This is a genomic window from Streptomyces sp. NPDC030995 (genome assembly GCF_055571215.1).
This window is the reverse complement of sequence record NZ_JBVIFS010000003.1, coordinates 204,113-259,224: the sequence shown is the minus strand read 5'-3', so window position 1 is coordinate 259,224 and position 55,112 is coordinate 204,113. Positions and strand designations below refer to the sequence as shown.

The 55,112-nt window shown below is 72.7% G+C and carries 55 protein-coding genes (1 of these 55 cut by a window edge); 17 read left to right on the top strand and 38 right to left on the bottom strand.

Annotated elements, in window-relative coordinates; all coding sequences use genetic code 11:
* Positions 1-103, bottom strand: the 5' portion of a protein-coding gene (locus ACZ45T_RS07420; RefSeq protein WP_468438393.1) for a methionine ABC transporter permease. Its footprint begins 584 nt before the window's first position; 103 of the gene's 687 nt are visible here — the first part of the coding sequence; it begins with the start codon at positions 101-103; its stop codon lies off the left edge, out of view.
* Complete coding sequence (locus ACZ45T_RS07415; protein WP_468438736.1) at positions 100-1,158, bottom strand: methionine ABC transporter ATP-binding protein; 1,059 nt, start codon at positions 1,156-1,158, stop codon at positions 100-102. Before ACZ45T_RS07415 ends, ACZ45T_RS07420 begins: the two co-directional genes overlap by 4 nt.
* 579 nt (positions 1,159-1,737) lie before the next feature.
* Here ACZ45T_RS07415 and ACZ45T_RS07410 point away from each other — a divergent pair.
* Together ACZ45T_RS07410 and ACZ45T_RS07405 are read left to right on the top strand one after the other, a co-directional pair.
* Positions 1,738-2,106 carry a hypothetical protein gene (locus ACZ45T_RS07410; RefSeq protein WP_468438391.1) on the top strand — a complete coding sequence of 123 codons (369 nt, stop codon included), beginning with the start codon at positions 1,738-1,740 and terminating at the stop codon, positions 2,104-2,106.
* Positions 2,099-2,521 carry a hypothetical protein gene (locus ACZ45T_RS07405; RefSeq protein WP_468438389.1) on the top strand — a complete coding sequence of 141 codons (423 nt, stop codon included), beginning with the start codon at positions 2,099-2,101 and terminating at the stop codon, positions 2,519-2,521. The genes ACZ45T_RS07410 and ACZ45T_RS07405 overlap by 8 nt, the downstream gene beginning before the upstream one ends.
* Before the next feature lie 30 nt (positions 2,522-2,551).
* Here ACZ45T_RS07405 and ACZ45T_RS07400 read toward each other — a convergent pair whose 3' ends face one another.
* The 3 genes from ACZ45T_RS07400 to ACZ45T_RS07390 form a co-directional block, all read right to left on the bottom strand.
* Entirely contained in the window at positions 2,552-3,058 is a 507-nt protein-coding gene (locus ACZ45T_RS07400) for a GNAT family N-acetyltransferase (protein ID WP_468438388.1), read from the bottom strand.
* Positions 3,059-3,095: 37 nt separating this feature from the next.
* Positions 3,096-3,659 (bottom strand): sigma-70 family RNA polymerase sigma factor, encoded by a 564-nt coding sequence (locus ACZ45T_RS07395; protein WP_468438734.1) that lies wholly within the window; start codon positions 3,657-3,659, stop codon positions 3,096-3,098.
* Positions 3,660-3,732: 73 nt separating this feature from the next.
* On the bottom strand, positions 3,733-4,920 hold the full coding sequence (locus ACZ45T_RS07390) for a glycerophosphodiester phosphodiesterase (protein ID WP_468438386.1): 1,188 nt from the start codon (positions 4,918-4,920) through the stop codon (positions 3,733-3,735).
* Between the two features lie 325 nt (positions 4,921-5,245).
* Between ACZ45T_RS07390 and ACZ45T_RS07385 the strand changes: the two genes are divergently transcribed.
* Positions 5,246-5,875, top strand: coding sequence for a lysophospholipid acyltransferase family protein (locus ACZ45T_RS07385; RefSeq protein WP_327285580.1), 630 nt, complete (start codon positions 5,246-5,248; stop codon positions 5,873-5,875).
* Positions 5,876-5,882: 7 nt separating this feature from the next.
* Here the strand turns inward: ACZ45T_RS07385 and ACZ45T_RS07380 are convergent, their stop codons facing one another.
* The 3 genes from ACZ45T_RS07380 to ACZ45T_RS07370 all read right to left on the bottom strand — a co-directional run bounded on the left by ACZ45T_RS07380 (position 5,883) and on the right by ACZ45T_RS07370 (position 9,532).
* Positions 5,883-7,370 carry a membrane-associated oxidoreductase gene (locus ACZ45T_RS07380; RefSeq protein ID WP_468438384.1) on the bottom strand — a complete coding sequence of 496 codons (1,488 nt, stop codon included), beginning with the start codon at positions 7,368-7,370 and terminating at the stop codon, positions 5,883-5,885.
* Between the two features lie 69 nt (positions 7,371-7,439).
* Positions 7,440-8,984, bottom strand: coding sequence for an MFS transporter (locus ACZ45T_RS07375; RefSeq protein ID WP_468438383.1), 1,545 nt, complete (start codon positions 8,982-8,984; stop codon positions 7,440-7,442).
* The gene (locus ACZ45T_RS07370) at positions 8,981-9,532 is read right to left on the bottom strand and encodes a TetR/AcrR family transcriptional regulator (RefSeq protein ID WP_468438381.1); all 552 of its coding nucleotides are present in this window, start codon (positions 9,530-9,532) and stop codon (positions 8,981-8,983) included. Before ACZ45T_RS07370 ends, ACZ45T_RS07375 begins: the two co-directional genes overlap by 4 nt.
* 90 nt (positions 9,533-9,622) lie before the next feature.
* On the opposite strand from ACZ45T_RS07370, the gene ACZ45T_RS07365 reads away from it, so the two are divergent.
* Complete coding sequence (locus ACZ45T_RS07365) at positions 9,623-10,132, top strand: HAD domain-containing protein (RefSeq protein WP_468438380.1); 510 nt, start codon at positions 9,623-9,625, stop codon at positions 10,130-10,132.
* A gap of 66 nt (positions 10,133-10,198) precedes the next feature.
* Here the strand turns inward: ACZ45T_RS07365 and argH are convergent, their stop codons facing one another.
* The gene (gene argH / locus ACZ45T_RS07360; RefSeq protein WP_468438379.1) at positions 10,199-11,626 is read right to left on the bottom strand and encodes an argininosuccinate lyase; all 1,428 of its coding nucleotides are present in this window, start codon (positions 11,624-11,626) and stop codon (positions 10,199-10,201) included.
* Between the two features lie 203 nt (positions 11,627-11,829).
* Between argH and ACZ45T_RS07355 the strand changes: the two genes are divergently transcribed.
* Positions 11,830-13,218, top strand: coding sequence for a hypothetical protein (locus ACZ45T_RS07355; protein WP_468438377.1), 1,389 nt, complete (start codon positions 11,830-11,832; stop codon positions 13,216-13,218).
* 85 nt (positions 13,219-13,303) lie between these two features.
* Complete coding sequence (locus tag ACZ45T_RS07350; RefSeq protein WP_468438732.1) at positions 13,304-13,990, top strand: L,D-transpeptidase family protein; 687 nt, start codon at positions 13,304-13,306, stop codon at positions 13,988-13,990.
* 198 nt (positions 13,991-14,188) lie between these two features.
* Here ACZ45T_RS07350 and ACZ45T_RS07345 read toward each other — a convergent pair whose 3' ends face one another.
* From ACZ45T_RS07345 to ACZ45T_RS07310, 8 genes are all read right to left on the bottom strand, one after another.
* Positions 14,189-15,103, bottom strand: coding sequence for a hypothetical protein (locus tag ACZ45T_RS07345; protein ID WP_468438376.1), 915 nt, complete (start codon positions 15,101-15,103; stop codon positions 14,189-14,191).
* Positions 15,104-15,202: 99 nt separating this feature from the next.
* Positions 15,203-15,739, bottom strand: coding sequence for an arginine repressor (locus ACZ45T_RS07340; protein ID WP_468438374.1), 537 nt, complete (start codon positions 15,737-15,739; stop codon positions 15,203-15,205).
* A 7-nt stretch (positions 15,740-15,746) separates the two neighbouring features.
* A complete protein-coding gene (locus ACZ45T_RS07335; RefSeq protein WP_468438372.1) occupies positions 15,747-16,952 on the bottom strand; it encodes an acetylornithine transaminase in 1,206 nt (401 codons plus the stop codon).
* Positions 16,949-17,902 (bottom strand): acetylglutamate kinase, encoded by a 954-nt coding sequence (gene argB / locus ACZ45T_RS07330; RefSeq protein ID WP_468438370.1) that lies wholly within the window; start codon positions 17,900-17,902, stop codon positions 16,949-16,951. The genes ACZ45T_RS07335 and argB overlap by 4 nt, the downstream gene beginning before the upstream one ends.
* Positions 17,899-19,071, bottom strand: coding sequence for a bifunctional glutamate N-acetyltransferase/amino-acid acetyltransferase ArgJ (argJ, locus tag ACZ45T_RS07325; protein ID WP_468438369.1), 1,173 nt, complete (start codon positions 19,069-19,071; stop codon positions 17,899-17,901). Before argJ ends, argB begins: the two co-directional genes overlap by 4 nt.
* Complete coding sequence (gene argC / locus ACZ45T_RS07320; RefSeq protein WP_468438367.1) at positions 19,068-20,096, bottom strand: N-acetyl-gamma-glutamyl-phosphate reductase; 1,029 nt, start codon at positions 20,094-20,096, stop codon at positions 19,068-19,070. Before argC ends, argJ begins: the two co-directional genes overlap by 4 nt.
* 133 nt (positions 20,097-20,229) lie before the next feature.
* Positions 20,230-20,805, bottom strand: coding sequence for a histidine phosphatase family protein (locus ACZ45T_RS07315; RefSeq protein ID WP_468438365.1), 576 nt, complete (start codon positions 20,803-20,805; stop codon positions 20,230-20,232).
* Positions 20,806-20,836: 31 nt separating this feature from the next.
* The gene (locus ACZ45T_RS07310; RefSeq protein ID WP_468438364.1) at positions 20,837-22,282 is read right to left on the bottom strand and encodes an aminotransferase-like domain-containing protein; all 1,446 of its coding nucleotides are present in this window, start codon (positions 22,280-22,282) and stop codon (positions 20,837-20,839) included.
* Between ACZ45T_RS07310 and ACZ45T_RS07305 the strand changes: the two genes are divergently transcribed.
* The gene (locus ACZ45T_RS07305; RefSeq protein ID WP_468438362.1) at positions 22,281-23,201 is read left to right on the top strand and encodes a DMT family transporter; all 921 of its coding nucleotides are present in this window, start codon (positions 22,281-22,283) and stop codon (positions 23,199-23,201) included. The genes ACZ45T_RS07310 and ACZ45T_RS07305 overlap by 2 nt on opposite strands.
* A 57-nt stretch (positions 23,202-23,258) precedes the next feature.
* Entirely contained in the window at positions 23,259-23,456 is a 198-nt protein-coding gene (locus ACZ45T_RS07300) for a DUF1918 domain-containing protein (protein WP_468438361.1), read from the top strand.
* Between the two features lie 10 nt (positions 23,457-23,466).
* Here ACZ45T_RS07300 and ACZ45T_RS07295 read toward each other — a convergent pair whose 3' ends face one another.
* Positions 23,467-24,711, bottom strand: coding sequence for a glycoside hydrolase family 10-like protein (locus ACZ45T_RS07295; protein ID WP_468438359.1), 1,245 nt, complete (start codon positions 24,709-24,711; stop codon positions 23,467-23,469).
* A 139-nt stretch (positions 24,712-24,850) separates the two neighbouring features.
* Between ACZ45T_RS07295 and ACZ45T_RS07290 the strand changes: the two genes are divergently transcribed.
* Positions 24,851-25,744 (top strand): 3-hydroxybutyryl-CoA dehydrogenase, encoded by an 894-nt coding sequence (locus ACZ45T_RS07290; protein ID WP_468438358.1) that lies wholly within the window; start codon positions 24,851-24,853, stop codon positions 25,742-25,744.
* Between the two features lie 6 nt (positions 25,745-25,750).
* Here ACZ45T_RS07290 and ACZ45T_RS07285 read toward each other — a convergent pair whose 3' ends face one another.
* The 10 genes from ACZ45T_RS07285 to infC all read right to left on the bottom strand — a co-directional run bounded on the left by ACZ45T_RS07285 (position 25,751) and on the right by infC (position 36,114).
* The gene (locus tag ACZ45T_RS07285) at positions 25,751-26,281 is read right to left on the bottom strand and encodes an NUDIX hydrolase (RefSeq protein WP_468438730.1); all 531 of its coding nucleotides are present in this window, start codon (positions 26,279-26,281) and stop codon (positions 25,751-25,753) included.
* Between the two features lie 62 nt (positions 26,282-26,343).
* Positions 26,344-27,684 (bottom strand): transcriptional regulator, encoded by a 1,341-nt coding sequence (locus tag ACZ45T_RS07280; protein WP_468438356.1) that lies wholly within the window; start codon positions 27,682-27,684, stop codon positions 26,344-26,346.
* 337 nt (positions 27,685-28,021) lie between these two features.
* Positions 28,022-28,330, bottom strand: a complete 309-nt coding sequence (locus ACZ45T_RS07275) for a SpoIIE family protein phosphatase (RefSeq protein WP_468438355.1) — start codon at positions 28,328-28,330, stop codon at positions 28,022-28,024.
* A 176-nt stretch (positions 28,331-28,506) separates the two neighbouring features.
* Complete coding sequence (pheT, locus tag ACZ45T_RS07270; RefSeq protein ID WP_468438353.1) at positions 28,507-31,035, bottom strand: phenylalanine--tRNA ligase subunit beta; 2,529 nt, start codon at positions 31,033-31,035, stop codon at positions 28,507-28,509.
* Positions 31,035-32,162 (bottom strand): phenylalanine--tRNA ligase subunit alpha, encoded by a 1,128-nt coding sequence (gene pheS / locus ACZ45T_RS07265; protein ID WP_468438351.1) that lies wholly within the window; start codon positions 32,160-32,162, stop codon positions 31,035-31,037. Before pheS ends, pheT begins: the two co-directional genes overlap by 1 nt.
* A 141-nt stretch (positions 32,163-32,303) precedes the next feature.
* Complete coding sequence (locus ACZ45T_RS07260; RefSeq protein ID WP_468438350.1) at positions 32,304-33,509, bottom strand: sensor histidine kinase; 1,206 nt, start codon at positions 33,507-33,509, stop codon at positions 32,304-32,306.
* A gap of 55 nt (positions 33,510-33,564) precedes the next feature.
* A complete protein-coding gene (locus ACZ45T_RS07255; protein WP_468438728.1) occupies positions 33,565-34,425 on the bottom strand; it encodes a TrmH family RNA methyltransferase in 861 nt (286 codons plus the stop codon).
* Between the two features lie 164 nt (positions 34,426-34,589).
* The gene (gene rplT, locus ACZ45T_RS07250; protein ID WP_007263143.1) at positions 34,590-34,976 is read right to left on the bottom strand and encodes a 50S ribosomal protein L20; all 387 of its coding nucleotides are present in this window, start codon (positions 34,974-34,976) and stop codon (positions 34,590-34,592) included.
* Between the two features lie 103 nt (positions 34,977-35,079).
* A complete protein-coding gene (gene rpmI / locus ACZ45T_RS07245; RefSeq protein WP_030387121.1) occupies positions 35,080-35,274 on the bottom strand; it encodes a 50S ribosomal protein L35 in 195 nt (64 codons plus the stop codon).
* Between the two features lie 105 nt (positions 35,275-35,379).
* A complete protein-coding gene (gene infC, locus ACZ45T_RS07240; RefSeq protein WP_468438348.1) occupies positions 35,380-36,114 on the bottom strand; it encodes a translation initiation factor IF-3 in 735 nt (244 codons plus the stop codon).
* Positions 36,115-36,439: 325 nt separating this feature from the next.
* Between infC and ACZ45T_RS07235 the strand changes: the two genes are divergently transcribed.
* A complete protein-coding gene (locus tag ACZ45T_RS07235) occupies positions 36,440-36,817 on the top strand; it encodes a DUF1844 domain-containing protein (RefSeq protein ID WP_360887497.1) in 378 nt (125 codons plus the stop codon).
* Positions 36,818-36,905: 88 nt separating this feature from the next.
* On the opposite strand, the gene ACZ45T_RS07230 is transcribed toward ACZ45T_RS07235, so the two are convergent.
* The 3 genes from ACZ45T_RS07230 to ACZ45T_RS07220 are packed head-to-tail and all read right to left on the bottom strand — an operon-like array spanning position 36,906 to position 39,721.
* Positions 36,906-37,649 (bottom strand): SseB family protein, encoded by a 744-nt coding sequence (locus tag ACZ45T_RS07230; protein WP_468438347.1) that lies wholly within the window; start codon positions 37,647-37,649, stop codon positions 36,906-36,908.
* Between the two features lie 30 nt (positions 37,650-37,679).
* Complete coding sequence (gene mycP, locus ACZ45T_RS07225; protein WP_468438345.1) at positions 37,680-38,882, bottom strand: type VII secretion-associated serine protease mycosin; 1,203 nt, start codon at positions 38,880-38,882, stop codon at positions 37,680-37,682.
* Positions 38,879-39,721 carry a hypothetical protein gene (locus tag ACZ45T_RS07220; protein WP_468438343.1) on the bottom strand — a complete coding sequence of 281 codons (843 nt, stop codon included), beginning with the start codon at positions 39,719-39,721 and terminating at the stop codon, positions 38,879-38,881. The genes mycP and ACZ45T_RS07220 overlap by 4 nt, the downstream gene beginning before the upstream one ends.
* Before the next feature lie 234 nt (positions 39,722-39,955).
* On the opposite strand from ACZ45T_RS07220, the gene ACZ45T_RS07215 reads away from it, so the two are divergent.
* Positions 39,956-41,158 carry an amino acid deaminase/aldolase gene (locus ACZ45T_RS07215; protein WP_468438341.1) on the top strand — a complete coding sequence of 401 codons (1,203 nt, stop codon included), beginning with the start codon at positions 39,956-39,958 and terminating at the stop codon, positions 41,156-41,158.
* Between the two features lie 5 nt (positions 41,159-41,163).
* On the opposite strand, the gene ACZ45T_RS07210 is transcribed toward ACZ45T_RS07215, so the two are convergent.
* The 4 genes from ACZ45T_RS07210 to ACZ45T_RS07195 all read right to left on the bottom strand — a co-directional run bounded on the left by ACZ45T_RS07210 (position 41,164) and on the right by ACZ45T_RS07195 (position 46,100).
* Positions 41,164-42,426, bottom strand: coding sequence for a haloacid dehalogenase-like hydrolase (locus ACZ45T_RS07210; protein ID WP_468438339.1), 1,263 nt, complete (start codon positions 42,424-42,426; stop codon positions 41,164-41,166).
* A gap of 101 nt (positions 42,427-42,527) precedes the next feature.
* Positions 42,528-43,313: a 3-oxoacyl-ACP reductase gene (locus tag ACZ45T_RS07205; protein WP_329387616.1), complete on the bottom strand. Its 786-nt coding sequence runs from the start codon at positions 43,311-43,313 to the stop codon at positions 42,528-42,530.
* Between the two features lie 5 nt (positions 43,314-43,318).
* Entirely contained in the window at positions 43,319-44,698 is a 1,380-nt protein-coding gene (locus ACZ45T_RS07200) for an aldehyde dehydrogenase family protein (protein WP_468438338.1), read from the bottom strand.
* A gap of 37 nt (positions 44,699-44,735) precedes the next feature.
* Positions 44,736-46,100 (bottom strand): glutamine synthetase family protein, encoded by a 1,365-nt coding sequence (locus ACZ45T_RS07195; RefSeq protein ID WP_468438336.1) that lies wholly within the window; start codon positions 46,098-46,100, stop codon positions 44,736-44,738.
* Between the two features lie 77 nt (positions 46,101-46,177).
* On the opposite strand from ACZ45T_RS07195, the gene ACZ45T_RS07190 reads away from it, so the two are divergent.
* The 3 genes from ACZ45T_RS07190 (at position 46,178) to ACZ45T_RS07180 (ending at position 49,289) form a co-directional block, all read left to right on the top strand.
* Positions 46,178-46,924 carry a FadR/GntR family transcriptional regulator gene (locus ACZ45T_RS07190; protein WP_468438334.1) on the top strand — a complete coding sequence of 249 codons (747 nt, stop codon included), beginning with the start codon at positions 46,178-46,180 and terminating at the stop codon, positions 46,922-46,924.
* 121 nt (positions 46,925-47,045) lie between these two features.
* Complete coding sequence (gene eat, locus ACZ45T_RS07185; RefSeq protein WP_468438332.1) at positions 47,046-48,515, top strand: ethanolamine permease; 1,470 nt, start codon at positions 47,046-47,048, stop codon at positions 48,513-48,515.
* A 66-nt stretch (positions 48,516-48,581) separates the two neighbouring features.
* A complete protein-coding gene (locus tag ACZ45T_RS07180) occupies positions 48,582-49,289 on the top strand; it encodes a gamma-glutamyl-gamma-aminobutyrate hydrolase family protein (protein WP_468438331.1) in 708 nt (235 codons plus the stop codon).
* Between the two features lie 202 nt (positions 49,290-49,491).
* Here the strand turns inward: ACZ45T_RS07180 and ACZ45T_RS07175 are convergent, their stop codons facing one another.
* Positions 49,492-50,415 carry a LysR family transcriptional regulator gene (locus tag ACZ45T_RS07175; RefSeq protein ID WP_468438329.1) on the bottom strand — a complete coding sequence of 308 codons (924 nt, stop codon included), beginning with the start codon at positions 50,413-50,415 and terminating at the stop codon, positions 49,492-49,494.
* A gap of 70 nt (positions 50,416-50,485) precedes the next feature.
* Between ACZ45T_RS07175 and ACZ45T_RS07170 the strand changes: the two genes are divergently transcribed.
* Positions 50,486-51,604: a TDT family transporter gene (locus ACZ45T_RS07170; RefSeq protein ID WP_468438327.1), complete on the top strand. Its 1,119-nt coding sequence runs from the start codon at positions 50,486-50,488 to the stop codon at positions 51,602-51,604.
* Between the two features lie 22 nt (positions 51,605-51,626).
* Here ACZ45T_RS07170 and ACZ45T_RS07165 read toward each other — a convergent pair whose 3' ends face one another.
* The gene (locus ACZ45T_RS07165) at positions 51,627-52,346 is read right to left on the bottom strand and encodes a helical backbone metal receptor (protein ID WP_468438325.1); all 720 of its coding nucleotides are present in this window, start codon (positions 52,344-52,346) and stop codon (positions 51,627-51,629) included.
* Positions 52,347-52,351: 5 nt separating this feature from the next.
* Positions 52,352-52,900, bottom strand: a complete 549-nt coding sequence (locus ACZ45T_RS07160) for a helix-turn-helix domain-containing protein (protein WP_468438726.1) — start codon at positions 52,898-52,900, stop codon at positions 52,352-52,354.
* Positions 52,901-53,174: 274 nt separating this feature from the next.
* Between ACZ45T_RS07160 and ACZ45T_RS07155 the strand changes: the two genes are divergently transcribed.
* Positions 53,175-54,080 carry a 5'-3' exonuclease gene (locus tag ACZ45T_RS07155; RefSeq protein ID WP_468438724.1) on the top strand — a complete coding sequence of 302 codons (906 nt, stop codon included), beginning with the start codon at positions 53,175-53,177 and terminating at the stop codon, positions 54,078-54,080.
* 49 nt (positions 54,081-54,129) lie between these two features.
* Positions 54,130-54,969: a siderophore-interacting protein gene (locus ACZ45T_RS07150; RefSeq protein ID WP_468438324.1), complete on the top strand. Its 840-nt coding sequence runs from the start codon at positions 54,130-54,132 to the stop codon at positions 54,967-54,969.
* The last annotated feature ends 143 nt before the right edge of the window (positions 54,970-55,112 follow it).

The window sequence follows — 55,112 nt, the reverse complement described above, 5'->3', positions numbered from 1 at the left end:
GCGGCAGTCCGCCGATGAGGGTGACCACGGTGGCCCACAGGACCATGTAGAAGGTGTCGTACGTGCCCTGGGTGAGCAGGGGCTGCATCTCGGACCAGGTCACTTGGCACCATCCTTGACCAGTGCGGCCAGTTCGTCGTCGATCGCGTCGATCTCGTCGTCGACGACGTCGACCTGGAGGCCCTGCTCGCGCAGGAAGCCGACCGGCACGACGTTGTCCTCGTAGCGGCCGGGCAGCTCGATGCGCATCCGGCCGATCTGCCGGCCGGCGACGGTGTCCATCGCGGCGCCGAGGATCGAGATGTCGATGTTGTACGTGCGCGCGAGCTGCGAGATGACCGGCCGGACGGCGGCTTCTCCGTGGAAGGTGACGTCGACGACCGTGCGGTCGGGGCCGGTGGCGGCGCCGGTGACCGGGAAGAGTTCACCGGCGAGCTCGGAGCCCGGGGTGGCGAGCAGCTCGGCGACGGTGCCGGACTCGATGATCCGCCCGTTCTTCATCAGCGCGGCCGAGTCGCAGACGGTCTTGACCACGTCCATCTCGTGCGTGATGAGCAGCACGGTGAGGCCGAGCTGCCGGTTCAGGTCGCGCAGCAGCGTGAGGATGGAGCGGGTGGTTTCGGGGTCCAGCGCGCTGGTGGCCTCGTCGGAGAGCAGCACCTTGGGGTCGCCGGCCAGGGCGCGGGCGATGCCGACTCGCTGCTTCTGGCCGCCGGAGAGCTGGGTGGGGTAGGCCTTGGCCTTGTCGGCGAGGCCGACGAGGTCGAGGAGTTCGAGCGCCTTGCGGGAGCGCTCGCGGCCGGAGACCCCGAGGATCTCCAGGGGCAGCTCGACGTTGCCCTGCACGGTGCGCGAGGACAGCAGGTTGAAGTGCTGGAAGACCATGCCGATGCGGCTGCGGGCCTCGCGGAGCTCCTTGCCGGCGCGGCGGCCGCGGCCGGCGAGCGCGGTGAGGTCGACTCCGTCGACGCTCACGGTGCCGGTGGTGGGGCGCTCCAGCAGGTTCACGCAGCGGATCAGGGAGGATTTGCCTGCGCCGCTCTGGCCGATGACTCCGTAGACCTCGCCCTCGCGGACGTGGAGATCGACTCCGTCCAGGGCGGTGACCTCGCGGCCACGGGACTGGTAGACCTTCGTGAGGCCCGATGTGGTGATCACAGGAATTCCGTCGCTGTCGAGTGCACGGCGCAGCGGGGTGCCGGGCACGGGGCAAACATCTGGGGACGCGATACGGGACGAACCGTCAGAAAACGATGGCGTCGACGCGTGCGCGGGGCAGGAACGAGCCGTGCTGTTCATCAGCGGGTGACGCGCCGGCGCGGCTGGTCTCGCTTCGGGGCGCGAGGCTCAGGAAGGGGCCCTCAGAAGGCGCACATTCGACACATACAACGAGCACCGGGCGTCATCGTCGCCTCGGTCGCAAGGGTGCGGCTGCTCGTCGTGGTCATGGGCCCCAGTAAACCAGACGCATCCCGTCACCGATCCACGATGTCCGGATAGCGGACACATTCCGGCCACATACCGGACCGGGCCGTTCCGCACGGGCCGTCCGGCCCGCCCGCCGCTCCCCCGGCACTGACCTGCGCCGACACGGCCCGCAGGGCCCGCACCGGGCCCCTGCGACGGTGTCCGCCGACGGGGTCCGCTGTGGTCAAGACCACTGTCCGCCGACGGGCCGCGCGACCCGTGGAGCGGGGCGCCCGCATCGGGTCTTTCGGCCCGTAATACCCTCGCTGCATGCTCGACGCCCTGACGGTGGCCATCGGTGTGGCCGCACTCGCCCTCGCCGCCTGGTGCGGCCACGCCGCGTGGCGGGACCAGCCGACCAAGGACTGGCACTTCATCGGCATGGCCGTCGTGACCGTGCTGGTCCTGGCCCAGCTGGCGACCGGCCTGGTCCAGCTGGCCCGGGGCGAGAAGGCCGACGAGGGCACGGTGATCTTCGTGGCCTATCTGGTGGGCGCCTTCGCCGCGGTACCGGCCGCCGGGATGCTCTCGCTGACCGAGCGGACCAAGTGGGGTTCGGTGACGGTGGCCGCGGGCGCGGTCGTCCTCGCCGTCCTCGAAGTACGGCTCTACGACATCTGGGGAACCACCGGTGCCTGACGCGCAGACGACGACCGCCACCCCCGCCGGGCGCACGAGGCTGGTCTCCGGGCCGGGGCTGCTGCTGGTGTGGCTGTACGGGGTAATGGTGGTGGGCGCGGTCTCCCGCTCGGCCTACCAGATCTCCACCGAGTTCGACCGGGCGCCGCTGGCGTACTCGCTGTCGGCCGCGGCGGCGCTCGCCTACGCCTTCATCACGTACTCGCTGGTGCGCGGCGGGGAGCGGGCCCGCAAGGCGGCGCTGATCTGCTGCGCCGCCGAGCTGACCGGCGTACTGGTCGTGGGCGCCTGGACCCTGGTGCGGCCCGAGGCCTTCCCCGACGCGACCGTGTGGTCGCAATTCGGGATGGGCTACCTGTTCATCCCGGTGATCCTGCCGATCACCGGGATGCTCTGGCTGCGCGCCAAGCGCTAGGCGCCAGGCGCCGCAGGCTGGTTCCGAACGCTAGGCGCTGACGGCGAATTCCGTCGGGTCGCCGGCTTCCTTCTCCAGGATCACCAGCTGCATGCCGTCGGAGGCCGTGCGGCCGCCGACCTTGACGTAGCCGCACTTGCGGTAGAGGCGCAGGTTCGACTCGCTCTTGTGCCCGGTGTGCAGGCGGAAGCGGGTGGTGGTGCCGGGGCTCGCGAGGGCCTCCTCGACCGCGCGCAGCAGGCGCGCGCCCAGCCCGTGACCCTGCAGGCGCGGGTGGACGCAGAGCTTGGCGATCTTGCCGGTGCCGTCCTCGTCGACGCTGCCGCGCACGGCGCCGACGACCTCGTCGCCGAGCCGGGCCACGAGGACGGTGTCCTTCGCCAGCTCCGCCTTCAGGGAGTCCAGGGACTGGGTGAGCGGCTGGATGAGGTAGTTGCCGTACAGCTCGGCCTCACGCTGGAAGGCCAGGTACTGCAGTTTGAAGATCTGCTCCGCGTCCTCGGCAGCCGCCGCCGTAATGGTCACGCTCATGCCCATGTGCGCATGCCTCCAGCTCACCTGGTAGCCCGATGGTCTACCGCTCCTTTCCCCGCAGGCCAGGAGCCGCAACCTCTGCAGCCAGCATTCTGCGCAGACATCCCAGGCAGCGGGAACGCACGGGCCCCAAACTTCCTTGTGAGATACCCAACTCTCCTGCGATTTCACGGTAAGTGAGGTCTCTGGGCGAAAGAAGTGCCTTCATGAGCTCGGGGCAGCGGCCGGGCAACCGGGCGACCGCCGATCGGAGTGCGCGGTTCTCCTCACCGTGCATGAGGGCGTCTTCCGGTTCGGCTCCCCCGGCCGCGCCGGCCGGCGGACCGCCGTCCGCATGGTGGTGGCGGTTGCCGTACGGGATCTCCCGGCGGGCGCGGCGCCGCGCGAGGCGGGCCTCCGCCCGTACCGCCCGGCGCAGCCAGCGCGCCGGCTCCGCCGGGTCCGCGGGGTCGGGGGCGCGCCGGCCGCTCTCCAGCAGCCTGATCCAGACGGCCTGTTCCAGGTCGGCCGGGTCCACTCCGGTGCCCGGGGCCTCCGCGGCGGCCTCGGCGGAGAGCAGCGGTGCCAGTTCGTTCACGAGCTCGGGGTCCTTCAACAGGTCCATGCCGGGCGGGACGTGTGGGCCGTGCCGCGCGGTTTCCGCGCCGGGCACGGCCCACTCGTACGGGAAGGCGCGCTCAGCGGTTGACGGGGCGGCGGCCCGGGCGGAAGGCCTCCGCCGCGAGCAGTCCGGTGTCCGGGTTGTCGGTGAAGATCCCGTCGATGCCCTGTTCGAAGTAGGTCTTGAAGGCGGCGAAGGCGTCCCCGTACGCGGCCGGGTCCGTGCCCTTGCGGAAATCGGCCGGCAGGAAGCTGTTCTCGTTGCGCGCGGTGTAGGGGTGCAGCAGCAGCCCCTGGGCGTGGGCGTCGCGCACCAGGGTGGTCGGGGCGCCGAGCTTGCCGGCCGCGTCGCGCGGGAGGATCAGGTCCATGGTCGGGCCGATGCCCTGGGCGAAGCCGGCGATCCACTTCAGGCCCTCGGGCTTGACCAGGTCCGCGACGGTACGCGGGTCCTTGGCCTGTTCGAAGTCCCAGGGGCGGGTGCCCGCCGCGGAGAGCAGTACCACGCGGGGCGCGGAGACCAGCCGGGAGAGCCGCTGGATGCTGGAGGGCTCGAAGGACTGGAGGAAGACGGCCGCGTCGCGGTGGTCGCGTCCGTAGCGGCGCAGCAGCTTGGCGAGGGGCTCCTCCAGGCCGAGGCCGAGGCCGCGGAAGTAGCTGGGGTGCTTGGTCTCCACGTGCAGCCAGACCTGCTTGTCGCGCCGGCGGCTCTCCCGGTTGGCCCAGCGCAGGACCTCCTCGAAGGTGGGCACCGCCCACTGGCCGTCGTAGAGGGTGTTCCGCTGACGGACGGCGGGGATACGTTCCTTCGCGCGCAGGGTCTTCAGCTCGGCGAGGGTGAAGTCCTCGGTGAACCACCCCGTCACGGAGACCCCGTCGACGGACTTGGTGGTGCGCCGGGAGGCGAACTCGGGGTGGTCGGCGACATCGGTGGTGCCGCCGATCTCGTTCTCGTGGCGGCACACCAGGTGGCCGTCCCGGGTCGGGACGAGGTCCTGCTCGATGACGTCGGCGCCCAGGTCGAGGGCGAGCTGGTAGGAACCGAGGGTGTGCTCCGGCCGGTAGCCGCTCGCCCCGCGGTGGCCGATGACCGTCGGGTAGGGGAGGTCCCGGAAGCCCCCGTCGTGACCCCCGTCGCCGTGCCCGCCGCCGCTCGCGGCGGGTGCGGCGGATGCGGATCCCGCCGCGAGTCCGGTGATTCCGGTCCCCGCCGCCAGGACGGCCGCCCCCAGGACCGTGCGCCGCGCTGCCCCACCCTGCGTCATGAGTGCCACTCCTCGTTCGATATGGGGCCTGCGGCTCCGGGAACTCTGATGTCCCGGGGTCTCACGGCCCGCGATCGGCGTGCCGATGGTAGGCAAGCGGCGGTGGCCGAGGGGCGTGCGGCGACGGCACATCCGGGGAACTTGGCGGAAACGTGCGTCAACACTGCGTATCCGACACGTGAACCCGATGTGCGCTCGGACCTGACCCGCGAGTATCGTCCTCACCTGCACTACCGCCGTGTGGTGGTCGCGCGAACCGCTTTTCGATGCCGGAGGGCCCACGTTGTTCCGTACGAAGCTCATCAAAGCCACTGTCGGACCGGTCATGCGCATGATGTTCCGCACCCGTGTGGAGGGCATCGAGAACATCCCCGGCACCGGACCGGTGATTCTGGCGGGCAACCACCTCACCTTCATCGACTCCATGATCCTTCCGCTGGTGTGCGACCGGACGGTCCACTTCATCGGCAAGGACGAGTACGTGACGGGCAAGGGCATCAAGGGCCGCGCGATGGCCTGGTTCTTCACCGGCTCCGGCATGATCCCCGTCGACCGTGACGGCGCCAACGGCGGGGTCGCTGCCCTGATGACCGGTCGCCGGATCCTCGAAGAGGGGAAGATCTTCGGCATCTACCCCGAGGGCACCCGCTCCCCCGACGGCCGGCTCTACCGCGGCCGCACCGGCATCGCCCGCCTGACCCTGATGACCGGCGCCCCCGTGGTCCCGTTCGCGATGATCGGCACCGACAAGCTCCAGCCCGGCGGCGCCGGCATGCCGCGCCCGGGCCGGGTCACCGTCCGCTTCGGCGAGCCGATGGAGTTCTCCCGCTACGAGGGCATGGACCGCGACCGGTACGTGCTGCGCGCCGTCACCGACTCGGTGATGGCCGAGGTCATGCGGCTCTCGGGCCAGGAGTACGTGGACATGTACGCCACCAAGGCCAAGGCGGCCTGAGCCCGCTTCACTGCCGCTGGAGTGACCGGCTGACGCCCGCCAGCGTGGTCGTGGCGAGGATCCAGCCGGTCACGATCAGCAGGTACGACAGCCACTGGTGCCAGCCGCTGGGCGCGAAGGCCTGCTCCTGGCCGAATCCGATGATCGGCAGCATCAGGTCGAGCGTGTAGAAGACCGGGTTGAAGTCCGGCGCCTCCCCCACCTTGATCGGGCGGGGCGGCCGCATGCCGTACGCGATCCACCCCGTCAGCAGGAGCGCGAGCAGCCAGCCCGCCGCGCGCAGCGGCCGGAAGCCGTACCCGACGGTGACGTCCTGGAGCAGCCCCCAGACACGGGCGTGCCGGGGCTGGGTGCGGCGGTGTCGGCGCAGTTTGGCGAGCTGGACGGTGCGGGCGGCGGCCTCGTCGCCCGCCGTCCGGTAGGCCGCGGCGAGCTGTTCGTAGGCGTACGGGAGGTAGCCCGACTCCTCGCGCTCCAGGGCGGGCAGCCGCTCCTCGGCGGACAGGTGCGGGACGAGGCTGCGGTAGGTGAGCCCGTCGATGCGTATCTGCTCCGGCCAGGTCTCGGGCGGCATGTGCAGCATGTCGAACTGGGAGCGCCGCAGGTTCACCCCGCCCTGGATCGTCTCGCAGGACCTCAGCCACACCTCGCCGATGACGCAGCTGGAGGCGCGCAGGGCGACCCCGCCGGGGTTCACGAAGCGTGCGTAGGCGAGGTTGAGCTGGCCCGGAATGCGGGAGCCCGTGAGGTTGACCCGGCCGTGCAGCTGCGCGTGCATGGCCCGTACGTCGGTGCCGACGGTGAGGGTCTCGGCGTGCAGGGCGGTGCCGCCGGGGGCGAGCAGCCTGGCGCCGTCCAGGTTGAGCTGGCCGGCGACGGTGGTGCCGTTGATCCGGGTCTGACCGTGGACGGTCAGTTCCATGGCGATGACGTCGGTGCCGATGTCGGCGTGGCTGACCTGGAGCGGGGGCTCCGGGGTCTCTGCCGGGGGCTCGTCGCCGGTGGGAGGCGTGCCGATGACCGCACGGCGCAGGAAGAGGCCGCCGGCGATCCGGGCCCCGGCGAGCCGGACCGGCCCGGTGATGCGGCAGCAGGACAGCTTGAGCGCGACGTCGACGCTGACGGAGTTGGCGGTCAGCCCGGGAAGCGTCGAGTCGTTGACCACGAAGTACCGCAACTGGGCCCCGTAGAGCAGGGGTTTGCGCTCGAACCAGCAGGCGCGCAGCCGGATCGGGTGCTCGACGACGGCGTACCTGAGGTTCAGCTTGCCGGTGATCCGGGCGCCCCGGATGTTGAGCCCGGCGACCTGCCCCCCGACATTGGGCCCGTTCAGCAGCAGGGCGGTGAGCACATCGGCGCGCACGGTCCGCTCGGGGCCCCAGGTCTCGCCCGTGTCTCCGGTCTCGTCGGCGTGTTCGCGAAAGTCGACGCCCTCACCGCGCGGGAAGGCCTCCCATACGCGGAGCTCCGCCGGGGTCAGGTCGTTGATCTCCATCGCCGGGATGGTGTCCCGCGGTTCGACGAACTGTCAACTCCGCCCGGGACACCCTCCCCTGTCGGGACGTCAGTGCTCGACGCCGCCTTGGAGCTCCTGGCCCTTCAGCAGGAACCAGGCGGCCGCGGCGGTGGCCAGGAGCACGGCCGCGCCGACGCCGGAGGCGAGCCGCAGGCCGTCCACGAAGGCCTCCTGGGCGGCCCCCACCATCACCTGGGCGGTATGCGGGTCCAGCGCCTTGGCGGCCTCCACGGCTCCGCCGAGGGATTCGTGCGCGGCGTCGGCCACCGGCCCGGCCACCGAGGCCGGGGCGGTGAAGCCCTGGTAGACGCCGGTGACGACGGAACCGAGCAGGGCGATGCCGAGGGCCGCGCCCAGTTCGTACGCCGTCTCGGAGACGGCCGAGGCCGAACCGGCCTGCTCCTTGGGCACGCTGGAGAGGATCACGTCGGCGGTGACGGTGAAGGAGAAGCCCGCGCCGAGGCCGACGACGAGCAGGGCGGCGCCGAGCAGCGGGTAGCCGCTCTCCTGGCGGAGCACGGTCAGGGCGGCGAGCGCCAGGCCGATGGCGGCGAGGCCGCCCGCCACGATCACGCGTACCGAGTACCTGCGGGCGTAGCGTCCCGCGACGAGGCCGGTGGCCACCGCACCGATGGCGGCGGGCAGTTCGGCCAGACCGGCCTCCAGGGGGTCGCGGCCCTGCACGAGCTGGAGGAACTGCGAGAGGAAGAAGACCAGCCCGGAGAGGCCGAAGACGGTGAGCAGGTCGGCGAGGACCGCGCCGGAGAAGCCGCGGTGCTTGAAGAGCCGCATGTCGAGCAGGGGCGATTCCAGGGTGAACTGGCGGCGCACGAAGGCGTACAGGGCGCTCGCGCCGAGGCCCGCGGTGACCCAGACCTCCCAGGTCGGTCCGTGGGTGGCGACTTCCTTGACGGCGTAGACGACCGCGATGACGCCGACGAGGGAGAGGCCGACGCTGACCAGGTCCCAGGGGCCGGTGACCGGGTTCTTGGACTCGGGCAGCAGTTTGATGCCGACGATCACCAGGACGATCATCACGGGGAGGTTGATGAGGAAGACCGAGCCCCAGTAGAAGTGCTGGAGCAGGGCTCCGCCGACGACCGGGCCGACGGCCGCGCCGGCGGAGGCGGTGGCGCCCCAGATGCCGATGGCGAGGCTGCGCTCCTTGGGGTCGTGGAAGATGTTGCGGATCAGCGCGAGGGTGGACGGCATCAGGGTCGCGCCGGCCACGCCGAGCAGGGCCCGGGCGACGATCATCATCTCGGGGCTGGTCGCGTAGGCGTTGAGGACCGAGACGGCGCCGAAGGCGGTGGCGCCGACGAGGAGCAGCTTCTTGCGGCCGATGCGGTCACCGAGGGAGCCCATGGAGACGAGCAGGCCGGCGATGACGAAGGAGTAGATGTCGCCGATCCACAGCAGCTGGGTGCCGGTCGGCTTGAGGTCCTCGCTGAGGGACGGGGTGGCGAGACCGAGTACGGTGGCGTCGACCGCGACCAGCAGCACGGCCAGGACGAGCACGGAGAGCGCGAGCCAGCGCCCGGGGCTCTTGACCTCCGCCCCCTTCTGCCTGCTCAGCTGTTCGGTACGGCTCATTTCTCCACGCTCCGTCGTGCGCCACCGAGCAGCAGCTCGATGATCATGTACTGAAAGTCCTTGGCGGCGACCCGGCCGTCCATGACGGCCCAGGCGCAGGTGCCGATGAGGCCGTAGAGGGCCTCGGTGAGCCAGGCGGGGCTCAGGTCGATCCGGATGTCGCCCTCTTCCTGGCCGCGCCGGAACAGCGCGCCGACGCGGGCGTCGAGCCGGGCCCAGCCCTCGTTGATCTCGTCGCCCTCGAACAGCTGGTTCTCGGTGACGAGGAAGGCCAGCAGTTCGGCATTCGGCTCCGCCTCGGCGACGAGCCGCCTGAGCGCGTCCACCGCCGTGCCCTCGTCGAGGCGGGCGTTGTCGAACGCCACCTCGAACTCCCGGATGCCGAGCTCTTCGAGGGCCCGGACGAGGGCGTCGCGCCCCGCGAAGTGCCGGTGGAGGGTCGCACGGCCGATTCCGGCGGCGCGGGCGACCTCGTCCATCGTGGCGGTCGATTTCCGGGAGAGCAGGGCGGCCGCGTCGCGGAGCACCTGGTCACGATCCATGGCCATGAGACAAGCATACCCCGAATGAGACACCCACGTCTCATTCTTTGTGGAAAATGAGCTGCCCTCGGGCAGCCGGAACGGAATCCTGCCGAGATGAAGCCCCTGCTGCTGATCGACGTCGACGGACCACTGAACCCCTACGCGGCCAAGCCCCACCGCCGCCCCGAGGGCTACACCACCCACGGGATGCGCCCGACGGGCTGGACGGGGGCACAGAGCGCGAAGCCCCTGCGGGTCCTGCTGAACCACGGCCACGGCGCGGAGCTGCTCGCGCTGGCGGACGCCTACGAGCTCGTCTGGGCCACGACGTGGAAGGACGAGGCGAACGACTGGATAGGTCCGCACCTGGGCCTGCCGCGGCTCCCGTACATCGACTGGCCGGTGATGCACGGCCGGGCCCCCCGCGGGACCTTCTGGAAGACGCAGTACATCCTCGAGTACGCGGGCGAGCGGCCCTTCGCATGGATCGACGACGACATCACGGCCATGGACCGCGAGTACGTCGACCAGCGCCATCCGGCGCGGACGCTGCTCATGCGGATCGACGAGCGGATCGGACTGACCCGCACCGACTTCGACGCGCTGGAGGACTGGGCGAGCTGATACCCCGGCAAAGCCGAAAGGGGCGGTGCGGGCCGCGCGGCCCGCACCGCCCTTCGGGCGCATCGGCTACTGCTTGTGGGCCGCCCAGGCGTGCTGGATGACCAGGTCGGCCTTCAGCTCGGTGAGCTGGATCGCGACCGCCGAGGGGGCGGTGCCGCCACGGCCGTCGCGGGAGGCCAGGGCGCCCTTGACGTTGAGGACGGTGCGGACCTCGGGGGTCAGGTGCTCCGAGATCTTCGCGAACTGCTCGTCCGTGAGCTCGTCGAGCTCGATGCCGAGCACCTCGCACACCTTGACGCACTCGCCGGCCACCTCGTGCGCCACCCGGAAGGGGACGCCCTGCTTGACCAGCCACTCCGCGATGTCGGTGGCGAGCGAGAAGCCCGCCGGAGCCAGCTCCTCCATCCGCTCCCGGTTGACCGCGAGGGTGGCCATCATGCCGGTGAAGGCCGGCAGCAGGACTTCGAGGGTGTCGCAGGAGTCGAAGACCGGCTCCTTGTCCTCCTGGAGGTCCCGGTTGTAGGCCAGGGGCAGCGCCTTGAGGGTCGCGAGGAGGCCCGTCAGGTTGCCGATGAGGCGGCCCGACTTGCCGCGCGCCAGCTCCGCGATGTCCGGGTTCTTCTTCTGCGGCATGATCGACGACCCGGTGGAGAAGGCGTCGTGCAGGGTCACGAAGGAGAACTCCTTCGTGTTCCAGATGATGATCTCCTCCGCGATCCGGGACAGGTTGATCCCGATCATGGCGGTGATGAAGGCGAACTCGGCGACGAAGTCGCGCGAGGCCGTGCCGTCGATCGAGTTGCCGACCGAGCCCCGCTCGAAGCCGAGGTCGGCGGCGACCGCCTCCGGGTCGAGGCCGAGGGAGGAGCCGGCCAGGGCGCCCGAGCCGTACGGGGAGACCGCGGTCCGGGTGTCCCACTGCCGCAGCCGCTCCGCGTCCCGGGACAGGGACTGCACATGGGCCAGTACGTGGTGGGCGAAGAGCACCGGCTGCGCGTGCTGGAGGTGGGTCCGGCCCGGCATCGCCACGTCCGCGTGGCTCTCGGCGAGGCCGACCAGCGCGTCCTGGAGGTCCGCGATGAGCCCGCCGATGATCCGGCCGTGGTCGCGCAGGTACATCCGGAAGAGGGTGGCCACCTGGTCGTTGCGGGACCGGCCGGCCCGCAGCTTGCCGCCGAGCTCGGCGCCGAGCCGCTCCAGCAGGCCCCGCTCCAGGGCGGTGTGCACGTCCTCGTCGGCGATGGTGCCGGTGAAGGACCCGTCGGCGACGTCGGCTTCGAGCCGGTCCAGCCCGGCGATCATGCGTTCGAGCTCTTCGGCCGTCAGCAGACCTGCCTTGGCGAGCACGCGGGCGTGGGCCCGGGAGCCCGCGATGTCGTACGGCGCGAGGCGCCAGTCGAAGTGGACCGACGCGGACAGCTTCGCGAGGGCCTCGGCGGGGCCGTCGGCGAAGCGCCCGCCCCAGAGCCGGACGTCACCGTTGTTGCTGCTCACAGCTACTGCTCCTCAAGACTGCATGACTTTGACTGCCCGTTGGGCCGTGTATGTGCAACCGCCTCCCCGCCGCGGAGGTAACGGGGAGGCGGTACGACTGGAAGCGATAGGCATAACTATGCATTACTCCGTATGTTTCGTCAATCAACTGCCTCGGCCTACGATCGACGCGGGACAAGGGGGACACGGGAGCAGGGGGACACATGGGCCGCGCGCAGGAACGGGACATCAAGGCGGGGCGCGAGAGCGCGCAGCGGCTGGCGGCAGGACAGCCGCCGGGGCCGCCGCTCACGACGGCCGAGGCGTGGATGGCCTTCGACCAGGAGGTACGCGCGATCCGTCGGCGCCAGTACGCGGCCGTACCCAAGGACCGGCACGAGGTGGCGCTGTGCCATCACGACGGGCGCGTCCGCGAGGAGGCGCTCCGCGCACCGCACCCCCGCCCGGAACTCGTCGCGATCCGCTGTGCCGACTGGGTCCCCGTCGTACGGGAGCAGGCCCGGCGCGTGCTGATCGGCGCCCTGGCGGCCGAACCCGCGGACACCCTGCGCCGGCTGACTCCGCTGGTCCTGCGGCTGGCCCGCCGGGAGCAGGGCGCCTGGGCGCTGGAGCTGTTCTCCGCGGTGCTGCGCGACGAACCGGTCCTGGCCGAGCTGCGCGACAGCGCCGACCTGCCGACCCGGCGGCTCGCCGCACGGCTCACCATGGACGCAAGGCTGTTCGGCACCCGGGAACTGGCTCTGCGGGCCGCGGCCGAGCGGGATCCGCTGACCAGCCGGCTGTGGGCGGACGCCGCGCTCGCGGACCTGGCCGCCGACGAGGCCGACGGCGAGACGGTCGACGAGGTGGTGGACGCCTTGCTCGGCGCGCACGTCCCGATGGTCCGGGCCGGCGGGGTCACCGCCCTGCGCCGGGCCGGGCGGGCCGCCGAGGCCGCGGACCACCTCGCCGACCGCTCCGGCCTGGTGCGGGCCTGCGCCCGCTGGCTGGTCGGCCGGGACGGCGGCGACCCGTACGCCCTCTACCGCGCGCTGGTCACGGATCCGGACCACGTGACCCCGTACGCGGTGACCGGCTTCGCCGAGTGCGCCCGGCGGGGAGACGCCCCGCTGCTCCGCGTGCTGCTGGCGCACCCCGCGGGCGCGGTCCGGGCCGCCGCCGTCGCCGGGCTGCGCCTGCTGGACACCACCGACGAGGCGCTGCTGCTGCCGCTGCTGGACGACGCCTCGGCCGCCGTGGCCCGGGAGGTCTCCCGGAGCCTGGACTCCACGGCCCGGCGGCTGCCCGTCGAACGGCTGGTGGAGCTCGTCGCCCCCGAGCGGCCGCTGCACACCCGCCGGGCCGCCTTCCACCTGCTCCGCGCCCGGGGCGGCGTCGCCGCGCTGCGGGCCGCCGTGGACCTGCTGGAGGTGCGGGATCCGGGCCTGCGGGAGCTGGCGGGGACGACCGTACGGGCATGGGCCTGGCAGGGCACGCTGCGCGAGGGCGAGGCGGACGCCGCCGAACTGGGCCGGCTGCTGGAGCGGTCGGCCGCCGTGTTCGACGAGCACCAACTGGCGGTTCGCTTCACCCGGTTGGGCCTCAGGAGCTGAAACACCGCAGGACTTCATCGAGAAGAGCCTCGACGGCCTGCCTGCACGACCCCTGCCCCTTTCGCCCCGTACTGTCTGACATGTGCTGCGTACCGCTCTCGTCACCGGAGTGACGATCGTCACCACTCTCTTCCCGCAGGGCCCCGCGCCCCTGCCCGCCCGTCTCGCCGACACCGGCGGCGGCAGTCAGCTGATCACCGCCGTCGCACCCGCCCCCGGATCCACGACCGGCCGGCTGACCTGGTGGGACCGGCGGGCCGGGCGCTGGTTCGAGGCCGGGAGCGCGCCGGCCCGCTTCGGGGCGAACGGCCTCACCGAGGGCGCGACGCGCACACAGGGCACCAACACCACGCCGACGGGCCTGTATCCGCTTCCGTACGCCTTCGGAATCCGTCGGGCGCCGGCCGGGACGGAGTACCGCTACCGGCGGGTGACCGGCGACTCCTGGTGGTGCCAGGACAACGCGTCCGCCGCCTACAACCGCTGGGTGGAGCCGCTGCCCGCGGACTGCGCCCCGGGCGAGGCCGAGCACCTGGTGACGTACGAGAAGCAGTACGCGCATGCGCTGCTCATCGCCTTCAACTACGACCGGCCCGTACGCGGCCGGGGCGCGGGCATCTTCCTGCACGTCAACGGCAAGGGCGCGACGGCCGGTTGCGTGTCCGTGCCCGAGCGGGCGATGCGGGCGATCCTGCGCTGGGCCGACCCGCGCCGCCGCCCGCACATCGCGATCGGCACGCAGGAGGGGCCGCTCGCCGTCACCCGCTACTAGGTCGTGTCGTCAAAGTCCCGTCTGGCTGGCGGGGTCTGGCACGCACGCTCGCCGCGTTGTCGTCGGTCGCCGACGTCCCCCAGCTACCGCTGGGAGGTGCCCCCACCGCGTCGCCTCCCCCCTCCGCCTTGCGATCGCACGCACCAGACCCCGCCAGCCCCGCCCTTCGGGCGGCCGACGCGACTTCGACGACACTCCCTAGGCCCGCCCTGTCCCCCCGGGGGACGTGGGCTCGTCCTCGTCGGCGGCCCGGTACTCGTACGCGTCCTCCCACCAGACCTTGTCGTCCAGCCACTCGTCGTCCTCGTCACCGTCCTCGTCGACGTCCTCGTAAACGACCCGGTCGACGCCGCGCCACTGGCCGCGGTCGCCGATGCTCCGCAGTACGTGGAGGCGTTGCTGTTCGTCCAGCGCCGCGAAGGCCGGATGCGGCTCGGCGCGGATCCGCTCCTCCAGCGCGTCGCCGCACTCCGTACGGGCCCGGACCGCCTTGCGCGCGTCGTCGGCGAACCAGAGAGCCGCCAGGCCCAGGGCGGTCACCGTGGCGGCGGCCCATTCCAGGACGCCGTGCGGGCGGGAGACCGCCAGCAGCAGCGCGGCCGCCGCGATCCAGAACCACAGCAGCAGGAGGATGCCCAGGCAGGCGCAGCAGGCCGCCGGTTGGCGCGGCTCGCCGGGCGGCATGTGCGGGAGATCGGGCAGCAGGGCGGCCCGTTCGTTCCGGTACGCGTTGCACCGCTCCGCGTATTCCTCGTCGCACCGGTCGATCCAGCCGATCGACACCGGCTCGGGATCGTGCCGGCGTACGGCCTCCAGCAGGGCGGCGGGCAGCGGGTGGGCGGGCGTCCCGGCGGGGTCACGGCCCTGCACGGTCAGGAACGCCGCTCCTTCCCCGTCGATCCGGAGGTACCCGCCGAGGACCAGCTCGGCGGCGGCCGCCTCGGTCGCCCCGGAGCGCAGCACGGCGGCGTGGTACGGCTCGAGGTCCAGGGCGGCGACGATCCGGAGGATCTCGCGCCGGATCCGGGCCCGGCGCCGCCACCGCAGGCCGATGGCGGCGTACACGGCGACGGCCACGGCCGACACCGCTGCGGCGAGGACGAGTGGGAACACGCCCCGAGGCTATGTCGCCGGGCGCCGGTCGGGCACCGGATTTCCGGCGCCCCGGACGCAGGGCGGAGGGCAGAGGCCGGAAGGCGGAGCCGGAGCGGCTCAGCTCTCCTTCTGCGCCAGCCGCAGGAGGTGGTCCGCGAGGGCCTGGCCGCCCGCCGGGTCGCGGCTGATCAGCATCAGGGTGTCGTCGCCCGCGATCGTGCCGAGGATCTCGCGGAGCTCGGCCTGGTCGATCGCCGAGGCCAGGAACTGCGCCGCACCCGGCGGGGTGCGCAGGACCACGAGGTTCGCGGAGGCCTCCGCCGAGATCAGCAGTTCCCCGGAGAGGCGCCGCATGCGCTCCTCCTTCGCGGACTCGCCGAGCGGGGCCTGCGGGGTGCGGAAGCCGCCCTCGCTGGGCACCGCGTAGATCAGCTCGCCGCCGGTGTTGCGGATCTTGACCGCGCCCAGCTCGTCGAGGTCGCGCGAGAGCGTCGCCTGGGTGACGCTCAGACCGTCGTCGGCGAGCAGCTTGGCCAGCTGGCTCTGGGAGCGGACCGGCTGCCGGTTGAGGATGTCCACGATCCGGCGGTGACGCGCGGTGCGGGTCTGCGGGACGGCCTGGCCGCCTTGCTCGTTGTCCTGCGCCTGGCTCATCGTCGTCTCATTCTCCGGATCGGTCCCCGTTGGCTGTGTCGAGGATGCCGGGCAGGGCCCGGAGGAACGCGTCCGCCTCGGCTTCGGTGAGCACGTACGGGGGCATGAGCCGTACGACGTCGGGGGCGGGCGCGTTGACCAGGAAGCCGGCGTCCTGAGCCGCCTGCTGCACCTTGGGTGCGAGGGGCTCGGTCAGCACGATACCCAGCAGCAGGCCGGCGCCCCGGACGTGGGAGACCAACGGATGGCCCGAGGACTCGATCCCGGAGCGCAGCCGCTCGCCCCGAGCCTTGACCTGGTCGAGCAGGCCGTCGGTGGCGATGGTGTCGATGACGGCGAGGCCGGCGGCGCAGGCGACCGGGTTCCCGCCGAAGGTGGTGCCGTGCTGGCCGGGCTGGAGCAGGTCGGCCGTGGCCCCGAAGGCGGCGACGGCGCCGATCGGCAGTCCGCCGCCCAGCCCCTTCGCGAGGGTGACCAGGTCGGGCTCGACGCCCTCGTGGGCCTGGTGCTCGAACCACTGGCCGCACCGGCCGATGCCGGTCTGGACCTCGTCGAGGACGAGCAGGGTGCCGGTGGCCCGGGTGATCTCGCGGGCGGCCGTCAGGTATCCGGCGGGGGGCACGACGACGCCGTTCTCGCCCTGGATCGGCTCGATGACGACGAGCGCGGTCTCCTCGGTGACGGCGGCCCGCAGGGCCTCGACGTCACCGAAGGGGACGTGCGTGACGTCGCCCGGCAGCGGCCGGAAGGGGTCCTGCTTCTTCGGCTGGCCGGTGAGGGCGAGGGCGCCCATGGTCCGGCCGTGGAAGCCGCCGTCGGTGGCGACCATGTGGGTCCGCCCGGTCAGCCGGCCGATCTTGAAGGCGGCTTCGACGGCCTCGGCGCCGGAGTTGCAGAAGAAGACCTTGCCGGGGCGGCCGAAGAGCTGGAGGAGCCGCTCGCCGAGCGCGACGACCGGCTCGGAGACGAAGAGGTTGGAGACGTGGCCGAGCGTGGAGATCTGGCCGGTCACGGCCGCCACGATCGCCGGGTGGGCGTGACCGAGGGCGTTGACCGCGATGCCGCCGACGAAGTCGGTGTACTGCTTGCCGTCGGCGTCCCACACCTGGGCGCCCTCGCCGCGTACGAGGGCGATCGCGGGGGTGCCGTAGTTGTTGGTCAGTGCGCCCTGCCAGCGCGTGGCGTACTCCTGGTTGCCGGTGCCCTTCGTCATGCTGCTCCCCCTGACTGTTCTGCGGGCCGTGGGTCGGGCACGACCATCGTGCCGATGCCCGAATCCGTGAAGATCTCCAGCAGGATCGAGTGCTGGACCCGCCCGTCGAGCACGCGGGCGGTCTTCACGCCGTTGCGCACGGCGTGCAGGCACCCCTCCATCTTGGGCACCATGCCGCTGGACAGCTCGGGCAGCAGCTTCTCCAGCTCGCTGACGGTGAGCCGGCTGATGACCTCGTCGCTGTGCGGCCAGTCCGCGTACAGGCCCTCGACGTCGGTGAGGACCATCAGCGTCTCGGCGCCCAGCGAGGCGGCGAGCGCCGCGGCCGCCGTGTCGGCGTTGACGTTGTAGACGTGGTGGTCGTCGGCGCTGCGCGCGATGGAGGAGATGACCGGGATCCGGCCGTCGGCCAGCAGCGCCTCGATGGCGCCGGTGTCGATGGCGGTGATCTCGCCGACCCGCCCGATGTCGATGGTCTCGCCGTCGATCTCCGGGCTGTGCTTGGTCGCGGTGATGGTGTGGGCGTCCTCGCCGGTCATGCCGACTGCGAGCGGCCCGTGCTGGTTGAGCAGCCCGACCAGCTCGCGCTGGACGTGGCCCGCCAGGACCATCCGTACGACGTCCATGGCTTCGGGGGTCGTGACGCGCAGACCCGCCTTGAACTCGCTGACCAGGCCCTGCTTGTCGAGCTGGGCGTTGATCTGGGGGCCGCCGCCGTGGACCACGACCGGCTTGAGGCCGGCCTGGCGCAGGAAGACCACGTCCTGGGCGAAGGCCGCCTTCAGATCCTCGTCGATCATGGCGTTGCCGCCGAACTTGATGACGACGACCTTGCCGTTGTGACGGGTGAGCCAGGGCAGTGCCTCGATGAGGATCTGAGCCTTGGGCAGGGCGGTGTGCTTGCGGGCGGTGCCGGAGGTGCCGGGCTGGCCGGCCTTTTCGTCGCTCATGAGGAGTAGGCGCTGTTCTCGTGGACGTAGTCGGCGGTCAGGTCATTGGCCCAGATCACGGCCGAATCGCTGCCGGTGGCCAGGTCGGCGGTGATGCGGACCTCGCGGTCCTTCATGCTGACCAGGTCGCGGTCCTCGCCGACCGAGCCGTTCTTGCAGACCCAGACGCCGTTGATGGCCACGTTGAGCCGGTCCGGGTCGAAAGCCGCCTTGGTGGTGCCGATCGCGGAGAGCACCCGGCCCCAGTTCGGGTCCTCGCCGTGGATGGCGCACTTGAGCAGGTTGTTCCGGGCGATGGACCGGCCGACCTCGACCGCGTCGTCCTCGTCGGCCGCGCCGATGACCTCGATGCGGATGTCCTTGCTGGCGCCCTCGGCATCGCCGATCAGCTGGCGGGCCAGGTCGTCGCAGACCGTGCGTACGGCCTCCGCGAACTCCTCGTACGCCGGCACCTGGCCGGACGCCCCGGAGGCGAGCAGCAGCACCGTGTCGTTGGTGGACATGCAGCCGTCGGAGTCGACCCGGTCGAAGGTGGTGCGCGTCGCGGAGCGCAGCGCCCGGTCGAGGGTGGCGCTGTCCACGTCGGCGTCGGTGGTGAGGACGACGAGCATGGTGGCCAGGCCCGGGGCGAGCATGCCCGCGCCCTTGGCCATGCCGCCGACGGTCCAGCCGCCCTGGGAGACGATGGCCGTCTTGTGCACGGTGTCGGTGGTCTTGATGGCGATGGCGGCGGCCTCGCCACCGTCCTCGGAGAGGCCCGCGGCGGCGGCCTCGATGCCGGGGAGCAGCTTGTCCATGGGGAGCAGGACGCCGATCAGGCCGGTGGAGGCGACCGCGATCTCCCCGGCGTTGAACTCCTCGCCGAGGCCCTGCCCGTTCAGGACCTCGGCGGCCTTCTCGGCGGTGGCGTGGGTGTCCTGGAAGCCCTTGGGACCGGTGCAGGCGTTGGCGCCGCCGGAGTTCAGGACGACCGCGCTGACGGCGCCGCCGCGCAGGACCTGCTCGGACCAGTGCACGGGCGCGGCCTTGACGCGGTTGGAGGTGAAGACGCCCGCGGCGGCCAGGCGCGGCCCGTTGTTGACCACGAGGGCCAGGTCCGGGTTGCCGTTGGCCTTGATCCCGGCGGCGATGCCGGCTGCCGTGAATCCCTGTGCTGCCGTGACGCTCACGGTGCGACTCCGATCGTGGAAAGACCCAGGCTCTCGGGGAGCCCGAGGGCGATGTTCATGCTCTGCACCGCGCCGCCGGCGGTGCCCTTGGTCAGGTTGTCGATGGCGCTGACGGCGATGATCCGCCGGGCGGACTCGTCGTAGGCGACCTGGACGTGGACGGCGTTGGAACCGTGGACGGACTTGGTGGACGGCATCCGGCCCTCGGGCAGCAGGTGCACGAAGGGCTCGTCGGCGTACGCCTTCTCGTAGGCGGCGCGGAGCGACTCGGCGGTGGTGCCGGGAAGGGCCTTGGCCGAGCAGGTGGCGAGGATGCCGCGCGACATGGGGACGAGGGTCGGGGTGAAGGAGACGCTGACGCGGCTCCCGGCCAGCGGGGACAGGTTCTGCACCATCTCGGGGGTGTGCCGGTGCCCGCCGCCGACGCCGTACGGGGTCACGGAACCCATCACCTCGGAGCCGAGCAGGTTCGTCTTGAGCGCCTTGCCGGCGCCGGAGGTTCCGGTGGCGGCGACGATCACGGCTTCCGGCTCGGCGAGCTGCTCCTGGTACGCCGGGTAGAGCGCGAGGGAGACGGCGGTGGGGAAGCAGCCGGGGACGGCGATGCGCTTGGCCCCCGCCAGTGCGGCGCGGCCGCCCGGCAGTTCGGGGAGCCCGTAGGGCCAGGTACCGGCGTGCGGGGCCCCGTAGAACTTGTCCCAGTCGGCGGAGTCCTTGAGCCGGTGGTCGGCGCCCATGTCGACGACGAGGGCGTCCTCGCCGAGCTGGGCCGCGACGGCGGCGGACTGGCCGTGCGGGAGCGCGAGGAAGACGACATCGTGGCCCGCGAGAACCTCGGCCGTGGTCGCCTCCAGCGTCCGTCCCGCGAGCGGCACGAGGTGCGGCTGCAGGGAGCCGAAGAGCTGCCCGGCGTTGGAATTGCCGGTCAGCGCACCGATCTCCACCTCGGGGTGCGAGAGCAGGAGGCGCAGGACTTCTCCGCCCGCGTACCCGCTCGCTCCGGCCACCGCTACACGTACCGCCATCGGACCCTCCTCATCGATGGCATGACTATACGTACCGACGCACGTTTATGCAACGCAGATGGCCCCGGCTCGACGGGGTCGGGCGGTCCGGACCATCGAACCGGAGGCGGCGGGGGGTCGGCGCCGGCCGCGCTTACGCCGGGGCCTGCAAGGACAGGTGCCAGCGCCCGGACCAGCCCGTCAGGGTCATCGTGGACAGCGGCCGGACGTCCACGTTCCAGTAGGTCAGCGGGGGCGCCTGGAGCGCGTAGACCAGGGCCGCCCGGACCACCGAGGGCTCCGCCACCGCGACGATCGCGCCCCCGTCGTCAGCGGGCCGGGTGTCCAGCCAGCCGCCGATCCGGGAGATGAAGGCGAGCAGGGACTCGCCGCCGTGCGGGGCGGCCCGCGGATCGCTGAGCCACAGGTCCACCGCCCCGGGCTCGTGGGCGGTCACCTCGGCCAGGGTCAGCCCGCGCCAGCGGCCCATGTCGCACTCGCGCAGCGCGGGCTGCGCGAGGGGCGCGTACCCGAGGGCCTCGCCCGTGGCCCGGCTGCGCGGGGTCGGCGAGCAGTAGCGCAGCTCGGCCGAGCCCAGCGGTACGAGGCCCCGCGCGGCAGACTCCACCGACCGCCAGCCGGCCCCGTCCAGCGGGCGGTCGTCGTCGAAGCGCTCGGCCAGCAGCGAGGTACTACGGGCTGCGGCGACGAGCGAAACCCGAACATGCATGCGGTGATGGTGAGGCGCACGCCGCGAGCGGTCAAGCCTCTGGACCGAGCCCGCCGGCGAGGCCGGCCCGCAGCCTGTGGACCGCCTCCACCAGCTCCCCGGGGCCCGACACGCCGGCGAAGCTGAGCCGGACGTACGGACCCGGCGGTTCCGCGCAGAAGTACGGGCGGCCGGGCGCCACCGCGACTCCGGCGCGCAGGGCCGCCGCCGCGAAGTCGGCGTCGTCGCCGCCCTCGGCCAGCCGCACCCACAACTGGTAGCCGCCGGACGGCAGATGAGGCAGCGCCAGCCCGGGCAGCTCCCTGCGCAGGGCCCCGGCGAGGACGTCCCGCCGGTGGCGCAGCTCGGCGGCCACGGTGCGCAGGTGACGCGGCCACGCGGGCGCGCCGACCAGCTCCAGGGCGGCTTCCTGGAGCGGCCGGGCCACGAAGAAGCTGTCCACCACCTGGATGGCGCGCAGCCGGTCCACGACCGGGCCGCGGGCGGCCAGCGCGCCCACGCGCAGGCTCGGCGAGGTGGCCTTGGTCAGGGACCGGACGTGCACGACCACCCCGTCCGCGTCCTCCGCCGCCAAGGGCGCGGGCAGCGGCCCGGAGTCATCGTGGCCCAGGGCCCGGGCGTAGTCGTCCTCCACCACGAAGGCCCCGGCGGCCCGGGCGATCCGCAGCACCTCGGCCCGCCGCCCGGGAGCCAGCACCGCCCCGGTCGGGTTCTGGAACAGCGGCTGGCATACGAAGACCCGTGCCCCGGTCGCTTCGAAGGCGGCGGCCAGCAGCTCCGGCCGGACCCCCTCGGCGTCCACCGGTACGGGCACGGGCCGGCACCCGGAGGCCCGCGCGATGGCCAGCAGCCCGGGGTAGGTCGGGGATTCCACCAGGATCGGCGCCCCGGGAGGGGCGAGCGCCCGCAGGGCGGTGGTCAGCGCGCTCTGCCCGCCCGCGGTGATCAGCACGTCGGCGGCGACGACCGCGCCGCCGATCTCCCGGGCGAACCAGTCGCGCAGCTCGGGCAGCCCCTCCATGGGCGGCCGGTTCCACGCCCCGGGGCGTCGCCCGGCCCGGGCCAGGGCGGCGGCCATGGCCCGCTCCGGCTGGATGGAGGGGTGCAGGTAGCCGCTGTTGAGTCCGATCACCCCGGGCGGCGGCGCGGCCAGACAGACCATCACCCCGGAGGCGTCCACCGAGCGCGGCACGATCTCGCCGGCGCCCTCCGCGCTGAGGGCGACCTCCTGCCAGGAGGTGTCCCCGGGCGCGGCCTCCGCCGTCCGCGGCCGGGCCCGGAAGACCCCGGCGCCGGGGCGGGTGACGACGAGGCCTTCGGCGGCGAGCTGCGCGAGGGCCCGGGAGACCGTCACCGGGCTGACCCGATAGTGCTCGACCAGCGCCCGGCTCGACGGGAGCTTTCCACCAATCGAGTAGCGGTTGAGCCCGGATCGCAGGGCTTCAGTCAATTCCGCCACACTGCTACGCTCGTACATGACAGCACAGAATAGCGCTACTCTCCCGGCTCCGATAGCGGTCAAGAGCTCCCTGAGCCGGGGCACCCTCCTCGCCTCGCTCGGCGTCGTCACCTTCTCGCTGACCTTTCCCGCCACCGCCTGGGGACTGGAGAGCTTCGGCCCGTGGTCGCTCGTCGCCCTGCGCGGCCTCCTCGCGGCCGCGATCGCCGGCGCCTTCCTGCTGGCCCGGCGGGTCCCGCTGCCCGCCCGTGAGCACTGGGCGGGCCTCGCCGTGGTCGCCGCCGGGGTGGGGGTCGGCTACCCGCTGCTGACCACCCTCGCGCTCCAGACCTCCACGACCTCGCACGCCGCCGTCGTGGTCGGCCTGCTGCCGCTCACCACGGCCGCGCTGTCGGCGGCGCGCACCGGCGTCCGGCCCTCGCGCACCTTCTGGATCGCGGCCGTGGCGGGGGCCGCGGTCGTGCTCGCATTCGTTGTATGCAGCCGCACGCTCGCGCAGAGCGGCGGCTTCCTCTCGGCCGGCGACGCCTACCTGTTCGCCGCCCTGCTGGTGTGCGCCGCCGGGTACACGGAGGGCGGGCGCCTGGCCCGGACCCTGCCCGGCTGGCAGGTGATCGGCTGGGCGCTGGTCCTGTGCCTGCCGCTCACCCTGACCGGCTCCGCGCTCGGGCTCGCGTACGAGCCGGTGCACGTCAGCGGCCACGGACTGGCCGGCCTGCTCTGGGTCGCGGCCTGCTCCACCTTCCTCGGCCTGTACGTCTGGTACCGCGGCATGGCCGAGATCGGCGCGCCCCGGGCCAGCCAGCTCCAGCTCGCCCAGCCGCTGCTGACCCTGGTCTGGTCGGTAGCACTGCTGGGCGAGCACCTCACCCCCGCCGCGCCGGTGGCCGCCTGCGCCGTGCTGGTCTGCATCGTCGTCACCCAACGGGTCAAATAGCGGCGGAACGACCTAAACTGCTAGCACCGGATCGGACCGCCACCGAGGAGGCCAGTTATGCGCGCGACCGAGGGCGACCAGCTGGTGCAGCACGGCAGGATCGTCGGACAGCACGACAAGGTGGGCGAGATCACCCAGGTGCTGGGCGAGAACGGAACCCCCCCGTACCGGGTCCGTTTCCAGGACGGACACGAAGCCCTGATGGCTCCCGGACCGGACTGCGTGGTCCGCCACCCCACGGAGCCCGAGCACTGACCCCGCCGGCTCAGCGCGGAGCCGCCGCTGAGCCGTAGTGGTCGGCGACCACCCGGGCCATCGCCCCATTGGGGTCCGCGGCCACCTGTTTGGCGGAGAACCAGACGTGGCCGCGGACCTCGGCGTACTGCCGGGCGAACGTCACGTGCCGGGACAGCTCCCGCGGATCGCGCCAGGCCGCGGTGGGGCTGTTCGCGTCGCAGCGGTACAGCGCCTCCCCCACGTACAGCTCCACGTCCGTGCCCGCGACGGTCCGGGCCCACCAGGGGACGATGTCGGCGTAGTCGGCGGTCGGGTGCCCGATGTGCCAGTACGCCTGCGGCACGATGTAGTCGATCCAGCCCTCCTTGACCCACTTGCGGGTGTCCGCGTACAGGTCGTCGTACGTGGCCAGGCTCTGCGTCGCCGAGCCGAGCGGGTCCCGGTCGGAATTGCGCCAGACGCCGAACGGGCTGATGCCGAACCGGGCCGCGGGCCGGACCGTCCGCAGCCGCGCGGACATCTCGCGCACCAGGGTGTCGGTGTTGTTGCGGCGCCAGTCTGCGCGGGAGTCGAAGGAGCCGCCGTACTCCTCGTAGGCCTCGTCGTCGTCGAAGTCCTCCCCCTCCACCGGGTACGGGTAGAAGTAGTCGTCCCAGTGCACCGCGTCCACCGGGTAGCGGGAGACGGCGTCGAGCATGGCCTCCTGGACGAAGAGCCGCACCTCGGGCAGACCGGGGTTGTAGTAGAGCTTGCCGCCGTACTCCACCGTCCAGCCGGGATTGCGCCGGGCCGGGTGCGTGGACGCCAGCCGGTCGAGGTCGGTGTGGTTGGCCACGCGGTACGGGTTGAACCAGGCGTGCAGCTCCAGCCCGCGCGCGTGCGCCTCGGCGACGGCCGTGCCCAGCGGGTCCCAGCCCGGATCGCCCCCCTGCTCCCCCGTCAGCCACTGCGACCAGGGCTCCAGCTTCGAGGGCCACAGCGCGTCGGCCGCCGGCCGGACCTGGAGGACCACCGCGTTCAGCCTCCGCTCGACGGCGGTGTCGAGGAGATCGAGGAGCTCGGCGCGCTGCCGCGCGGCGGACAGCCCGCTCTCGGAGGGCCAGTCCACGTTCGACACGGAGGCGACCCACATCCCCCGGAACTCGACGGCGGGGGCCCGGGCGGGGATCGCGGCGGCCCTTCGCGGCGCCGCCGCCGCGGCCGGCCCCACTGTGGCGGCGGCGACCACCCCCGCGGCTGCGGCCAGCAGTTCCCGTCGGCCGATGTACGCCATGTGACAGCTCCGTTTCGCTGAGTGACATTCTTGGATGTCCGATCAGCATGCCCGCCCCGGCCCCCCGCCCCGCGCAAGGTCGGGAGTAACGTCGGGGGGCGTGGCGGGCGCCGGAATCGTACGGGGGACCCGCCGACGGATGAGCTGCGAAAGGCACGAAGTGACTGACCTCCCTTCCGACATCACACGAGTCGGCGTAGTGGGCTGCGGCCAGATGGGTGCGGGTATCGCCGAGGTGTGTGCCCGCAGCGGCCTTGAGGTCAAGGTCGCCGAGACCACCGGCGAAGCCCTGGAGATCGGCCGTACCCGGCTGTACAACTCGCTGACCAAGGCCGCCGAACGCGGCAAGATCAGCGAGGAGGAGCGGGACGCCACCCTGGCCCGCCTCAGCTTCACCACCGACCTCGGCGAGTTCGCCGACCGTGATCTCGTCATCGAGGCGGTCGTCGAGAACGAGCAGGTCAAGACGGAGATCTTCCAGGTCCTCGACCAGGTGATCACCCGCCCGGACGCGATCCTGGCCTCCAACACCTCCTCGATCCCGCTGGTCAAGCTGGCCGTCGCGACCTCGCGGCCCGACCAGGTCATCGGCATCCACTTCTTCAACCCGGCCCCGGTGCAGAAGCTCGTCGAGCTGATCCCGGCGCTGACCACGGGCGAGGAGACCGTCAAGCGGGCCGAGGCCCTGGTGCGTGACGTGCTGGGCAAGCACGCCGTCCGCGCCCAGGACCGTTCCGGCTTCGTCGTCAACGCGCTCCTCGTCCCGTACCTGCTGTCCGCGATCCGGATGTTCGAGTCCGGCATCGCGAGCCGCGAGGACATCGACAACGGCATGGAGCTGGGCTGCGCCCACCCGATGGGCCCGCTCAAGCTGTCCGACCTGATCGGCCTGGACACCATCGCCTCCATCGCCGACTCCATGTACGCGGAGTACAAGGAGCCGCTGTACGCCGCTCCCCCGCTGCTCCAGCGGATGGTCGACGCGGGACGCCTGGGCCGCAAGACGGGCTCGGGCTTCTACCCGTACGGCTGACCTCGCCTACGGGCGGTCCCCGAGCCTGAGATGGTGCAGGAGCAGCAGCCCGGCCGCCATGTTGGCGGCCGGGATCTCGCCGCGCGCGATCATGTCCGGCACGAGCCCCAGCGGGACCCACTCCCGGCGTGAGGACTCGAACGCGTCCTCGGGATGGCCGATGTAGGTGGCCCCGTCCGCCCAGTAGAGGTGGTGACGGGCGTCGGTCAGCCCGTTGGACGGCTCGACGGTCATCAGGTGGTGGAGCGGGCCGGGCCGCCAGCCCGACTCCTCCTCCATCTCCCGGGCCGCCGCGACCGCGATGTCCTCGCCGTCCTCGACCACCCCGGCGGGCAGTTCCCAGCCCCAGCTGTCGGTGATGAAGCGGTGCCGCCAGAGCAGCAGCACCTCGTTGGCCTCGTTGACGGCCGTGGCCACGGCGACCGGGCGCAGCCGGATCACGAAGTGGTCCAGGTGCCGGCCGTCGGGGAGTTCCACATCGGCCAGGTTCACGTCGAACCAGCGGTTCTTGTACACCGTCTGCTCACTCAGGTTCATCCACTGCACGGCTGTGCCACCTTCCGTTCGAGTAGGTGGCACACATGGCAGCAGCTGACCGGTCACAGCGGAACGCGCAGTGCCCCGTCGATGAGCTGCGCGGTCTCTTCCGCGTCCGAGAAACCGCTGGTCAGGAGCTGTTCGCGGACCGTCCGCAACCGGTCGCGCAGTCGCAGCGACTCCATCCCCTTGGCTCGCTCGGCCATCTCGGCCGCGGACGCCGCGGCCCGGTCCGCCTCTCCCTGGCGCAGCTGGATCTCGCAGAGCATCGCCAGCCGGTGCACCCGGCCGCGGTCGTGCGCGGGGGTGCCGACGGCGGCGGCCGCCTGGACGCGCGCGGCCTCCAGATCGCCCAGACTGAGCAGCGCCTCCGCGACCTGGACGTTGACGAGCCCCGGTTGTACGTAGCCGGTCTCGTCCGGTTCGGTGCCCGGGCGGATCCGCTCGGCGGCCGCCTCGGCCTTGCGGATGCAGGCCAGCGCGCCCTGGGTGTCGCCGAGTTGGGCGTAGGCCTTGGCCTGCATGGCGTACAGGTCGGCGGCCAGCGCCGGGGTGGTGTGCCGGCCGGCGGCGCGCAGCGCGGCCTCGGCGAAGGCGACGGCCTGGCGGTACTCCCGCAGATGCAGGGACTGGTTGACGAGCAGCGCGATGACGTAGGCCCCGAGGCCCCGGTCCCCGCTCGCCTTGGCCAGGCGCAGCGCCTGGTGGAAATAGCGCTGGGCGAGCCCGTGGGCGTCCGAGTCGTACGCGCAGATCCCCGCCACGGCCACGAGGGACCCGGTGGCCCGGTGCAGTTGGCGGCCGAGACCGTCGGGGTAGCTGCCGCGCAGCATGGGCGCCGTCTCGCTGCCGAGGAAGCGGACGATCCGGTCCCGGGTGGCCACTCCGCCGGCCCGTCGGTACATCAGCTCGTAGTGTGCGCGGGCGGCCTTCAGGATCTCGATGTGCTCGGGCCCGATCCGGTTCGGGCCCTCACGGGAGACGTCGGCGTCCTCGGGCGGATTCTCCCATTCCCAGACGGGGATGACGGCGGGCGTCCCGGTGACCGCCTCGGCGGTGAGCAGTTGGGGCCTGGCCTGCCCGTCGGAACGCCAGAGAGCGGCGGCCCGGTCCACGAACCCGCTGAGCGGGGAGGCGTGCAGGGAGACCGGCCCGTCCGCGGCGCCGAGCCCGATGTCGTCCAGCCCGACGGGCCGTCTGAGCCGGCCGCCGAGCACCTCGCAGATCAGGTCGGGGACCTGACCCCGGGGGCGCTGCCCCTTCAACCACCGGGACACGGCGGTGTGTTCGTACCGCAGGGCCAGACCTCGGGTGCGGCCTGCCTGGTTCACGTACGCGGCGAGTCCCGCATGGGACATGCCCGCCTCGGCGAGGAGGGCGTCGAGCAGGACATTGGGCTGCATGGGCCGCTCCAAGGGCTCTTCGGTCTCAGGCTAGTGGGTGCGCGGTTCACACGGGGTGCGAACCGCGTACGCGCATAAATGCGATACGCACTCTGCCGCGCGGGCCCCTCGGGGCGCTTCACTGAAGAGCCTCGCCAAGAGGTAGCCCGGGTCGTCGGCTCCCCCTCGTACAGTGCGACGACCCGTCACCGCGCCGCCCGTTCTGCTGTCTGCCCGACACTCCACGGCAGGCGGGCGGCGCGTTCCGGCTCCGCCGGCGCCCGGTTGGTCGCCGGGCCCCGGCAGGAGCCGGGCCGAAACGCGCGCCGGGCCCATCCACCGGGCCCGGCACGCGTGGTCAGGACCGGTCGTTGCGGAGCACCAGCAGGGCGACGTCGTCGGCGAGTCGCCCGCCGGTGTGCCGGAGCAGAGCGGCGTGCACGCCCGCGACCAGCCGCGCGGGCGTGAGCGGTGCCTGCACCTCTGCGAGGACGCTCGGCAGGGGGAAGAACCGCCCCGCGGTGTCGCGGGCGTCCCCGGCCCCGTCGGTGTGCAGGAACAGCATCTCCCCGGGCCGGAGTTCCCCGCAGGTGTGCGGTCGCAGATCGCGGGGCAGCGGAACCACCCCGAGCGGGGGCAGCGTCTCACCGCCGTCCAGCGCGTGCACGGTGGGCCGCTGCGCGCAGCCCTCCCGGTCCTCATACGCCGGACGGGCTGAAAGACCGGGGCTCCGCCCCGAACCCCGCGCCTCAATCGCCGGCGAGGCTGGATCTCTCCACCCGAATGAGTGAGGGGCCCGTCCGGTGTTCCGGAGGGGCCCCTCACAGGTACTACGAGCGGGTGCTACGCGCCCCGGAGCACCGCTCCGGTCCGCTCGCCCGCCAGCGCCACCGCCGCGTCGCGCGCGGCCGTGGACTCCTCGGCGGTCAGCGTCCGGTCGGTCGCGCGGAAGCGCAGCGCGTACGCCAGGGACTTCTTGCCCTCGCCGACCTGCTCACCGGTGAACACGTCGAACAGCCGCAGCGACTCCAGCAGTTCGCCCGCGCCCTTGCGCAGCGCGGCTTCCACCGAGGACGCCGGAACCGAAGCGTCCACGATCAGCGCGACGTCCTGGGTCGCCACCGGGAAGGTGGAGATCCGGGGCGCCTGGAGGGCCTCGCCGCCGGCCGCCGCGAGGCGGTCCAGGTCGAGCTCCATCGCGCTGGTGCGGGCCGGCAGGCCCATCGCCTTGACCACGCGCGGGTGAAGCTCACCGGCGTGGCCGATGACCGTCTCGACCCCGTCGAGGGTGACGAGCAGCTCGGCGCAGCGGCCCGGGTGCCAGGGGCCGTACTGGCCCTGGCGAATCACCAGCTCGGCACCCGCCTCGACGGCGAGGGCGCGCGCGGCCTGGACCGCGTCCGCCCAGTCGGCCGGGCGGCCCTTGCCCCACCAGCCGGCCTGCTCGCGCGCACCGGCCAGCACGACCGCGGCGTACCGCGGCTGCGCGGGCAGGGCCGCGTTCAGGGTGGCGATCTCCTCGTCCGTGGGACGCCGGTCGACGGGCAGCCGTACGGCGACACCCGGCTGCGCGGCGGCCCGGAAGACCGAACCGGTCTCGAAGAGCGCGAGGTCGTGGCTGCCCCGGCTGTCGTTGCGGCGGAGCGCGCCGAGCAGACCCGGCAGCAGCGTGGTGCGCAGCGCCGGCTCCTCGTCGGAGATCGGGTTGACCAGCTTGACGACCTGGCGGGTGGCGTCGTGCGCCGGGAGCTGGAGCTGGTCGAAGACGGCTTCGCCCAGGAACGGGTAGCTCAGCGCCTCGACGTAGCCCGAGCCGGCCAGCGCGCGGCCCACTCGGCGGTGCAGCTGCTGCCGGGCGGTCAGACCGCGGCCGGAGGGCACCTGCGGGAGGGTCGACGGGAGGTTCCCGTAGCCCTCCAGCCGGATGACCTCTTCGGCGAGGTCGTTGGGCGCGGCGAGGTCGGGCCGCCACGACGGGACGGTGACGACGAGCTCGTCCTGGCCGTAGACGTCGCAGCCGACCTCCTGGAGGCGGCGTACGACGGTCTCGCGGCCGTAGTCCATGCCCGCGACCCGGTCCGGGTGGTCCGCGCGCATCGCGATGGTGCGCGGGGCGCCCGGGGCGGTGACCTCGGTGACGCCGGCCTCGGCGGTACCGCCCGCGAGCAGCACGAGCAGGTCGACGGTGCGCTGCGCGGCCGCGGCGGCGGCCTGCGGGTCGACGCCCCGCTCGAAGCGCTTGGAGGCCTCGGAGGAGAGCTTCAGGCGGCGGGCGGTGCGCGAGATCGACACGGAGTCGAAGTGCGCGGCCTCGATGACCACGTCCGTGGTCCCCGTGACCTGGCCGGTCTCGGGGTCGGTCACGGAGTCGGCGATCTCGGTGTTGGCGCCGCCCATGACACCGGCGAGCCCGATCGGCCCGCTGTTGTCGGTGATCACCAGGTCCTCGGCGTCGAGCGTGCGCTTGACCCCGTCGAGGGTGGTGAACTTCTCGCCCTGCTCCGCGCGGCGGACGCCGATGGCGCCGTCGACGCTGGAGCGGTCGTAGGCGTGCAGCGGCTGGCCGAGCTCCAGCATCACGTAGTTGGTGATGTCGACGGCGAGCGAGATCGGGCGCATGCCCGCCTTCTGCAGGCGGCGGGTCAGCCAGATCGGGGAGCGCGCGTCGGGGTCGAGGCCGGTCACCGTGCGGGCGGTGAAGCGGTCGCAGCCGGCCGGGTCGTCGATCTTGACCGGGTAGCCGTACGAGTTCGGCTGGGGCACGTCGAGCAGCGCCGGGTCGCGCAGCGGCAGGCCGTAGGCGGTGGCCGCCTCGCGGGCGACACCGCGCATGGACATGCAGTAGCCGCGGTCCGGGGTGATGTCGATGTCGAGGACCTCGTCGACGAGCTGGAGCAGCTCGATCGCGTCGGTGCCGACCTCGTGCTCGTGCGGCAGCACGATGATGCCGTGCGTGCCGTCGTCGCCCATGCCCAGCTCGTCGCCGGAGCAGATCATGCCGTGCGAGGTGCGGCCGTACGTCTTGCGCGCGGCGATCGCGGAGTCGCCTGGCAGGACGGCGCCGGGGAGGACCACGACGACCTTGTCGCCGACGGCGAAGTTCCGGGCGCCGCAGACGATCTCCTGCGGCTCGCCGGTGCCGTTGGCCTGGCCGACGTCGACCGTGCAGAAGCGGATCGGCTTGCGGAAGCCTTCGAGCTCCTCGATGGTCAGCACCTGGCCGACGACGAGCGGGCCCTTGAGCCCGCCGCCGAGCTGCTCGACGGTCTCGACCTCGAGGCCGGCGTCGACCAGCTTGGCGGCCACGTCACGGCCGGTCTCACCCGCGGGGAGGTCGACGTACTCCCGCAGCCAGGAAAGCGGGACGCGCATCAGATCTCACTCCCGAACGGCCGGGTGAAACGGACGTCACCCTCGACCATGTCTCGCATGTCTTCAACGTTGTGGCGGAACATCAGCATCCGCTCGATGCCGAACCCGAAGGCGAACCCGCTGTACTTCTCCGGGTCCACACCGCAGGCGACGAGCACCTTCGGGTTGACCATGCCGCAGCCGCCCAGCTCGATCCAGCCCTCGCTGGAGCAGGTACGGCACGGGCGGTCGGGGTTGCCCACCGACGCGCCGCGGCACACGTAGCACTGCATGTCCATCTCGGCGGACGGCTCGGTGAAGGGGAAGAAGTGCGGGCGCAGGCGGGTGGTGGTGCCCTCGCCGAACAGCTCCTGGACCATGTGGTCCATGGTGCCCTTGAGGTCCGCCATGGTCAGGCCCTCGTCCACGGCGAGCAGCTCGACCTGGTGGAAGACCGGGGTGTGCGTCGCGTCGAGCTCGTCGGTGCGGTACACGCGGCCCGGGCAGACGATGTAGACGGGGGGCTTGCGCTCCAGCAGCGAACGCGCCTGCACCGGGGAGGTGTGGGTGCGCAGGACGACACCGGACTCGTCGCCCTCGGTGCCCTCGGGGCCCCGGACGAAGAAGGTGTCCTGCATCTGGCGCGCCGGGTGGTCGGGCGTGAAGTTGAGGGCGTCGAAGTTGAACCACTCCGCCTCGACCTCGGGGCCCTCGGCGACCTCGTAGCCCATGGCCACGAAGATGTCCGCGATGCGGTCCATCAGCGTGGTCAGCGGGTGCCGGGCGCCGGCGGGGGTGCGGTCGTAGGGCAGCGTGACGTCCACCGCCTCCTCGACCAGCACCCGCTCGTCGCGCTCCGCCTCGAGCTCGACCGTGCGGGCCCCGAAGGCCTTGTTCACGGCGCCGCGGGCCTGGCCCACGCGCTTGCCCGCCTCGGCCTTGGCCTGCGGGGGCAGCGCGCCGATCTCGCGGTTGGCGAGCGCCAGGGGCGAGCGGTCGCCCATGTGCGCGGTCTTCGCCTCACGCAGCGCGTCGAGGTCGCCGGCGGACGCGAAGGCGGCGAGCGCCTCGTCCCGCATGCGCTCGATCTCTTCCGGTTTCAGTGCCTCGACCTCGACAGGGTCGTACGACTTGTTCGGTGCCGACATCTCTTCCCGTACTTCCGATGGCTGGCTGGTGGTCCCCGTACGACTCGATCGGCACAAGGACACAAAGGTGCCAAAGGACGAGTCTAAAGGTCGCCGGGGGTGAAGGAGCCCGTGGGCCGCCTGGCGAGACGCTCCGCAGTGCTACTGCGTGAGGTAGGCCGGGGCGCTCACGGGCAGGATAAATCGGAACTCGGCGCCGCCCCCGGGGCCGCGGCCGACCGTGATGGTGCCGCCGTGGGCCTCCACGATGCCCTTGACGATGTACAGGCCCAGGCCGGTGCCGCCGCGCTTGCTCCCCCGCCAGAAGCGGGTGAAGACGCGGCCCATCGACTCCTCGGGGATCCCGGGGCCTTCGTCGGACACGGTGACGGCGGTTCCCTTCTCATGCGGCGATACGTCGATGGTGACCGTTCCGTCTCCATGGCGCACCGCATTTTCGAGGAGGTTGCCGAGGATCTGGTCGATCTTGTCGGGATCGGCCCACAGGTCGGGGAGGGGGCGGCTGACGCTCACGAGGAACCGCTCGGGGGCCTGGCCGTTCGCCGTGAGCGCCTGTACGTGGCGGCCGACGGCGGTGGCGATGTCCACGGGCTGGCGGCGCACCTCCAGGCGCCCGGAGTCGATGCGGGAGATGTCGAGGAGTTCGGTGATGAGGCGGGTGACGCGGTTGGCGTCGGCGTCGACGGTCTCCAGCATCAGCCGCTTCTGGTCGTCGGTGAACCGCTCCCACTTGGCGAGCAGGGTGGCCGTGAACCCCTTGACGGAGGTCAGCGGGGAGCGCAGCTCGTGCGCGACGGTGGCGATCAGCTCGGCGTGGCTGCGTTCGGTGCGGCGGCGGGCCTCGGTGCCGCGCAGGGTGACCACGAGGCGGCGCAGCGGGCCGGTGGGGTGCGTACGGACGTAGCTGGCGGAGACCAGCACCTCGCGGCCGCCGGGCAGCAGGAGGTTCCGCTCGGGCTGCCCGCGGCGGGTGGCGAGGCCCCCATACGGGTCGGTCAGCGCCCACCAGCGCCGGCCTTCGAGGTCCTCCAGCGGGAGCGCGCGGTCGATGCGGGCGCCGAGCGCCTCGTCCGGCGCGAGGGCGGTGATCCGTGCGGCGGCCGCGTTGAAGCAGATCACCCGCCCCGTGTCGTCGGCGACGACGAGCCCGTCGGGCAGTTCGTCGGGGTCGATGCCGAACCCCTCGCCCGCCGCGCCGTCCGGCACCGGGCCGTGCGGCCGGGGCGGTACGGCGGGGTCCTGGGCCCGCGACGGGGGCGCCGCTTGCGGCGGGACACCGACGAGGCCGCTCTGTGCCGAGGGCGCGGCTTCCCCCGCCCGCGGTGAGCTGTTCGTACCGACGGTCATCTCCCCGTACCCCACATCTCCGAGTAGCGCAGTGGGCCCCCGGGCCGCCACATTACTAGCTGGGGGTCACGGAGCGGCACCCTCCGGGCGCCCGCTGTGCACGCGCCGACGCGTAGAGGCACACGGCGGCGGCCGTCGCGAGGTTCAGACTCTCCGCCTTGCCGTGGATCGGGACCCGCACCACGGCGTCCGCCAGGGCCCGGGTCTCCTCCGGCAGGCCCCAGGCCTCGTTGCCGAAGACCCAGGCGGAGGGCCCGCCCATGGTGCCCGCGTCGAGCTCGGCGTCGAGGTCGTCCTCGCCCGCGCCGTCGGCGGCCAGGATCCGTACGCCGGCCGCCCGGAGGCCCTCGACGGCCTGCTCCACCGGAACGCCGACCGCGACCGGGAGGTGGAAGAGGGAGCCCACGGAGGCCCGTACCGACTTGGGGTTGTACAGGTCCACGGAGGCATCGGTCAGCACCACCGCGTCGGCGCCGGCGGCGTCCGCGCAGCGCAGCACCGTACCGGCGTTGCCGGGGTCGCGGACGTGCGCGAGCACGGCGACCAGCTTGGGCTCGGCCTTGAGGATGTCCTCGAACGGGGAGTCCAGGAAGTGGCAGACACCGACGAGCCCCTGCGGGGTGACGGTCTGCGAGACCTCGGCGAGCACCTCGTCGGAGGCGTAGTGCACGCGGGCACCCGCCGCGAGGGCGGCGTCGATGATCTCGGAGTAGCGCTCGGCGGCCTCGACGGTGGCGAACAGCTCGATCAGGGTCGACGCGCCCGAGGCCCCGCGGTGCTCCACGGCCTCACGGACGGCCTGCGGGCCCTCGGCGATGAACCGGCGCTCCTTGGTGCGGAAGTTGCGCCGCGCCAGTCGCCGGGCGGCGGCCACCCGCGGGGATCGGGGGGAGATCAGCTCGTCGGGGTGACCCAGGTCAGCCATGGTCTCTGCGGTTCTCTCTCGGGGTGCGGGGCGCGCGGGGCGCGGGCGGTGCGGGATCGGGCGGTACGGCCCTGCGGCGCGGGGAAAGCACTCGGACCCGCAGGCGAATCGCCTGCGGGTCCGAGGTTCCGACCGCTCATGCGGCCGGCCAGGCCTTACGCAGCAGCCTTGGGGGCGTTGACGTCAGCCGGAAGCGCCTTCTGCGCGACCTCGACGAGCGCGGCGAACGCGTTGGCGTCGTTGACGGCCAGCTCCGCGAGGATCTTGCGGTCCACCTCGATGTTGGCGGCCTTCAGACCCTGGATGAGGCGGTTGTACGTCATGCCGTTCTGGCGGGCAGCGGCGTTGATGCGCTGGATCCACAGCTGACGGAAGTCGCCCTTGCGCTTCTTGCGGTCGTTGAAGTTGTAGACCAGCGAGTGGGTGACCTGCTCCTTGGCCTTGCGGTACAGGCGCGAACGCTGACCGCGGTAGCCGGAGGCCGCCTCGAGGATCGCCCGGCGCTTCTTGTGGGCGTTTACTGCCCGCTTGACGCGTGCCACTTTTTAACTCCTTGTAGCGGGGCCGTGGGTGTCTTCACACGGCCCGAATTCGATGGGGTCCCGGTCTTGACGTCACCGCTCCCGGCAGGGGGAGCGGAGAACGTCACTTGCCGAGAAGCTTCTTGATCTTCGCGGCGTCGCCGGGGGCCATCTCCGCGGTGCCGGTCAGGCGGCGGGTGACACGGGACGACTTGTGCTCGAGCAGGTGGCGCTTGCCGGCGCGCTCACGGAGCACCTTGCCGGAGCCGGTGATCTTGAAGCGCTTCTTGGAACCGCTGTGCGTCTTGTTCTTCGGCATAGCGCCGTTATCTCCTCGTCGGTGGCACTCCCCACCGGTCCGTTTCGGGACCGGCTTGCGGGAGCGTCATGTTGTATCGGTGATCCGAGACAGGCTGCCTCGGAATCAGGCCTCGGCGTTCGCCTCGTCGGCCGGCGCCTCGTCGGCGGCAGCCTCGGTGACCTCGGCAGAGGCGACCTCGGTGGCTTCCTCGACCTCGACTGCGGCTTCCTCGGAAGGAGCCTCGTCATCGGTGAGGGCGACACCCTGGCGCTCGGCCTTGCGGGCGGCCTGCGCCTCGCGGGCTTCGGCCATCGCCTCGGTCTTCTTCTTGTGCGGACCGAGGACCATGATCATGTTTCGGCCGTCCTGCTTCGGGTTCGACTCGATGAACCCGAGGTCCTCGACGTCCGAAGCGAGACGCTGCAGCAGTCGGTAGCCGAGTTCCGGCCGGGACTGCTCGCGACCACGGAACATGATCGTGATCTTGACCTTGTCGCCCTGCTTGAGGAACCGAACGACGTGACCCTTCTTGGTGTCATAGTCGTGCGGGTCGATCTTCGGCCGGAGCTTCATTTCCTTGATGACCGTGTGCGCCTGGTTCTTGCGCGCCTCACGGGCCTTCATGGCCGACTCGTACTTGAACTTGCCGTAGTCCATGAGCTTGCAGACCGGCGGGCGTGCGGACGCCGCGACCTCGACCAGGTCGAGGTCGTACTCCTGCGCGAGCTCAAGCGCCTTGGCAAGCGGCACGATGCCGACCTGCTCGCCGCTGGGACCGACGAGTCGTACCTCGGGAACGCGAATCCGGTCGTTGATGCGGGGCTCGGTGCTGATGGATCCTCCTCGGTAGCACCACACGGCTGCCTGGCAGACAGCCGCTGACGTGTAATTCCGTCAGACCGACCGCGGCGGGAGAATGAAAAAAGCCCCGCCGGGCACAGGCAGGGGCTCCAAAACAACCGGAACACCGCCGCATGCGATCGCGGGGCGTAGACTCGGGCAGCTTTCCATCGTCCGTACGGAACGATGGATGCCGCCTGACCGGGTGACCCGCCGCCCCGGAGGGCAGTCAGGTGGGAGAACGGAGCCTCCACTTGTGGGCCGGGCACATAAGTGTCCGGCCGGTCGAAGTACATACTAGCACCCGCGTTACAAGCCCGCCGCACGGCATATCGTGGGACGCATGACTGACGCGACACCCTCCACCGACCCCGCTGCCGACGGCGCCCCCGACTACGACGCCATGACCCGCGACATCGCGGACGTGCCCGCCGTCGAGGTGATCACCACGGTGGCCGTGCACCTGCTGAGCGCCGCGGCGGTCAACCTGGGCCTGGACAAGCCGGACTCCGAGCACAAGGACCTCGACGAGGCCCGCAAGCTGATCACGGCCCTCGCCGGCCTGGTCACCGCGAGCGCCACCGAGATCAGCTCCTTCCACGCCGCCCCGCTGCGGGACGGCCTGAAGTCGCTCCAGCTGGCCTTCCGCGAGGCCTCGATCGTTCCGGACGAGCCGGGCCAGGGGCCGGGCGAGAAGTTCACGGGTCCCGTGTACGCCTGATCCCACGACGAAAGCCGCATGAGGCGGGTCCCTCCGTGACGTTACGGAGGGACCCGCCTCATGTGCGTGGTCCGGCGGGTGACGTGGTTCAGCGGGTGAACAGCGGCTCGCCGGGAGGAGCCGGCGCGTCCGACGGCAGCAGCGCCAGGTCCAGCCCCCGCACCAGCCGGGCCCGCAGGGTGGTGTCCGCCGCCAGGGCCTCGGCGAGGCGGCGGGCGGCGGCCGCCGGGGCCTGCGCGTCCGCGGCCAGCACGATCGCGAGGGTTCCGTCGGCGTCCGCGCCGCCCGGGCCGAGGTGGGCGCGGAGCACGGCCGGCTCCGCGGCGACGGCCGCCCGTACGGCCTCCCGTACGGCGGGATCGGCCAGCGGGCCCGCGTCGGTGCGGCCCTCGGCGAGGGCGAGCAGCGCGGAGCCGGTCAGCTGGTAGGCGACCGGGCCGGCCAGGTCCAGGACCACGGTGTCGGCCTTCTCGTGCGCGGCGGCCGCCAGGGCCTGGTGCAGCGGAACCGCCACCGGCCGGGCCGCCGGGTCCCAGAGCGCGAGCGAGGCGGTCGAGGTGAAGGCGGGCAGGGCCCGTCGGTCACCCGCCCGCAGGGTCGGGACGGCCATGTCGCTGGTCTTCTCGCGCCGCAGGCCCGTCTCCGGGTCGGTCTCCACCTCGCCGAGGACCGCGACGACCGGCACGAGCAGGCGGGCGCCCTTGAGGGCGGCCAGCACCTGCGGCTCCTTCGTCCTGTCCTCGGCCCAGGCGGCCAGCGCCGCGGTCAGCCGCGGGTCGGCCGAGCCGTCGTCGTCGGAGAAGCCCGGGTCGGGAATGTTCTTGTTCGCCATGTTCGCCATGTTCGCCACAGTTACCCGACCCTACTGTGCCGGCCGGGCGTCCCGGCGCCGGGTGCCGCGTCGCGGCCGCCGGGCCAGTACGGCGGCCAGTGCGAGCAGCGCCGCCCCCGCGACCGCGGCCGCCGGGGGACCCAGCCGGGCGCTGCGCTCGGACGGGCGGACCGGCTCGGGTCCGGGGCCGAAGTACGCGCGCTCGGCCGCGGCGGGCGCGGGCACCGGCGCCTCCGGCCGCATCGCCTCGGCGACCTGGAGGGCGGCGACGGGATCCACCGTGCCGTGGCCGCGGGCGTCGTCGCGGCCGCCGGCCGGGCTGTCGGCCGCGGTGTCCTCCAGCAGCTTCTTGATCTGGGCCGGGGACAGCTCCGGATGCGCGGCCTTGACGAGGGCCGCGGCGCCGGAGACGAAGGCCGCCGCGGCGCTGGTGCCCCAGCCCTCGTAGTAGGCGCGGTCGGGGTCGGCGATGACCACGTCGACGCCGGGAGCGCTGACGGTGGCGTACCAGTTGCGGGTGGAGAACTTGGCCTTCTTGCCGCGGCGGTCGACGGCGGTGACGGCGATGACCCCCGGGTAGGCGGCCGGGTAGGAGACACGGTCCCCCGACTCGCCGCCGTTGCCGGCGGAGGCGACGACGACCACGCCCTTGGCGAGCGCGTACTGCACGGCCTCGTCCTCCCCCGCCTCGTGGTGGGCGGAGTCGCTGTCGTCACCGAGCGACAGGTTGATCACGTCGGCGCCGTGGTCCGCGGCCCAGCGGATGCCGTCGGCGAGGGCGCCGCCCTTGCTCTCGCGGGCCTGGGCGCGGCCCGGGTCGCCCTCCTCCAGGATCACCCGGACCGGCAGGATCGTCGCCTGCGGGGCGATGCCGAGGACGCCCTGGCCGCGGCTGGGTCCGTGGCCGTGCCCGGCGATGATGCTGGCCATGGCGGTGCCGTGGCGGGCCCAGGCCTTGTCGCCGCGGCCGGCGCCCATGCCGATGAGGTCGGTGCCGTCGAGGACCTGCCCGGCGAGGTCGGGGTGGGAGTCGTCGACCCCGGTGTCGAGGACGGCGACGGTGACCCCGTCGCCCCGGGTGGTGCCCCAGGCCTCCTCGGCGCGCAGCGCCAGCAGGCCCCACTGGCGGTCCCGGATGGTGTCGGCGGCGGCCGGGGACGCGGTGGCGGTCGCGAGGAGCGCGGCGGCGGTCAGGACGGCGGCGCCCCGGCCGAGCGCGCGTCGGGGGGTCATCGCGCGGCCTCCTGGGCGGGCTTGACGGAGGGTTTGGCGGCGGGCTTGGCCGAGGCCGAGGGCGTGGCGGGCGGTACGGCGAGGGCCGCCAGGCCGTGTCCGATGCGGTCGGCGACCGCCCCGGCCTCGTGCCCGAGGCCCGCCTGGGCGACGGCTCCCGTGGCGTCCTTCTTCGTCAGGTCCGCGGCGGGGCGGGGCGCGTCCAGGGGGCGGCCGTCGGCGAAGGCGGAGACGGTGTAGACGACGACGGGGGCCTCGGCGATGACGGACGCGGCCCAGGCGGCGCGCTGGGTGTCGGCGAACCCGTACGCGGGCGGAGCGGTGAACCGGCCGGTGAGGGCGGTCATCGCGGGGGCGTCGGCGGGGGTGAAGACCATGCCGACGGTGATCAGTGAGCTGCGGGTGGCGTCGGTGTAGGTGGCGCGGAGCACGCGGGTGCAGCCGGTGGCGGCCAGCAGGCTCTGCCAGTCGGCGGCGAGCGCGGCCGCGCAGTCGGCGTCGGGGGCCAGGGCGATACGGGTCCAGGTGCGGTCGGAGCCGCCGGGACCGGTCGCGGGGCCGCCCAGCACGGGCGGGAAGAGGCTGTCCACGGGCGCGGCCCGCCACAGCGACTCGGCCTTGCGGTAGGCGGCGTCGGCGGGCAGGGGCCGGTGGGCGGCGCGGTGTTCGGACCAGGCGGTGAGGCCGGCTCCGCCGACGAGGCCGCCCCCGATGAGGGCGCAGAGCGCGGCGGCGAGGACCCGTCCGGGGCGGCGGCGCGGCGGGGCGTGCGCGGGCTGGGGGGACGGGAGTGGGTCGGGCTCGCCCAGGAGCGTGGTCCGCGGTGTCGTCGTGGTCATCCGGCGGCTCCGCCCCCCGTTCCGTACGGCTGCCTGTCCGTACTCTACGGGGTCCCCGGCGGGGCCGTTGCGGTGCCCGGCGAGGGCGGATGCGGGGGCCGGGGCCGGGTGGGGACCGGGGTGCGCTCCAGGTCGGGGAGCGGGGTGCGGACCGGCGTGGGGACCGGTGCGGGGACCGGTGTGGGGACCGCGCACCCCTACCCACCGGTAGAGACCTCTGGCAAGCTGCCGCCCATGAACTCCCCCGCCGCCGATCGCGCCCGGTACGACCAGGCGACCGCGCATCTGGACGCGCCGCTGGCCATCGTGGATCTCGACGCCTTCGACGCCAACGCCGACGACCTGGTGCGCCGGGCCGGCGGGAAGCCGGTCCGGGTCGCCAGCAAGTCGGTCAGGTGCCGCGCGCTGCTCGAACGGGTGCTGGCCCGGCCCGGGTTCGCCGGGATCATGTCGTACACCCTCGCCGAGTCGCTCTGGCTGGCCCGGTCGGGGTTCGAGGACGTCCTGCTCGCCTACCCGTCCGCGGACCGGGGCGCGTTCGGCGAGCTGGCGAACGATGCCAAGCTGGCCGGCGCCGTCACCGTGATGGTGGACGATCCCGCGCAGCTGGAGCTGATCGACGGGGCCCGCGACGGGGGCGCCGAGGAGATCCGGGTCTGCCTGGAGCTGGACACCGCCCTGCACCTGCTCGGCGGCAGGCTGCGGGTCGGTGCCCGGCGCTCCCCGCTGCGCGAGCCGGGGCAGTTGGCCGAGCTGGCCCGTACGGTCGCCGCCCGGCCCGGATTCCGGGTCGTCGGCCTGATGGCGTACGAGGGCCATGTCGCCGGGGTCGGCGACGCGCTGGCCGGCCGGCCGCTGCGCTCGCGGGCCATCCGGCTCATGCAGAGCGCGGCCCGCAAGGAGCTGGCGGCGCGGCGCGCCGAGGTGGTGCGGGCCGTCCGCGCGGTGGTGCCGGACCTGGAGTTCGTCAACGGGGGCGGGACCGGCAGCGTGCAGCAGACCGCCGCCGAGGCCGCGGTGACGGAGATCGCCGCCGGGTCGGGGCTCTACGTGCCGCGGCTCTTCGACAACTACACCTCCTTCAGCGGGCGTCCGGCGGCCCTGTTCGCGCAGCCGGTCGTGCGCCGGCCCGGTGTGGGCGTGGTGACCGTGCTCGGGGGCGGCTATCCCGCCTCCGGCGCGGCGGGCCCCGACCGGCTGCCGGTTCCGTATCTGCCCCAGGGGCTGCGCTACGACCCCCAGGAGGGCGCGGGCGAGGTGCAGACCCCGCTGCTGGGCGGCCCGGCCGACGATCTGCTGATCGGCGACCGGGTCTGGTTCCGGCACGCGAAGGCGGGCGAACTGTGCGAGCGGTTCGACACCTTGCACTTCGTCGAGGGGGACCGGGTGACGGGCACCGCCCCGACGTACCGGGGCGAGGGCCGTACCTTCCTCTGAGCGGGTCAGAAGACGGAGTCGGTCTGGTCGGGGATGACGCTCGCGTCGCCCCGCAGGACCGGGCCCTTGGCGCCGTCGTGGTCGACGTAGCCCGTCGTCGCGCACGGGTAGGGGCCGGTCTTCTGCTTCTTCGGCTCTATGAACATGGGGTTGACGATCCAGCGGCCGTCGCTGTTGTCGTACGCCCGGCACATCAGCTCGTTCTTGTTGCGGTTCACGACGAGCCGCAGGGCGGTCGCGTCGCGCAGGAACGAGATGTCGGTGTCGGAGTCTCCGGCGGCGAACACCTGCCGGCGGGCGGCCGGCTGGACCTTCTCGGCGGCCGCGCCGCGCACCCCGTGGATCTCCTTGTTGATCCAGCAGCGCTTGCCGTCGATGTAGGTGATCATCGTGTCGGCGCCGTCCCGGACGGATCCGCAGCCTTTCAGGTGGGAGGTGAACTTCCCGCCGTGCGTGGTCGTGTTGCGGATGCCGATGACGTGGTCCGCGTCGATGCCGACGCCCTTGGCCCACACCTCGACGACCGGCTGCGGCGAGGCCGAGCTGATCCAGACGTCGAAGCCGGCCTTCTGGAGGCTGTTGATCAGGTCCTTCTGCTGGTCGTAGTAGCGGACCCAGCCGGTGGCGGTGCCGGTGCCGACCCGCTGCGCGGCGCCGATGGGCGCGGCGAGGTTCTCGGTGCGGGCGGCGGCGGCGAAGCCGCGGATCTCGCGGGCGGTCCAGCCTTGCATCAGCTGGGGCAGCCAGGCGTACGAGGGCTCCGTGGTGCGGCGGTCCCAGCCGGCGAAGGCGGCGGCACCGGTGCGGGTCGCGGCGGTCCCGTAGACGGCGTTGATCTCGTCGGCGCAGCCGGCGCCCTCGGGGGTCCCGGTGGGCAGCGGGGCGCCGGGTCGGGCGAGGGCGGCGCAGGCGTCGGCCAGGGCCCGGGCGGCGGCGGGGGTCAGGAAGCGGCTGGTGGTGGACCAGTCCCCGGCGGCGGGCTGGCGGATCCTGCCGTTGCGCAGCAGCCAGTACATGGTGGCGTCGCCCACGTCGTTCTTGACGACGGTGTTGTCCCAGTCGAAGACGGCGACGGGCTTGTGCCGCCGGCCGCAGGTGCCGTACTGGTCGATGAGCTGCTGGAGCCGGGCCTGGTTGTCCCCGTACCAGCCGCCGCCGACCGTGACACGGGGGCAGGAGGCCTGGCCCGCCTGGGCGGGGGGCGCCAGGAGGAGTCCGGAGCCGGTGACGGCCATGAGGGCGAGGGGGGCCGCCCATTTTCTCTGCATGCTGCTCCTCGGGGTTCGGGACGCGGTCCGGAGGTGGTCGGGATGTGGAACGGCCGGGCGCCTCGTGAGGCGCCCGGCCGGGCCCGGCTGACGGGGGCTGGCTACAGGGGGGTGACGTACGCGCCGGAGATGCCGCCGTCGACGAGGAAGTCGGTGGCGTTGATGAAGGAGGAGTCGTCGCTGGCGAGGAAAGCGACGGCGGCGGCGATCTCGGTGGGCTCGGCGAACCGGCCCAGCGGGATGTGCACGAGGCGGCGGGCCGCGCGCTCGGGGTCCTTGGCGAACAGCTCCTGGAGCAGCGGGGTGTTGACGGGCCCCGGGCACAGGGCGTTGACGCGGATGCCCTCGCGGGCGAACTGCACGCCGAGCTCGCGGGACATGGCGAGGACGCCGCCCTTGGAGGCGGTGTAGGAGATCTGGGAGGTGGCGGCGCCCATGATGGCCACGAAGGAGGCGGTGTTGATGATGGAGCCGCGGCCCTGGCGCTGCATGTAGGGCAGGGCGGCCTTGCAGCACAGGTAGACGGAGGTGAGGTTGACGTCCTGGACCCGCTTCCAGGCCTCCAGGCCGGTGGTGAGGATCGAGTCGTCGTCCGGGGGCGAGATGCCCGCGTTGTTGAAGGCGATGTCCACGGAGCCGTAGGTGTCGAAGGCGGTCTTGAAGAGGGCCTCGACCTCCTCGGGGCTGGTGACGTCGACCTTCACGAAGGTCCCGCCGACCTCCTCGGCCGCGGCCTTGCCGGCGGTCTCGTCGATGTCGCCGCAGACGACGTTGGCGCCCTCGGAGGCGAGCCGGCGGGCGGTGGCGAGGCCGATGCCGCTGCCGGCGCCGGTGATGACGGCGGTGCGGCCGACGAGGCGGCGGCAGACGATCTCTTCAGTGGTCATGTTCTTCAGGCCTCCGTGCTGATGAAGACGTTCTTGGTCTCGGTGAAAGCGGTGAGGGCGTCGGGTCCGAGCTCGCGGCCGAGCCCGGACTGCTTGTAGCCGCCGAAGGGGGTCCAGTAGCGGACGCTGCTGTGGGAGTTGACGGACAGGTTGCCCGCGGCGACGGCGCGCGAGACGCGCAGGGCGCGGCCGATGTCGCGGGTCCAGAGGGAGCCGGAGAGGCCGTACTCGGTCGCGTTGGCCAGGCGTACGGCGTCCTCCTCGTCCTCGAAGGGCAGGACGACGGCCACCGGGCCGAAGACCTCCTCGACGGCGACGGGCGCGGTGGGGGCGACGTCCGTGACGAGGGTCGGCGGGTACCAGAAGCCGGGGCCTTCGGGGGCGGTGCCGCGGATCGTGGTGAGGTCGTCGGTGAGATAGGACCGTACGCGCTCCAGCTGGGTCCGCGAGATCAGCGGGCCCATCTGGGTCTTCTCGTCGAGCGGGTCGCCCACGGCCACGGCTGCGATGCCCGGGGCGACAAGCTCCAGGAAGCGGTCGTAGGCGGAGCGCTGTACGAGGATCCGGGTGCGGGCGCAGCAGTCCTGGCCGGTGTTGTCGAGGAAGGCCATGGGGGCGGCGGCCGCGGCGGCTTCGAGGTCGGCGTCGGCGAAGACGATGTTGGGGCTCTTGCCGCCGAGTTCGAGGGTGACGCGCTTCACCCGGTCGGCGCACTTGGCCATGATCTGCTTGCCGACACGGGTGGAGCCGGTGAAGACGATCTTGGCCACGCCAGGGTGTTCGACGAGCGCGTCGCCCGCGACCGCCCCGTGGCCGGGGAGCACCTGGAAGAGGTGTTCGGGGATCCCGGCTTCGAGGGCGAGTTCGGCGAGGCGCAGCGCGGTCAGCGGGGTGGTCTCGGCGGGCTTGAGGATGACGGCGTTGCCGGCGGCGAGCGCCGGGGCCAGGCCCCAGGCGGCGATCGGCATGGGGAAGTTCCAGGGGGCGATCACGCCGATGACGCCGAGGGGTTCGAGGAAGGTGACGTCGATGCCGCCGGCGACGGGGATCTGGCGGCCGGAGAGCCGCTCCACTCCCCCGGCGGCGAAGTCGAGGAGGTCGCGTACGTTGCCGGCTTCCCAGCGGGCGTTGCCGATGGTGTGGCCGGCCTCGCGGACCTCCAGCTGCGCCAGTTCCTCGATGTGCCCGTCGACGACCGCGGCGAAGCGCCGCAGCAGCCGGGCCCGGTCGGCGGGGGCGGCCGCCGCCCAGGCGCGCTGGGCCGCGGCGGCCCGGGCGACGGCCGCGTCGACATCGTCCCGTGTGGCGGCCGGGACGATGGCGACGATTTCCTCGGTGGCCGGATTGAGGACCTTCAACTGGGGAGGGGCCAGCACATCGGACACGTGGTGCCTCACAGACGTTCGGAGTTCGGAGGGAGGGTTACAGGCGTTCGAAGGAGCGGCGCAGCTCCCAGTCGGTCACCGCGGAGTCGTACGCGTCGAGTTCCACGCGGGCCATGTTCCGGTAGTGGGCGACCACTTCGGGGCCGAAGGCGGCCTTGGCGATCTCGCTGTTCTCCCAGAGCTCGGCGGCTTCGCGGAGGGTGGCGGGGACGTGCGCGTAGTCGGCGGTGTAGGCGTTCCCGCCGCAGGCCTCGGGCAGCTCCAGGCGGTTCTCGACGCCGTAGAGCCCGGCCGCGACCAGGCCGGCGACGGCGAGGTAGGGGTTCACGTCCCCGCCGGGGAGGCGGTTCTCGAAGCGCATGGAGCGACCGTGGCCGACGACTCGGAGCGCGCAGGTGCGGTTGTCCACGCCCCAGGCGACGGCGGTCGGCGCGAAGGATCCCGGCCGGAAACGCTTGTACGAATTGATGTTGGGGGCGTAGAGAAGGGAGAAGTCGCGCAGCGCGGCCAGCTGACCGGCCAGGAAGTGCCGCATCAGCGGTGACATTCCGCCCGGTCCGTCCCCGGCCATGGCGTTGTGTCCGTCGGCGTCACCGAGCGAGAGGTGGATGTGACAGGAGTTGCCTTCGCGCTCGTCGAACTTGGCCATGAAGGTGAGGGAGACGCCCTCCTGGGCCGCGATCTCCTTCGCCCCGGTCTTGTAGACGGAGTGCTGGTCACAGGTGGTGAGCGCCTCGTCGTAGCGGAAGGCGATCTCGTGCTGGCCGAGGTTGCACTCCCCCTTCGCCGACTCGACGACCAGGCCCGCGGCCTGCATCTCGTTGCGGATGCGGCGCAGCAGCGGTTCGACGCGGCCGGTCCCGAGGACGGAGTAGTCGATGTTGTACTGGTTGGCGGGGGTCAGGCCGCGGTAGTTGGCGTTCCAGGCCTGCTCGTAGGTGTCCTGGAAGACCATGAACTCCAGCTCGGTGCCGACCATCGCGGTGTATCCGAGCTCGCCGAGCCGCTCCAGCTGGCGGCGCAGGATCTGCCGGGGCGCGGCGACGACGGGCGAGCCGTCGTTCCAGGCGAGGTCGGCGAGGACGAAGGCGCTGCCCGGGTTCCAGGGGATGCGGCGCAGGGTGGCGAGGTCGGGGTGCATGGCGAAGTCGCCGTAGCCCCGGTCCCAGGAGGACATCTCGTACCCGTCGACGGTGTTCATGTCGGTGTCGACGGCGAGCAGGTAGTTGCAGCCCTCGGTGCCGTGCGCGAGGACCTCGTCGAGGAAGAACTGAGCGGCGAACCGCTTGCCCTGGAGGCGCCCCTGCATGTCGGGGAAGGCCAGGACGACTGTGTCGATCTCACCGCTGGCGACGAGGGAGCGGAGCTCCTCGGGCGCGAGCGGCGGCTTGCGGTCTACCACTGGAATCTCTCCTTCGGTGAGCCGAGGAGGCCTAAGGTATTGAATAGAACCATTGCTTGGGAAGGGGAGGAGCCGAGATGACCGACACGGCGAGCGAAGGTGACGCCGCACGGCGACTGAATCCCGTGCTGCGGCAGGTGCGGGCGGGCAACGGCTTCGAGGAGGCCCTGGAGCAGATCCTCCAGGTGGTCCGGCTGGGTCTGGTGCCGGGCGGCGAACGCCTGCCGCCCGAGCGCGAGCTGGCGGAGCGGATGGGAATCAGCCGGGTCACCCTGCGCGAGGTGCTGAAGGTCCTGCAGGACCAGGGCCTGGTCGAGGCCCGGCGCGGGCGGTACGGCGGAACGTTCGTCCGGCCCCGCCCCGACACCCCGGCGGGCGGCGCCGAGGAGGAACTGCGCCGGCGCGTCGCGGGCGTGGACATCGAGGACGTCCTGCGGTTCCGCGAGGTCCTGGAGGTGGGGGCGGCCGGACTGTGCGCCTCCCAGGGGCTGACCGAGGAGGGCACCGAGCGGCTGCTCGCCGCGCTGGGAGCCACCCACGACGCCCCGCTCGCCGACTACCGCCGCCAGGACACCCTCTTCCACCTCACCCTGTGCGAACTGGCCGGGTCCGCCACCCTGACGGCCCAGTACGCGGCCGTCCGGGCCACGGTCAACGACCTGCTGGACTGCATCCCGCTGCTCGTGCGCAACCTGGAGCACTCCCAGCAGCAGCACACCGCGCTGGTGGAGTCGGTGCTGGAACGGGACGCGGCCGGGGCGCGCGAGACGATGCGCGAGCACTGCTGCGGGACGGCCGCGCTGCTGCGGGGCTTCCTGACCTGAGCCGATCCGGGGAGGCCCGAGAGGGATTCGTAACTTCTGTTTAACGCAGAGGTCTTGCGCACTCCACTCCACTGCGGCAAAGGTACGCCCCACAACCATTGCCCTGAGGCAGGAGCGCACGATGGCCAACGACATCGAGCCACGGCGGACAGCCGTAGCCGAATCCACCGGATCCCCCGCGGGCGGCGATGACTACCTGGAGCGCCGCACCCTGCGCCGCGGCAGCGCCGGCTGGCTGCTGCTCACCGGCCTCGGCGTCGCGTACGTCGTCTCCGGTGACTTCTCGGGCTGGAACGTCGGCCTGGAGAAGGGCGGCTTCGGCGGCCTCGCCATCGCCACCGTCCTCATGGGCGCGATGTACGCCTGCCTGGTCTTCTCCCTCGCGGAACTGTCCACCATCCTGCCGACGGCGGGCGGCGGTTACGGCTTCGCCCGCCGCGCGCTGGGTCCCTGGGGCGGCTTCCTCACCGGCACCGCCATCCTCATCGAATACATCCTGGCCCCGGCCGCGATCGTCATCTTCATCGGCGACTACGTGGAATCCCTCGGCCTGTTCGGCCTCACCTCCAGCTGGCCGGTCTACCTCGGCTGCTTCGTGATCTTCATCGGCGTGCACCTCTGGGGCGTGGGCGAGGCACTGCGCTTCAGCCTCGTCGTGACCGCCATCGCCGTCGCCGCGCTGCTGATCTTCGCGGTGGGAGCCTTCACCGAGTTCGACACCGCCGGCCTGAACGACATCGCCGTGGACGAGACCGCCTTCGGCTCGAACTCCTGGCTGCCGCTGGGCGTGCTGGGCATCTGGGCCGCGTTCCCCTTCGGGATGTGGTTCTTCCTCGGCGTGGAAGGCGTACCGCTCGCGGCCGAGGAGGCGAAGGACCCGGTCCGCTCCATGCCGAAGGCGCTCGCCATCTCCATGGGGATCCTCACCCTGCTGGCGCTGATCACCTTCTTCGCCGCGACCGGCGCCCAGGGCGCCGACGCCGTCAAGGCAGCCGGCAACCCCCTGGTCGTGGCCTTGGAGGGGGACGACGGCCCGACCGCACTGAGCCGCTTCGTGAACTACGCGGGCCTGGCCGGCCTGGTGGCCTCCTTCTTCTCCCTCATCTACGCGGGCTCGCGCCAGCTCTTCGCCCTCTCCCGGGCCGGCTACCTGCCCCGCTTCCTCTCCCTCACCTCGAAGCGCAAGGCCCCGTACCTGGGCCTCGTCATCCCCGGCGCGATCGGTTTCGCCCTCGCCGCGGCCACCGGCAACGGCGCCCGCATGCTCAACATCGCGGTGTTCGGGGCGACCATCTCCTACGCGCTGATGGCCCTCTCCCACATCGTCCTGCGCCGCCGGGAGCCGGGCCTGGAGCGCCCGTACCGCACCCCCGGCGGGATCCTGACCTCCTCGGTGGCCTTCGTACTCGCCCTGTCGGCCCTGGTCGCCACCTTCCTGGTGGACAAGGACGCGGCATTCATCGCGCTGGCCGTGTACGCCGTCGCCCTCGCCTACTTCGCGATCTACAGTCGGCACCACCTCGTGGCCTCGGCGCCCGAAGAGGAATTCGCGGCTCTCGCCGAAGCCGAGGCGGAACTGACCCGCGACTGAAATTCTGACCCTGCTGTCTGCTCCTGCTCCTGCCCCTTGCCCCTGCCCTCGCCGGAGGTATCGAACGTGCCCAGGCCGCTCATCGGCATCACCACCTACGTGGAGGAATCCACCCGCTACGGGATGTGGGACCTCCCGACGTCCCTCGTACCGACCGGGTACTACGAACTCGTCCAGGCTGCGGGCGGCTCGGCCGTACTGCTCCCACCGGACGAACCCGAGGCGGCGGCGGAGGTGTTGAGCCGCGTGGACGGCCTGGTGGTCGCGGGCGGCCCGGACCTGGACCCGGTCCACTACGGCGCCGCGCGCGACCCCCGTACGGGGGCCCCCGCGACGGTCCGCGACCACTGGGAGCTGGCCCTGCTCACCGCGGCGCTCGACTCGGACACTCCGGTGCTGGGCATCTGCCGGGGCATGCAGGCACTGAACGTGGCCCTCGGCGGCACGCTGATCCAGCACATGGACGGCCACGCCGACACCCCGGGCGCCACCTCCTGGCACCCGGTCCGCCCGGTCCCGGGCACCCGGTACGCGGCGCTGGTCCCCGAGGTGGCGGAGGTCCCGACCTTCCACCACCAGGCCGTCGACCGCCTGGGCCGCGGCCTGATCGTCTCGGCCCACGCGCTGGACGGCACGGTGGAGGCGATCGAACTCCCGGACCCCTCCTGCTGGGTCGTGGGCGTCCAATGGCACCCGGAACGCGACAAGGACACCCGCGTGATGGCGTCCCTCATCGAGGCGGCCACTGCCCGCGCGGCGATCCCGGTGGCCTGACCGCTGCGCGGGGCTTCCCGGGCTCCGCCCGGCCCCGCGCCTCAATCGCCGGCGCGGCTCAAAGATCCGGGGCTCCGCCCCGAACCCCGCTCCTCAAACGCCGGAGGGGCTGAAATATAGCCCCGCCGGCGTTTGAGGCGCGGGGGTCCGGGGGCAGCGCCCCCGGCAACGGCGCCGCACCCGCCCCCCCCCAGCCGGGCGGCTAGGCGCGGCGACGGGTCAGCGACAGCAGGTCCCGCGCCGGGCCGGCCGGCCGAGCACCCGCCGGCCAGACGGCCCGCAGCACACGGTCCAGCGCCGCACCGGCGACCGGCACCTCCACCAGCCTCCGCGCCGCCAGCTCGTCCACCACCGCCAGCTCCGACAACACGCACGGCCCCGCACCGCTCAGCGCCGCCGCCTTCACCGCGGTGGTCGACGCCAGCTCCAGCAGCGGCGGCGCCAACCCCCCGCTCGAAGCCAGCGCGGCGTCCAGCACCTGCCGCGTCCCCGACCCCCGCTCCCGCAGGATCAGCGGGGTCGACGCCAGTTCCGCCGCCTCCACCCCCCGCGAGCGCCGTGCCCACGGGTGCCCCGGCGCCACCGCCACGACGAGGCGGTCCTGCGCGATCACCGCCGAGTCCAGGCCCTCCGGGACCGTCAGCCCCTCCACGAAGCCGAGGTCCGCCTCGTGGGTGAGCACCCGCTCGGCGACCACCGCCGAGTTCCCCGCGTGCAGCGACACCGCCGTGTCCGGCCGCTGCCCGCGCAGCGCGATCAGCCACCCCGGCAGCAGGTACTCCGCGATGGTCATGCTGGCGGCCACCCGCAGCCGCGAGTCCCGCTGCCCGCGCAGGGCCTGCGCGCCCGCGTCGAAGGCCTCCGCCGCCTCCACCACCCGCCGCGCCCAGTCCGTGACCAGCGCGCCTTCCGCCGTCAGCGTCGACCCCCGCGGCGAACGGTCCACCAGCGCCACGCCGAGCCGCGTCTCCATCGCCCGGATCCGGCTGCTCGCCGCGGGCTGGGTGATGCCCAGCCGCCGCGCCGCGCCGCTCAGGCTGCCCACCCGCGCGACCGCGAGCAGCAGTTCCAGCGCACCCAGGTCCGGCACCCGGTGCGCCAGCGGAACCCACTCCTCGTCAGACATAACATCAGTTTATGGCCTCATAGCGAGATGACCTCTGCCGCCCCGGCCGCACCGGCACGAGGCTGGGGACATGGCCACCACCCTCGTGCGACCCCGCACCACCACTTCCCAGCTGCCCCAGGCCCACAAGGCCCTGCGGCACCTGGGCCCCAACTGGTACGCCTCCGTCATGGGCACGGCGATCATCGCCAACGCCGGCGCCACCCTCCCGTACCAGATACCCGGCCAGCGCGTGGCCTGCCAGCTCGTCTGGGCCCTGTCCGCAGTCGTCCTCGCCGTCCTGCTCACCGCCCGCGCCGGCCACTGGATCCACCACCGCGACCAGGCCCGCGCCCACCTCCTCGACCCCGCCGTCGCCCCCTTCTACGGCTGCCTCGCGATGGCCCTGCTGGCCGTCGGCGGCGGCACCCTCATCGTCGGCAAGGACCTCATCGGGACCGGCGCCGCCGTCGCCGTGGACACCGTGCTCTTCACCGCCGGCACCGCGATAGGCCTGGTCATGGCCGTGGCCGTGCCCTACCTGATGGTGGTCCGCCACAAGGTCGAGCCCCGCCAGGCCACCCCCGTCTGGCTGCTGCCCCTGGTCGCCCCGATGGTCTCCGCCGCCGTCGGCCCCCTGCTGATCCCCCACCTGCCCGCCGGCCAGCCCCGCGAGGCCCTGCTGCTCGCCTGTTACGCCATGTTCGGCATCAGCCTGCTCGCCGTGCTGCTGATGCTCCCCCTGGTCTTCGGCCGGCTGATCGTGGGCGGCCCCCTCCCCCTGGCGCTCACCCCCACGCTCTTCCTGGTCCTCGGCCCCCTCGGCCAGTCCACCACCGCCGTGAACCAGCTCGCCGACATGGCTCCCCAGTCGATCGGCGCCCCCTACGCCGGGGCGCTCGGCGCCTTCGCCGTCGTCTACGGGGTCCCCGTGATGGGCTTCGCCCTCCTGTGGCTGGCCCTCTCCGTGGCCATGCTGGTCCGGGCGGCCCGTCACGGCATGGGGTTCGCCATGACCTGGTGGGCCCTGACCTTCCCCGTCGGCACCTGCGTCACCGGCGCCGCCGGCCTGGCCCGCCACACCGGCCTGACCGCCTTCGCCTGGCTCGCCGCGGCCCTCTTCCTCGCCCTGGTGACCGCCTGGCTGCTCGCCGCCGTACACACCCTGCGCGGCCTGTTCTCCGGCCGCCTGCTCGCCGCTCCCCGCTAGGTCCTGTCCGGGCGGACAGGACCTAAAGGGCTTCGCGCAGGGCCCGGCCCAGCACCTCCGGGGCCTGCGCCAGCGAGGGTCCGTACCAGGTCAGGTGCCGCCCGCTGACCAGCGCGGCCGGCAGGCCGGGGAAGGCCTCCGGGCCGTCCTCGGCCGTGAAGCGGTACGGCTCGTCCGGGAGCACCACAAGATCGCAGCCACTGGCCGCCAGCTCCTCCACCGGCACCCGGGGATACCGCTCCGGGTGCCCCGCGTACGCGTTGCGCACCCCCAGCCGTGCCAGCAGGTCCCCCGCGAAGGTGTCCCGGCCCAGCACCATCCAGGGCCTGCGCCACACGGGTACGAAGGCGGTGAGCGCTCCGACCGGCTCCACCCGGGCCCACGCGGTCTCCGCGTCCGCCAGCCACCCCGGCCGCCCCAGCCCCAGCGCCCCCACCAGCACCCGGTCCAGCTCCCGCAGCGCCTGCGGCAGGTCCCGGATCTCGGTGACCAGCACCTCCACCCCCGCCGCGCGCAGCGCCGCCAGGTCGGGGGCCCGGTTCTCCTCCTCGTTGGCGATCACCAGGTCCGGCCGCAGCTCCGCGATCCTGCGTACGTCGGGGTTCTTCGTCCCCCCGATCCGCACCGCGTCACCGAGGTCCGCCGGATGCGTGCACCAGTCCGTGACCCCGACGAGGAGGCCGGGCGCGCTCTCGGCCACCGCCTCGGTCAGCGAGGGCACCAGCGAAACGACCCGCCGCACCGCGCTCAGTGCCCCGGCGACGGGGGCTCGGACGTCGCGTGGATGTGGTCGCCCACCGCGACCACCAGGATCCGGGTGTCCTCGGTGACGGCCCGCCAGCGATGGCGTACGCCTCCCGACAGGAACAGCGCGTCCCCGCTCTCCAGCCGGTACGCGCGCCCCTCCGCCTCCACTTGGCAGGCACCCGCGACCACGTACATCAGCTCGTCGTTGCGGTGCTGGTACTCGCGGCCGGCGTCCTGGTCCCCGGTGAACTCCAGGGCGTGCAGCTGGTGGTGCCCGCGTACGAGGGGCCGCACGCCGGGGACCGGGGTCAGCCCGGACTCGTCGCCGGCTCGTACGAGGTCCACCGTGCGCGCGGTGTCGGAAGCGGCCAGCAGCTCCACGGCCGTGGTCTCCAGCGCGTCCGCGACCCGCTCCAGGGACCGCATGCTGGGCCGGGCCCGCTCGTTCTCTATCTGACTCAGGAAGGGCACCGACAGGCCGCTGCGCGCCGACACGGCGGCCAGCGTGAGATGGAGCGCCCGGCGCCGCTTGCGCACGGCGACGCCCACACGAAGCGGCTCCTTGCCGTCCTTGTCCTTGTCCCTGTTCTTGTCGTGCCTGTCGTTCCTGTCGTCCAGCTTGTCGACCAGGCCGTCCGTGCCGTCCCTGCTGTTCATTTCGGGGCTGCCCTCCCCATGTCTGTCGCACATCGGTGTGCTGTAAGCACCATACGCAGCAACCGGCTCCGGTTTCGCGTGCACGGGCCTTCCCGTACCCGTCCGCTCACTGTCCGTGGCGCGGGCACGTTGCGGCATCATCGACTCCGTGACGACACGACGCCTGATGCTCCTGGACACCGCATCCCTCTACTACCGCGCCTACTTCGGTGTGCCGGACTCCGTGAAGGCCCCCGACGGCACCCCCGTCAACGCCGTGCGCGGGCTGCTCGACTTCATCGGCCGGCTCGTCCAGGACCACCGGCCGGACGACCTGGTGGCCTGCATGGACGCCGACTGGCGGCCGCACTGGCGGGTGGAGCTGATCCCCTCCTACAAGGCCCACCGGGTCGCACTGGAGACCGAGACCGGCCCCGACGTGGAGGAGACCCCGGACACCCTGGCCCCGCAGGTGCCAATCATCGAGGCGGCACTGGACGCCTTCGGCATCGCCCGGGTGGGGGTCGCCGGGTACGAGGCGGACGACGTGATCGGCACGCTCACCGCGCGCGCGACGGGCCCGGTGGACATCGTCACCGGCGACCGGGACCTGTACCAGCTGGTGGACGACGCCCGGCAGCGGCGGGTGCTGTACCCCCTCAAGGGGGTGGGCAGCCTCCAGGTGACGGACGAGGCGTGGCTCCGCGAGAAGTACGGCGTCGACGGCCCCGGATACGCCGACCTGGCACTGCTGCGCGGCGACCCGAGCGACGGGCTGCCGGGCGTGCCCGGCATCGGCGAGAAGACGGCGGCCAAGCTCCTCGACGCCTACGGCACCCTGGCCGGGATCATCGCGGCGGTCGACGACCCGAAGTCGAAGCTGACCCCCACGCAGCGCAAGCGGCTGGACGAGTCCCGGCCGTACCTGGCGGTGGCCCCGAAGGTGGTCCAGGTGGCCTCCGACGTCCCGCTCCCGCCCTTCGACCCGGCCCTGCCGAAGGCGCCCGCGCAGCCGGAACTGGTCGACGCGCTGGCCCATCGGTGGGGCCTGGGGGGAGCAGTGTCCCGCCTGAGCACCGCATTGCACGCTTGAGGTGCTAACTTAGGTAAGGCTAAGTTTTCAGGGGAGTCAGGGGAACACCGTGGCAGAAGGACGCGCCCGCAGCGTCGGTACCGCCGTCGTCGTACGCACCGAGCGGCTCTCGCCGCACATGGTGCGGATCGTGCTGGGCGGTGAGGGCCTGGCGGAATTCGGCGCGGGCGAGTTCACCGACCACTACGTCAAGATCCTCTTCCCCGCGGAAGGCGTCACCTACCCCGCGCCGTGGAACCTGGAGCAGATCCGCGCCGACTTCCCGCGGGCACAGTGGCCGCGCCAGCGCGCGTACACCGTACGGAGCTGGGACCCGGCGCACCTGGAGCTGACCCTCGACTTCGTCGTCCACGGCGACGAGGGCCTGGCCGGCCCCTGGGCGGCCCGCGTCCAGCCGGGGGAGCTCGTACGCTTCCTCGGCCCGGGCGGCGCCTACGCCCCGGACCCGACCGCCGACTGGCACCTCCTGGTGGGCGACGAGAGCGCGCTCCCGGCGATCGCCGCGTCGATGGAGCGGATGCCGGCGGGCGCGCGGGTCCACGCCCTCGTGGAGATCGAGGGCCCGGAGGACGAGCAGAAGATCGCCACCCCGGACGGCATCGTCCCGATCTGGCTCCACCGCGGCGACCGCCCGATCGGCGAGGCCCTGGTGGAGGCGGTCACCGCCCTGGAGTTCCCCTCGGCGGACGTCCACGCCTTCGTCCACGGCGAGGCGGGCTTCGTCAAGGAGCTGCGCCGCCACCTCCGCCTGGAACGCGGCATCCCCCGCGAACGCCTGTCGATCTCGGGCTACTGGCGCCTGGGCGAGACGGACGAGGGCTGGCGCGCGATCAAGCGCGACTGGAACGCCGCCGTAGAGGCCGAACAGGACCGGGCCACGGCCGCGTAGCCCGTCCCGACCCCTGGGCTCCGCCCCGGACCCCGCGCGTGGACTGCCGCGGCGCCATTGCCGGGGGCCCTGCCCCCGGACCCCCGCGCCTCAAACGCCGGCGGGGGGGGGAGAGAGACCAACAAGGGTTTTTGGCGGAGGGG

Excerpts from the sequence above, each read along its gene's own strand:
- ACZ45T_RS07155 (WP_468438724.1), top strand. The coding sequence starts at position 53,175 with ATGCTCCTGGACACCGCATCCCTCTACTACCGCGCCTACTTCGGTGTG.
- ACZ45T_RS07290 (WP_468438358.1), top strand. The coding sequence starts at position 24,851 with ATGAGCTGCGAAAGGCACGAAGTGACTGACCTCCCTTCCGACATCACA.
- ACZ45T_RS07335 (WP_468438372.1), bottom strand. The coding sequence starts at position 16,952 with ATGACGAAGGGCACCGGCAACCAGGAGTACGCCACGCGCTGGCAGGGC.
- ACZ45T_RS07300 (WP_468438361.1), top strand. The coding sequence starts at position 23,259 with ATGCGCGCGACCGAGGGCGACCAGCTGGTGCAGCACGGCAGGATCGTC.
- ACZ45T_RS07370 (WP_468438381.1), bottom strand. The coding sequence starts at position 9,532 with ATGGCCATGGATCGTGACCAGGTGCTCCGCGACGCGGCCGCCCTGCTC.
- ACZ45T_RS07295 (WP_468438359.1), bottom strand. The coding sequence starts at position 24,711 with ATGGCGTACATCGGCCGACGGGAACTGCTGGCCGCAGCCGCGGGGGTG.
- argC (WP_468438367.1), bottom strand. The coding sequence starts at position 20,096 with ATGGCGGTACGTGTAGCGGTGGCCGGAGCGAGCGGGTACGCGGGCGGA.
- pheS (WP_468438351.1), bottom strand. The coding sequence starts at position 32,162 with ATGTCGGCACCGAACAAGTCGTACGACCCTGTCGAGGTCGAGGCACTG.
- ACZ45T_RS07305 (WP_468438362.1), top strand. The coding sequence starts at position 22,281 with ATGACAGCACAGAATAGCGCTACTCTCCCGGCTCCGATAGCGGTCAAG.
- ACZ45T_RS07375 (WP_468438383.1), bottom strand. The coding sequence starts at position 8,984 with ATGAGCCGTACCGAACAGCTGAGCAGGCAGAAGGGGGCGGAGGTCAAG.
- ACZ45T_RS07260 (WP_468438350.1), bottom strand. The coding sequence starts at position 33,509 with ATGACCGTCGGTACGAACAGCTCACCGCGGGCGGGGGAAGCCGCGCCC.
- ACZ45T_RS07315 (WP_468438365.1), bottom strand. The coding sequence starts at position 20,805 with ATGCATGTTCGGGTTTCGCTCGTCGCCGCAGCCCGTAGTACCTCGCTG.
- rpmI (WP_030387121.1), bottom strand. The coding sequence starts at position 35,274 with ATGCCGAAGAACAAGACGCACAGCGGTTCCAAGAAGCGCTTCAAGATC.
- ACZ45T_RS07355 (WP_468438377.1), top strand. The coding sequence starts at position 11,830 with ATGGGCCGCGCGCAGGAACGGGACATCAAGGCGGGGCGCGAGAGCGCG.
- argB (WP_468438370.1), bottom strand. The coding sequence starts at position 17,902 with ATGAGCGACGAAAAGGCCGGCCAGCCCGGCACCTCCGGCACCGCCCGC.
- ACZ45T_RS07340 (WP_468438374.1), bottom strand. The coding sequence starts at position 15,739 with ATGAGCCAGGCGCAGGACAACGAGCAAGGCGGCCAGGCCGTCCCGCAG.
- ACZ45T_RS07285 (WP_468438730.1), bottom strand. The coding sequence starts at position 26,281 with ATGAACCTGAGTGAGCAGACGGTGTACAAGAACCGCTGGTTCGACGTG.
- ACZ45T_RS07365 (WP_468438380.1), top strand. The coding sequence starts at position 9,623 with ATGAAGCCCCTGCTGCTGATCGACGTCGACGGACCACTGAACCCCTAC.
- ACZ45T_RS07210 (WP_468438339.1), bottom strand. The coding sequence starts at position 42,426 with ATGCAGAGAAAATGGGCGGCCCCCCTCGCCCTCATGGCCGTCACCGGC.
- pheT (WP_468438353.1), bottom strand. The coding sequence starts at position 31,035 with ATGCGCGTCCCGCTTTCCTGGCTGCGGGAGTACGTCGACCTCCCCGCG.
- eat (WP_468438332.1), top strand. The coding sequence starts at position 47,046 with ATGGCCAACGACATCGAGCCACGGCGGACAGCCGTAGCCGAATCCACC.
- ACZ45T_RS07175 (WP_468438329.1), bottom strand. The coding sequence starts at position 50,415 with ATGTCTGACGAGGAGTGGGTTCCGCTGGCGCACCGGGTGCCGGACCTG.
- ACZ45T_RS07235 (WP_360887497.1), top strand. The coding sequence starts at position 36,440 with ATGACTGACGCGACACCCTCCACCGACCCCGCTGCCGACGGCGCCCCC.
- ACZ45T_RS07410 (WP_468438391.1), top strand. The coding sequence starts at position 1,738 with ATGCTCGACGCCCTGACGGTGGCCATCGGTGTGGCCGCACTCGCCCTC.
- ACZ45T_RS07215 (WP_468438341.1), top strand. The coding sequence starts at position 39,956 with ATGAACTCCCCCGCCGCCGATCGCGCCCGGTACGACCAGGCGACCGCG.
- ACZ45T_RS07395 (WP_468438734.1), bottom strand. The coding sequence starts at position 3,659 with ATGGACCTGTTGAAGGACCCCGAGCTCGTGAACGAACTGGCACCGCTG.
- ACZ45T_RS07220 (WP_468438343.1), bottom strand. The coding sequence starts at position 39,721 with ATGACCACGACGACACCGCGGACCACGCTCCTGGGCGAGCCCGACCCA.
- mycP (WP_468438345.1), bottom strand. The coding sequence starts at position 38,882 with ATGACCCCCCGACGCGCGCTCGGCCGGGGCGCCGCCGTCCTGACCGCC.
- ACZ45T_RS07380 (WP_468438384.1), bottom strand. The coding sequence starts at position 7,370 with ATGGAGATCAACGACCTGACCCCGGCGGAGCTCCGCGTATGGGAGGCC.
- ACZ45T_RS07400 (WP_468438388.1), bottom strand. The coding sequence starts at position 3,058 with ATGGGCATGAGCGTGACCATTACGGCGGCGGCTGCCGAGGACGCGGAG.
- ACZ45T_RS07170 (WP_468438327.1), top strand. The coding sequence starts at position 50,486 with ATGGCCACCACCCTCGTGCGACCCCGCACCACCACTTCCCAGCTGCCC.
- ACZ45T_RS07385 (WP_327285580.1), top strand. The coding sequence starts at position 5,246 with ATGCGCATGATGTTCCGCACCCGTGTGGAGGGCATCGAGAACATCCCC.
- ACZ45T_RS07230 (WP_468438347.1), bottom strand. The coding sequence starts at position 37,649 with ATGGCGAACAAGAACATTCCCGACCCGGGCTTCTCCGACGACGACGGC.
- ACZ45T_RS07190 (WP_468438334.1), top strand. The coding sequence starts at position 46,178 with ATGACCGACACGGCGAGCGAAGGTGACGCCGCACGGCGACTGAATCCC.
- ACZ45T_RS07205 (WP_329387616.1), bottom strand. The coding sequence starts at position 43,313 with ATGACCACTGAAGAGATCGTCTGCCGCCGCCTCGTCGGCCGCACCGCC.
- ACZ45T_RS07390 (WP_468438386.1), bottom strand. The coding sequence starts at position 4,920 with ATGACGCAGGGTGGGGCAGCGCGGCGCACGGTCCTGGGGGCGGCCGTC.
- ACZ45T_RS07280 (WP_468438356.1), bottom strand. The coding sequence starts at position 27,684 with ATGCAGCCCAATGTCCTGCTCGACGCCCTCCTCGCCGAGGCGGGCATG.
- ACZ45T_RS07310 (WP_468438364.1), bottom strand. The coding sequence starts at position 22,282 with ATGTACGAGCGTAGCAGTGTGGCGGAATTGACTGAAGCCCTGCGATCC.